Raw genomic sequence first — 55,749 nt, forward strand, 5'->3', positions numbered from 1 at the left:
TTTCGCCCCCTCCGCCCCTACCCTCCCCCAAGCTCTCGGCTTCGCTCGAGCAGGGGGGACCCCCATCGTCCCTGGGGGCTCCGCCCCCAGACCCCCGTATCGCGCTGCGCGCTCGTCCTCAAACGCCGGACGGGCTAAAAGATCGCCGACCGGGGTGGGTGGGATGCACCCGCAGCCGCCCACGCGCGCCCCCACGCACCGACAGTCGCCCACGTACCCGGCGCGCCCCCACCCTCCCGCAGTCGCCGACGCGCGGAAGGGGACGTGCCGGAACGTCCGCCCGCAGCGGATGGCGCGTCACCGCCGGTTCCCTTGGAACCCGACCGATTTCGCGCCAGACCGAGGACGGATGCTCCGGCACGGCCCCGACCCCACGAGTGTCCTGTCGCACCGAACCTTGAGCGAATCTCACCGAAGACTGCCGGGAGCAGCAGATCCAAAGGGCAACCTCCGTCGCGACGGTTCAGCGAAGCAGTGCTGCACGCAGGGTGATGCCGTGCCGCGTACGCAGCCGCCGCAGCTCCCACATCGCCACGGCGGTGACGGTCAGCGGGGCTCCCAGGATGAAGGCCACCCGCACTCCGAACGGCACACCGTCGTAGGCACCCCGGAATACGTCGAAGAGAGCGACTTCCCAAACGAGCAGCGTCGCGAGCAGCGGTGGAACCGTCTCGTGGAGGTCTGCTGTCCGGAAGACGTGCACGAGTGACTGCGCGATGCCGTAGAGACCAAAGGGGGCGAGCCACAACATGAAGGCGCCTAGGGCGAACAGCAGCGCCACCCGCCCTGCCGACGCCGTCCAGTTCGTTTCCTCGTCCACGTACCCCAGCCCCGTGATCAGTCTTGGCACAGCGAGCGTGACGACCAACGCGAGCAGCGCCCCGGCGGGCTTACCCACGCGGCGCAAGAACAGGCGCCGGTTGGGTGGGCGGGCCGCCGCGATGAAGGCGGCGACGGCGACCGGGAACGTCACCGCCAGCACAATGAGGGTGGTACGGATCTGGTCGAAGCGGTCGTCCACCACGGAGTCGGCGTCTGACGCCAGCCCGTAGGACAACAGCATCCACGTGACAGCGACCAGGCCGACGACCGTCCGCAAGACCTGCACCCTCTTCACTACCGGGTCGTTCACACGGTCCGGCCGGGACGGCGTGAACACCACACGCCCCACAGCGATCGGATTGAAGAGACGTCCGAAGGTCAGCGGGCGCGCCGGACCCGGCGGCCACGGGCCCGCTGGCGGCACGGGTGGCCAACCCGGTTCCGGCGGTTGTCCTCCTCCGTATGGATTCCACGGCGCCCCGCCCCCGCTTCCGCTCATCCCCGCGTCCTTCCTGTCGTCGTTTCCAGAGGTCACGAGGAGAATCGCAGATCTCAGCGCGTGAAAACGCCTAGTTCCCACTGCAGTTGCGCTGCAGTCGTGTGCCGACAGCGATGAGATTCGCTCAAGGTTCGGTGCGACAGGTCACCCCCGAGCACCGCACGCGAGAGACTCGACGGCTGTCGGCGATATATCGGTGGCTGTAGGTGAGCTATAGGCAAGCTGTCGGTGGTTTGTCGGTGGCGCCTGGCACCTTCATGGGCATGACGCGAATCGACAAGAACCCCCGCGGCGGCGCCAAGAGCGCCGTCACCGTACGGGGGCTGGTCAAGCACTACGGCGAGACCAAGGCGCTGGACGGCGTGGACCTGGACGTGCACGAGGGCACCGTCCTCGGCGTGCTGGGTCCCAACGGCGCCGGCAAGACCACCCTCGTCCGCTGCCTGTCCACCCTCGTCACCCCCGACGCCGGCCACGCCACGGTCGCCGGTTACGACGTACTGAAGCAGCCCCGCCAGCTGCGCCGGGTGATAGGCCTCACCGGCCAGTACGCCTCGGTCGACGAGAAGCTCCCGGGCTGGGAGAACCTGTACATGATCGGGCGGCTGCTCGACCTGCCCCGCAAGGACGCCCGCCGCCGCGCCGACGAACTCCTGGAGCGCTTCTCGCTCACCGACGCGGCCAAGCGCCCGGCATCGACGTACTCCGGCGGTATGCGCCGTCGTCTCGACCTCGCCGCCTCGATGATCGGCAACCCGGCCGTGCTGTACCTGGACGAGCCGACGACCGGCCTCGACCCGCGCACCCGCAACGAGGTGTGGCACGAGGTCAAGCGGATGGTCGCCGACGGCGCCACCGTGCTGCTCACCACCCAGTACATGGAGGAGGCCGAGCAGCTGGCCTCCGAGCTGACGGTCATCGACCGCGGCAAGGTCATCGCGAACGGCCGGATCGACGAGCTCAAGGCGAGGGTCGGCGGCCGCACGCTGCGGATCCGCCCGGTCGACCCGCTGGAGCTGCGCCCGCTCGCCGCCATGCTCGACGAGCTGGGCCTCACCGGCCTCGCCGCCTCGGCCGTGGACATCGACACCGGCACCGTCCTGGTCCCGATCCTCAGCGACGAGCAGCTCACCGCCGTGGTCGGCGCGGTCACCGCGCGCGGCATCACGATCGGCTCCATCTCCACCGAACTGCCCAGCCTGGACGAGGTGTTCCTGTCGCTCACCGGCCACAAGGCCAGTGTCCCGCAGGACGAAGCCCCCGCCCGCGCCTACGAGGAGGTCTCCGCATGAGCACCGCCGTTGCCGAAGCCCCCCTCGCCGCCCAGGGCGACACCCGTATCTCACCCCGCGCGCACGCGCGCCACATCGGCGCTCTCGTCCGCCGCAATCTGCTGTGGATCCGTCAGGACCCGGAGTCGATGTTCGACGCCATCCTGATGCCGGTGGTCTTCACCCTGCTGTTCGTGTACGTCTTCGGCGGCTCCATCGGGCAGTCGCTCGGCGGCGGCCAGGACATGTACGTGCAGTACGTGGTGCCCGGTCTGATGGCGATGACGGCCATGAACATCGCGACGGCCGTCGGCACCGGCTTCAACGAAGACTTCCAGAAGGGAGTCATGGACCGCTTCCGCACGCTGCCGATCGGCCAGGGCTCCGTGCTCTTCGCCAAAATCGTCGTGGAGCTGATGCGGATGCTCGTCGCGACGACGATCCTCATGGTCGTCGGCGTGCTGGTCGGCTTCGACATCACGAACTGGCCGGGCCTGTTCGCCTCCGTGGGGCTCTCCGTCCTGTTCGGCTCGGCCCTGATGTGGATCTTCCTGGTCCTCGGCGTGACGATGAAGAACGCCCAGTCCGTGCAGGCGATGGGCTTCCTGGTCCTGATGCCGCTGCAGTTCGGTTCGTCGATCTTCTCGCCGCCCCAGACGATGCCCGGCTGGCTGCAGAACTTCACCGACTACAACCCGCTGTCCGCGCTCGCGGACACCGCGCGCGGCCTGATGGTGGGCGGCCCGGTCGCACACGACCTGTGGGTGACCCTCGCCTGGACGGCGGGGCTCACGGCGGTGATGGCGCCGATCGCGATCCACAAGTTCCGTACCAAGAACTGACGTTCGCCCACGAGTGACTGGCCATGATCATGGCCCCCAGGTCCGCGTCAGATGAGGGCGGCGGCCTCCTCCGCGGAGAGCCCGTCGCCCTCGGCGTACGCGGCCTCGTACGCCGCGTCGTCGAGGACGGCCCGCACGCCCGCCTCGGCCTGGGTACGCACCTCGTTCTCCATCGGACCCGAGAAGTGGCCCGGCGGCAGCAAGTGGTCGGCGGCGCCGAGGAGTCGGGCCGCCTCGCGGGCGCGGCTGCCGCCGTCCAGGCCGGCGAGGGCGATGGCGGCGGTGGTCAGATGCGCGGAGGTCATATGGGGCGCGATCATGTGCGCCAGCGGGTCCAGGGACCGCGCCATCGCCTTGCGCGCCTTGTCCAGGGCGCTCTCGTACAGTCCTTCCACCGCGTCCAGCCAGGCTTCCACGCCGAGCACGAACCCGTCGAAGACGACGAAGGTGCTGGCCGCGAAGTCCTCGCGCAGCAGGCGCATGTGCTCGCGCGCCTCGGGGACCCGGCCGCTGCGGCTGAGCCACATCGCGAGGAAGAGCCGGGCCGCGGGCATGGCCTCGTTGAGGGCGCCGTGGCCCTCCGCCAGCACCTCGCGCAGCATCCGCTCGCCCCGCTCGGGCTCGCCCAGCTCGATGTACATGCTGCCGAGTCGGACGCTGAGCACCGCTGTCTGGGCGCGGGCGCCGAGCCGTTCGGCGTAGGTGCTCGCCTCCGCGTAGTCCGCGGCGGCGGCCCGGTACTCGCCCTTGCGCTCATGGGCCTCGCCGCGCGCGGAGAGCGACTCGGCGGCGCCCCAGGCGTCTCCGATCCGGGCGAAGAGATCCAGCGCCTCGTCGGCGTCACGGGTCGCGTCGCCCGCCATGTCGGCGCGGTTGGCGAGGACGTTGGCGCGCATCTGGAGGGCGACGGCGAGTTCCCAATCGAGGCGGAGCTCACGGCAGGTGCTGACCGTCACGTCGATGACGTCGCGCATCCGCTCCATGTCACCGGTGAGCAGGACGGCGTAGAACCAGAGGTTGCCGGGGCTGCGGCAGGTCTGCGGCAGGCCCGGCCGGTAGGTCTCGCTGATGATGCGCAGCTTCTCCTTGGCCTGCGGGGTCTGCCAGGCGTCCAGGTCCATGTCCATGCAGGCGAGATGGACGAGGTGGATACCGCGCCGCGCCTCGTCGAGGACGTCCGGGCGCATCGGCGGCGGGGCGGCCGTGCACCTCTCGTGCAGCGGGAGGGCCTCTCGCCCGGGCGGTGCGAAGGGGTCGGGGCCGAGCGCCATGACCTCGTGGGACCAGGTGCGGGCGTCGATGCGCTGGTCGCGGATCTGCCAGTACCAGGACAGCGAGAGGACGAGACAGATCGCCTCCTGCTCGTCGCGCGCGGCGACGGCGTGCCGCAGGGCGGTGCGCAGATTCTCGTACTCGCGCTCGAGGAGCGCGATCGCCGCGCCCTGGCAGGGGCCGCGCAGGGCGGGGTCGGTGGTGCGGGCGAGTTCGCGGTAGTACGTGAGGTGGGCGCGCTCGGCGCCGGCACGGTCGCCGGACTCGTCGAGGCGTTCGCCGGCGTACTCGCCGACGGTCTCCAGCAGCCGGTAGCGCATCTCGCCGTCACCGCCCTCGCCCGAAGGGGCCGCGACGACAAGGGACTTGTCGACGAGCGAGCCGAGCGCTTCCAGCGCGGCGGGCCCGCAGACCGCCTCGGCGGCGGCGAGGTCGCAGCCGCCCGCGAAGACGGACAGCCGCCGCAGCACGTCCCGTTCGTCCTCGTCGAGCAGGTCCCAGGACCAGTCGACGACGGCACGCAGGGTCTGCTGGCGCGGCAGGACCGTACGACTGCCCGAGGTCAGCAGCCGGAAACGGTCGTCCAGCCGATCGGCGATCTGGCGCGGGGTGAGCATCCGCAGCCGGGCGGCGGCGAGTTCGATGGCGAGCGGCAGGCCGTCGAGGCGCCGGCAGATCTCGGCGGCCGCCCCGGGGTCGTCCTCGATCCGGAAGCCGGCCCGGGCGGCGGCCCCCCGGTCGGCGAGCAGCCGCAGCGCGACGGGTTCCGGCAGCGGCTCCACGGGACGCAGCAACTCCCCCGGTACGCCGAGGGGTTCACGACTGGTGGCGAGTACGGTCAGCCCCGGGCACCGCTCCAGCAGCTCCTCGACGAGGCGGGCCGCGGCGTCCACGACATGCTCGCAGTTGTCGAGGACGATCAGCATGCGCCGCTTGGCACAGTGCTCGGCGAGCCGGGTGAGGGGATCGTCATGCCGGGCCGCCGCGGCCCGCATCTCCTCGGCACCGGCACCGCGCAACACGGTCTCCCGCGCACCGACGGCGGTCAGCACGGCCTCGGGCACCGCCTTCGGATCGTCCACCGGAGCGAGCTCCGCCAGCCACACCCCGTCCCGCGCCGCATCCGCCACCGCCTCCGCCGCCTCCTGCGACAGCCGTGTCTTCCCGGCCCCACCGGGCCCGAGCAGCGTCACGAGCCGGGCCACCGCGAGGTCCCCGCGAATGGCCTCGATGTCGGCCTCCCGGCCGACGAAGGAGGTGAGGCGGGCACGGAGGTTGCCAGGGGGTGGGGATGTGGGACGGGTACGGGAGAGGGCGGCTGAACCGAGGGCGGGGGCGGCGGAGCCCGCGGGCGTGGCTGCGGGGGGCTGTGCCGTGACCCGACCATCGGCCAGGTCCAGCAACTCCCGGTGCAGGGAGCGGAGTTCGGGACCAGGATCCGAGCCCAGGCGGTCGGACAGCAGCGTGCGTACGGACTCGTAGGCGGCGAGGGCCTCGGCGGGGCGGCCGGCGGCGCGCAGGGCGCGGAGGCGGAGGGCGTGGAGGGGCTCGTCCAGGGGGTGCAGATCGCACAGGGCGGTGAGTTCGGGCAGGGACTGTTCGGCGTGGCCGAGGGCGAGGGCCGCGGTGAGGCGGGCGCGGCGGACGTCGAGGCGGCGGGTCTCCCAGCGGGCCGTCTCGGCGGTGCGGTCCGGGAGGTCGGCGAGGGCCGGGCCGTGCCACAGGGCGAGGGCGTCGTCGAGGACCACGGCCGCCTTCGCCGGGTCGCCGTCGGCGAGCGCGCGCGTGCCCTCCCCCGCGAGCCGCTCGAAACGGTGCAGGTCGACGTCGTCGGCCACCGCGGCGAGCCGGTAGCCGCCGTCCATCGAGTCCACCGCGCCGGGCCCGAGCGCCCTGCGCAGCCGGCCGATCAGCGCCTGCAGCGCGCCGGGCGCGTCCGCGGGCGGGTCGCCGTCCCACACCTCGTCGACCAGGACGGCCGCGGGCACGGTCCGTCCGGGCCGCAGCGCGAGCACGGTCAGCAGCGAGCGCAGCCGCGCCCCGCCGACCGGGACGGGCGTGCCGTCGGGGCGGAGTGCCTGAGTGGTGCCGAGGATGCGATAGCGCACGGGGTCCATTGTCTCCGGTGGCTTCAGGTGCGGGGGTCCGGTACGTCGAGTTCGACCAGGACGCCGGCCCGGCGGCGGTGGCGACGCGCCCCCGACTCCGTACGGCTCTCGTCGTAGTCCCCGCCGAACCGCTCCGGGCAGCTGCCGACGGCTTCCAGGGAGCGGTCCCGCGGGTCGGGAATGAAGGTGTGCGAGTCGGGGCCCGTCTCGACGTAACCCTGGTGCACGACGTGGAGGGCGCCGACGCGGCCCGTGGTCTCGGGCCACTCGAGGCCGTGCCGCTCGACGGTGAGCAGTCCGACCCTGCGGATCCACTGGTCGGCGTCCAGTCCGGATGCGTCCACGGGGTCGCCGTGCAACGCGGCGACGAGACCGTCGTCCGCCCGCAGCACCTGGATCACCCCGTCCTCGTCAGGTACCCATTCCACGGGCGCCGAGATCTTGCCCAGTTCCTCGAACCAGCCCCCGCCGAGCACATCCTCCGCGAAGCCCAGCAGCAGCGGCCAGCTGACCTCGTCCCCCACCGAGAAGGGTGTGCCACAGCACTCCATCTGCCAGTCCGCGTAGAAGATGCGCCATCGCCCCATGCCCCCACCCTCGCCGGAACCAATGGCCGATCGCGAGACGTTTTCGGCGTGAGCCCGGTACGGTCGGGCAGTCCCACCCCATGAGCAGCACTCCAGGGAGCCCCATGACCACCGCCGCGACCCGCAGCAGTGACCGGAGGATCAGTCCCGTCTTCGTCGGGATCGTGGCCGTCATGGCGGTGACCGCCTGGGCGACCTGGACCGGTTTCGCCGAGGAGCCCGGCGTCGCCGTGTTCCTCTTCGTCACGGCCGCGTGGATCGTCTCCCTGTGCCTGCATGAGTACGCGCACGCGCGCACCGCCCTGCACAGCGGCGACATCTCGATCGGCGCGAAGGGCTATCTGACGCTGAACCCGCTGAAGTACACGCACGCGCTGCTGAGCATCGTGCTGCCGGTGATCTTCGTGATCATGGGCGGGATCGGTCTGCCGGGCGGCGCGGTCTTCATCGAGCGGGGCCGTATCCAGGGCCGTTGGAAGCACAGCCTGATCTCGGCGGCGGGCCCGCTGACCAACGTGCTCTTCGCCGTCGTCTGCACCGCACCGTTCTGGCTGCACGCCCTGGACGGCGTCCCGGACACCTTCCGCTACGCGCTGGCGTTCCTCGCACTGCTCCAGGTCACGGCCGCGATCCTGAACTTCCTGCCGGTGCCCGGCCTGGACGGCTACGGCGTGATCGAGCCCTGGCTGTCGTACAACATCCGCCGCCAGGTGGAGCCCTTCGCGCCGTTCGGCCTGCTCGCGGTGTTCGCGGTGCTGTGGATCCCGTCGGTGAACAGCGCGTTCTTCGACGCGATCTACTCGATCCTGGGCGGCCTCGGCATCGACGACGTGCAGCGCTACTGCGGCCAGAACCTCTACCGCTTCTGGGACGGCGTCAACGAGTACTGCACGGTCAACCGCTGACCGACGACCCGCCCCGCACCTTGCCGCGCCGCGCGTAGTACCACGTCATGTTCGACGACAGGCCCGCCAGCAGCACCCACACGATCCCCAGCCAGCTGCCCTGGACGAAGGAGACCACGGCCGCGGCGACGGAGAGGACACAGACGGCGAGGGCGTAGAGAGCGAGTCGCCGGCTTGGGTCGGGTGGGGGAAGGAGGGGCATGGGGGTCGGCTCCTGACAGACGGACGAATCTCTGGTGCTACAACATCCAGTCTCCCCCATGCCCAGACGCCGCTATACGTCCGTCACCCGCAGGCCCGCGTGCGCCTTGTAGCGGCGGTTCACGGAGATCAGGTTCGCGACCAGGGACTCGACCTGGTGGGCGTTGCGCAGACGGCCGGAGAAGACGCCGCGCATGCCCGGGATGCGGCCGGCCAGCGCCTGCACGATCTCGACGTCCGCCCGCTCCTCGCCGAGGACCATGACGTCCGTGTCGATCTGCTCGATCTCCGGGTCCTGGAGGAGGACGGCCGACAGGTGGTGGAAGGCGGCCGTGACCCGCGAGTCCGGCAGCAGGGCGGCGGCCTGTTCGGCGGCGCTGCCCTCCTCCGGCTTCAGCGCGTACGCGCCCTTCTTGTCGAAGCCGAGCGGGTTGACGCAGTCGACGACGAGCTTGCCGGCCAGCTCCTCGCGCAGGGATTCCAGGGTCTTGCCGTGGCCCTCCCACGGCACGGCGACGATCACGATGTCGCTGCGCCGCGCGCACTCGGCGTTGTCGGCGCCCTCGACGCCGTGTCCGAGTTCCTCGGCCGCGCCCTGCGCGCGCTCCGCGACGCGCGAGCCGATGATCACCTTCTGGCCGGCCCTGGCGAGCCGGTAGGCGAGTCCCTTGCCCTGGGGCCCGGTGCCGCCGAGCACGCCGACGACGAGCCCGGACACGTCGGGAAGGTCCCATGGGTCCTTGGCGGGAGCCTTCTGTGCAGCACTGTCAGTAGAGGTCATGGGCCGACTTTACGTGCGCGGATCGCGGCTGTGGGCCTCAGGTGAGGGCGGTCACGGGGACGCGGCGGAAGGTGATCGTCTCGTACGCGCCGAAGTCACCCGTCTCGTAGAGGAGGCCGACGGTCGTCGCGTCGACGCGTACGAGATCGGAGTACGCGGCGGGCAGCCCGTCGACCGTGTACGCGGTGCGCCAGGTGGTGCCGCCGTCCGTGCTGGCGCGCACCGTCATCAGGGCGCGGAAGGCGGGGTCGGCGGGGCCCGAGTAGAGGAGGAGTTCGGGGTCGCGGAGCTGGAGGAGGCTGCCCTGGACGACGGGGGTGACGAGACCGGCCTGCGGGCGGAAGGGCTTTTCCAGGCTCTTGCCGCCGTCGCGGGAGTGGGCGTCGGCGCGGTTGCCGGGGGACGGGGAGTCGTTGCGGGTGTTGAAGTAGACGCGCCCGTCCGGGAGTTCGGCCGCGGTCGTTTCATTGACATTGATGTAGCCGTTGGTGTTCTCGTCGAGGTAGCCGAGGTACCAGGTCTCGCCGCGGTCGTCGCTGAGCAGGCAGTGGCCGCTGTTGTACTTCGCTTCGGTGCCGTTGTCCCTGCCGGTGGGCGGGATCGTGTGGTTGCCGGGGACGACGACGCGGCCGGTGGTGAGCTGGATCGCGTGCCCGGGCGTGGTGGCGTACCAGCGCCAACTCGCCTTCTTCACCTGCGCGGTGATCTCCTTCGGGCTCGACCAGGTCAGCCCGTCGTCGTCGCTGTGCTGCACCCAGACGCGCCGCCCGTCGGCCGCCTTCACCTTGCCGCGCAGCAGGGCGTCCTCGCTCGCGGTGGCCGCGCTGCGGACGTGGACGAGCAGGACGCGGCCGGTGTCGAGGACGACGGGCGCCGGGTTGCCCGCGAGGTTGTCGCCGTTCTTGGCGACGGCCTGGAGCGGGCCCCAGGTGCGGCCGCCGTCCGACGACCGCTTCAGCACGATGTCGATGTTGCCGTGGTCGCGCGCGGAGTCGACCCTGCCTTCGCAGAAGGCGAGCAGGGTGCCGGCGGGGGTCGCGACGACCGCGGGGATACGGAAGCTGGCGTAGCCTTCGCGGCCGGCGCGGAAAGGGTTGCTTCCTTCTGGCATGGGCGGGCTCCTTGTGTGGCCGGTGATGCGGGCCTGTGCCCAGCTTGGGCGAATTCGTGGTGAACTCCGGGTCACGAGTGGCCAGTTGCGGCAGGATGCGTGCGCATGGATGCCGTACGGGTCGCATTGCTGCGCGAAGTGCTCGCCGGGACCGAGTGGTTGGGGGCCACGCGGCGGTTCGCGGGGGCGTTGCGGGGGTCCGTGGTGGCGTACGGGGGCGGGCTGCTGCTCGTCGGCACGGAGGAGTACGAGCCGTGGCATCTCGCGGCGCATCTGGTGGACGAGGCGGCGTGGTCGGGGACGCCGGAGCTGTCGCCGACGTTGGTGCGGCACGGGGCGCGGGAGTCCGATCCGGCCCACCTGGCGGTGGGGCTGGGGCGGATCGAGGCGGCTCGGCGGGGGGAGACGCTGCTGGTGGTGTCGCCGGGCGCGCCCGGGGCGCCGCTGTTGGAGCGGGTTCATGATGCGCGGCGGGCCGGGGCGACGGTGCTGGCGCTGTCCGCGGGGGATTCCGCGGGGGAATCTGCGGTGGAGGGTGAGTTGCCGGCTCTGGCGCATGAGTCGCTTGCCGTGCCGGCCGATCCCGAGCTGGACCTCGATACGGTGCAGCATCTTGTCAGTGCCGCGGCCGGGGAGAACGCGTTGCCTTCTCCGCGGGGGCGGCGGCGGTTTCGTGACCGGTTGTCCCGGCTCACGGACCAGTTGACGGATCCGCCGTCTGCCCGGTGGTAGGTGGGGGTGGCTGGGTAGCTGGGGTCCGACTTCGTCCGGCTGTCGTATGCGCCGCTTCGCGACGGTTTCCCGCCCACCCGCCCGGCTCGGCCCGTTAACCGCCTTCGGCGGCCACCCTCGCCGCTTCGCGGCGGTTTCCCGCCCACCCGCCCGACTCGGGCGCCTTCCCGCCTGCGGCGGACAGCCCATGGGCGCCTGCGGCGGCATCGCCGGGTGCCGCCGGCCGCCGTCGGCTCCGCCCCGGTGCCGCTCTCGACGCCGGCCAGTGTCACTTTCGGCGTCGCCCCGCCGCGGCGGCACTGCCCTCCGCACCCCGCCGAAAACCAGTTGCCCTCGCCCGGGTCTCCCCTGAGCATGGCCCGACGTGACCGACGACGATCCCGCATCCGGCCCCGTGTCCTCCTCTCGGCTTCGTTCGCTGTTGCCTGATCTCGCGCCCTGGCGGGAGTCGGCTGATTTTCGGCGGCTTTGGGTGGCGGGGTTGATCACGAACTTCGGGAGTTTTCTGACGTTCGTCGCGTTGCCGGTGCAGATGAAGGTGCTGACCGGGTCGGCGGTGGCGGTGGGGGCGATCGGGGCGGTGGAGTTGGTGCCGCTGGTGGTGTTCGGGTTGTACGGCGGGGCGCTCGCCGACGCCCTGGACAAGCGGAAGTTGATCGTCTACACGGAGGCGGGCCAGGGCGTGCTGTCCGCCGGGCTCCTCGTCAACGCGCTGGTACCGCACCCGGCGGTGTGGCCGTTGTACGCGGTCGCCGGGCTCTCCTCCGCGCTCGGCGCGATCCAGCGGCCCGCCCTGGACTCGCTCACCCCACGGATCGTCGCGCACGAGCACCTGCCGGCCGCCGCCTCGCTCAACTCCCTGCGCTGGACGGTGGGCGGCGTCGCGGGCCCGGCCCTCGCGGGCGTCGTCGTGGCCTACGCCGGGCTCGGCTGGGCGTACGCCGTGGACCTGGCGACCTTCGTCGTGTCGGTTCTGATGATCGTGGGGCTCGCCGCATCGCCCGCCGCGCACGAGGCCGCCAAACCGTCGCTGCGGTCCATCGCGGAGGGCGCCCGGTACGCGTGGAGCCGCAAGGAGCTGCTCGGTACGTACGCGATCGACCTCGGGGCGATGTTCCTCGCGATGCCGCTCGCGCTGCTGCCGTTCCTCGCGGACGAGCTCGACGCGGAGTGGTCACTGGGGTTGATGTACGCGACGGTGCCCGCCGGGTCCCTGCTGGTGTCGCTGACCAGTGGGTGGACCTCGCGCATCCACAAGCACGGGCGGATGGTCGTCCTCGCGGCGGCCTGCTGGGGGCTCGCCATGGCCGCCGCGGGTGTCGTGCACAACCTCTGGCTGGTGCTGCTCTTCCTCACGCTCGGCGGCTGCTGCGACATGGTCAGCGGGATCTTCCGCGCCGCCATCTGGAACCAGACGATCCCGGACGAGCTTCGGGGGCGACTCGCCGGGATCGAGCTGCTCTCGTACTCGGTCGGGCCCCAGCTCGGTCAAGTCCGTGCGGGCGGGATGGCGGCGTGGACGAGTGTGCGGACGTCGATCTGGTCGGGGGGTCTGATGTGCGCGGGCGCGGTGGGGCTGCTGGCTCTGTGTCTGCCGAGGCTGATGGCGTACGACGTGCGGACGAATGAGCATGCCCTGCGGTTGCGCTCCGCGCGGGAAGCGATGGCGTGACGGCGGGCCTGGCGGCCTGTCCGTTGCTCTCCCACCCGCACCGCCCGTGACAGTCGACTACCAGGCACAGGTTTCCCGTGGGGGCCGACCGCCATCGGCGACTGCGAGTCGCCTCCGGCCCCGGCGAGGGCTCCGGCGGCGCAAGGGCACTGCGGCACAGGGGCACTGCGGCGCAGGGGCACTGCGGCACAGGGGCACTGCGGCGCAGGGACGCTGCCGGGATGGGACGCTGCGGGGATGGGCCCCGGTTCACACCGCCCCTGCCCCGACGGACCCCTGCCGCACCGGCCGACATCAACCGCCGTCGGCGACTGCGGATCGCCTCCGGCCCCGGCAAGGGCCCCCGGCGACGCAAGGGACGCTGCAGCGCAAGGGCACTGCAGCGCAGGGACGCTGCGGGGATGGGACCCAGTGGCACACGGCCGCAGCGGCGACGGACCCCCGTCGCCCCGGCGGCATGAGCAGTCGTAACGGCCCGCACGCACGGGCGCCAGCCGTCGACAACGCCCCGCACCCACCGACCTCAGCCGCCGACAACCCCCGCACCACCCCGCATCGGTCGCCCTCGGTCACCCTCAGTCGTCCTCAGCCGACCTCAGTCGCCCCAGCCGCCCTCAGTCGTCGTCCTCGGAGCCCGCTGCCGCACCCCGCGCGTCATGCCACTTGGGGTCCGTCTCCCACTCGAGGTTGCGCTCCCTCGCGGTCTCCATCGCGTGTTCCGCCTCCTGGCGGGTGGTGTACGGCCCGAAGCGGTCCTTGCCCGGGCAGTCGGGGCCCTCCTCGACCTTCTTGTGCTCCAGGCAGTAGTACCACTCGCCGGGCTTGCCGACGGTCCGCTTCTTGAAGAGAGGCATGACCGGCTCCTTTCGCCACGGACATGGTCCCCCATGCCCGCTGGTTAGACTCGCTGGCATGTCTGGCCAGTCGCTGCTCGTACCAGGGGAGCTCTCTCCCACCCGTCCCGTCCCGGGAAACATCAGGCGTCCCGAGTACGTGGGCAAGCCCGCCCCCACGCCGTACACCGGACCGGAGGTGCAGACGCCCGAGACGATCGAGGCGATGCGGGTCGCCGGGCGGATCGCCGCGCAGGCGATGGCCGAGGCCGCGAAACTCATCGCGCCGGGTGTGACGACGGACGAGCTGGACCGGGTCGCGCACGCGTACATGTGCGACCACGGCGCCTACCCCTCGACCCTCGGCTACCGCGGTTTCCCCAAGTCGCTGTGCACCTCCGTCAATGAGGTCATCTGCCACGGCATCCCGGACTCCACGGTCCTGCGGGACGGCGACATCATCAATCTCGACGTGACGGCGTACATCGGCGGCGTCCACGGCGACAACAACGCCACGTACCTCGTCGGCGACGTCGACGAGGAGAGCCGGCTTCTCGTCGAGCGGACGCGCGAGTCCCTCAACCGTGCCATCAAGGCGGTCAAGCCCGGCCGCCAGATCAATGTCATCGGGCGCGTCATCGAGTCGTACGCGAAGCGGTTCGGGTACGGGGTCGTACGGGACTTCACCGGGCACGGGATCAACTCGTCCTTCCACTCCGGTCTGATCATTCCCCACTACGACAGCCCGCACGCGACCACCGTCATACAGCCCGGGATGACCTTCACCATCGAGCCGATGCTCACGCTCGGCACGCACGAGTACGACATGTGGGACGACGGGTGGACCGTCGTGACGAAGGACCGCAAGCGCACGGCTCAGTTCGAGCACACGCTGGTGGTGACGGAGAGCGGCGCCGAGATCCTCACGCTGCCGTAGTCGCCTCCGCGCTCCGGGCCCGCCCTGTCCACAGGGCGGGCTCTCCTTTTGTGGCCGCTTGTGACTGCGCCCGATTGTGGCCGATTTTGTGGCCGATGTGAACTTGATCGGGAATCGGGGTACCATTTTACCGACAGGGTGTCGGGAACCCGGAGGCTCTCATGAACGCGACGGACACGTCGAGCACCGCCTTCTCGACCCTCCTCCGCACCGCGTCGCACGAGCAGCACACGGAGGCGGAGACCTCGACGTTCATGAGCGACCTGCTCGGCGGCAGGCTCGGCGTCGACGCGTACGCGCGCTACACCGAGCAACTGTGGTTCGTGTACGAGGCGTTGGAGGCGGACACCGAGCGTCTGGTGTCCGATCCGGTGGCCGGGCCCTTCATCCGGCCCGAGCTGCTGCGCCGCACCGCCCTCGAGCGCGACCTGGCCCACCTGCGGGGCCCCGACTGGCGTGCGACGCTCACCGCCCTGCCCGCGACCCGGGTCTACGCGGCCCGCGTCGCCGAGTGCGCCCGGGAGTGGCCCGGCGGTTATGTCGCCCACCACTACACCCGCTACCTCGGCGACCTCTCCGGCGGCCAGACCATCCGCGGCAAGGCGGAGCGGACCTGGGGCTTCGCCCGCAAGGGCGACGGTGTCCGCTTCTACGTCTTCGAGGACATCGCCAACCCGGCCGCCTTCAAGAGGAGTTACCGCGAACTCCTGGACGGGCTCCGGGCCGACGACCTGGAGAAGCAGCGCATCGTGAGCGAGTGCAAGCGGGCGTTCGCCCTGAACACGGCGGTCTTCCGCGCCCTGGGGGAAGAGTTCCCGCTGAGCGCGTAACCGCCTCGGGGCTCCGCCCCGGCCCCGCTCCTCAGACGCCGGAGGGGCGGGAATCGCTCACCGCTCCAACCGCACCCGGCCCCCCACCTCAACCCATCCCCCCGGCTGCGGCGCCGTAAGAATCTGGGACCCGACCCCCTGGACGATGTTCAGCGCCCGCCCCAGCCGGTCCGTCAGCAACAGCGCCGCTGCCCCCGTCGCCTCGTCCTCCTCGATCCCGTCGTCCCGCCCGGGAAACGCCCGCGCCCGCACCCGCCCCGCGGCCTCGTCCTCCCAGGCCCAGGCGTAGACCCACTCCCCCGGCGCCGGGACGGGCAGCGCGTCGACCTCGGCGGCGGACGCGTACTGCCGCAGCGTCCGCGGCGGCGCCCACTCCGCCCGCGCCTCGATCCAGCTGAACTCCCCGTCGAGCCGCACCCCCACCACCCCGGCGGGCGTGACCAGTTCGGGCACGTCGAGCAGCCACCCCACCCCGACACACGGATGCCCGGCGAACGGCAACCGCAGCGTTGGCGTGTAGATGTCGATGACCCCACGCTCGGGGTCGTCGACGAACACGGTCTCGCTGAAGCCGAGCTTCGCGGCGAACACCTGCCGTTCCTCACGGTCCGGCATCACCGAGCCCTCGCGCACGACACCGAGCTCATTGCCATACCCGCCGCCGGGTCCGCAGAAGACCCGCAGCACGTCGTAGTCAGTCACTCCGGCATTCAAACATCACCCGCGCCGCGAGTGCGTCCCAGGCCGCGGGACCGCCGGGCAGCGGCCAGGAGCGGGTGCGGCCGTGCTCGTACGGCAGCCCCGACATCACCTCGCCGTACGCCCGCTCCAGAGTCGCCCGCCCGCGCTCCACCGTGGCGCCCGAGCGGGCGCGCAGCCGCTCCATCCGCTCCTCGTGCCCGGCGGTCACCTCGTCCGCCGAGCGCCGCCAGGCATCCTCGTCAGGGGCGCGGGCCAGCACGACGCACGCGGGGTCCTGGCCCTCCGCCAGCGCCGCCACCGTCCGGTCGTGACCGTCCAGGATCAGCCAGCCGTCGAGGGACGACACCCACCACAGGAGTACGGGAGCCGACGTGCCCTCGCGCACGTGCTTGCGGTACGCCTTCACGCGCGGCGCGTGGGGCGGTGAGAGGCGGCGCAGTGGTACGACGCCCTGCCAGCCGCCCGCGCACCAGTCGAGGTAGCAGGCGGGCCACTCGCGCATGAAGTCGCCGGACCAGACGTATGGCGGAAACGTCCGCCGCTCGCTCAGCAGCCACCGAGCGTCGTGCAGCGGGCCGTCCGTGGACGCCTCCAGCCAACTGGCGTACTGGTGCGCCCAGTTGCCCGGCGAGCGCAGAAGCGCCGAGCGGAGGGGCGGCAGCGGCGAGCGGTAGCCGTCGAGGCGGTGCGTGAAGAGGCCCTCGTAGGAGAGGTGGCCGTCGGGGCCCCGGTCGATCCGGCCGAGGAGGAGCGGGCGCCCGCCCTGCCGCAGCAGCAGCCGGCCCCCATCCGCCGACTCGAAGCGCAACGGCGGCGGACCGGGCCGCCCTGTCACCTCCAGGACGAGGCCGCCCGCCCCCAGCAGTTCCCTGTGACCCCCGTTCATGGGGAACAGTGTCGGGGGCGGGCGCCCTCGGGCCCACTCGATTACGCCGTACGCCGCCTGCGCACCGCGAACACCACGCCCGCGCTCGCGGCGCCGAGCGCGTCGGCCGGTAGGTCCGCCCCAGGAGTTGGTGCTGCGGGTGTGCCGGAAAAGGGCGCACGCCAGGGACGCCGTGATCGTGGTGCTGCACGATCTGGGGCTCGCGGCGGTGTACGCGCACCGGGTAGCGATTCTGTGCGCCGGTCGTGTCGCGGCCGACGGTCCGCCAGCCCGACGTCCTCACCGGCGACTTACCGAGCGAGGTCTTCCACCGGCTGGTGGAAGTGTTCCCGCACCCCAGGACCGGCGTCGCCCTGATCACTCCGAAACGGAACTCTTGACTCGCGCTTGACCATCCCATGGGGTCTGTTTTGAGCCGCCGTAATCAAGCCGTGCCTGTACACCGTCTGTGAGAGCTGAATCACCGGACTGGTGGGTATCAGTGAGGGAAGCCTCAGATAAGTTAGGCCAGCCTCACCATCCCAGCGCGGGTCCACCGTGCGGTTTGTCCGAACTTCTCTTGGAGCCTGAATGCGAGCCGTCCGACTCTCCGTCGTCACCGCAGCCGCCACCGCGGCCGCTCTGACCGCCGTCACGGGCTGCACCGAGAAGAGCAGCGCCGAGGGCGACGACCACGTCATCGAGGTGACGGCCACCGACTCCAAGTGCGAGGTCTCCAAAAAGGAGTTCCCGGCCGGTCACGTCGAGATAGACGTGAAGAACAAGGGCTCCAAGGTCACCGAGGTCTACCTCCTCTTCCCCGACGACCGGATCGTCACCGAGCGCGAGAACATCGGCCCCGGCACCAGCCAGAAGGTCACCGCCGAGGTGAAGGCGGGCGACTACCGGATCGCCTGCAAGCCCGGCATGAAGGGCAAGGGCATCCGCCAGAACGTCACGGCCACCGGTACCGGCAAGGTCGCCAAGCGCGACCCGCGCCTGGACTCGGCCGTCGCCGCCTACCGGGCATACGCACAGGCGCAGGCCGACGAGACGCTGCCCAAGGCGAAGGCCTTCGCGAAGGCGGTCAACGACGGCGACATCGAGGCCGCGAAGAAGGCGTACGCCGACTCGCGCATCGGCTGGGAGCGCACCGAGCCGGTCGCCGAGTCCTTCGGCGACATCGACCCGAAGGTCGACCTGCGCGAGGACGGTCTGGAAGAGGGCCAGGACCTGGAGAAGGACTGGACCGGCTGGCACCGCCTCGAGCGCTCGCTGTGGAAGGACAAGAAGCTCACCGACCGCGACACGGTTCTCGCCGACCAGCTGATCACCGACCTCACCGACTGGCAGAACCGGGTCGGCAAGGCCGAGATCACCCCGACTTCCATGGCCAACGGCGCCAAGGAACTCCTCGACGAGGTCGCCACCGGCAAGGTCACCGGCGAGGAGGAGCGCTACTCGCACACCGACCTGGTCGATTTCAAGGCGAACGTCGAGGGCGCGCAGAAGTCGTACGAGCTGCTGAAGCCGGTCGCCTCGGAGAACGACGCGGCGCTGACCACGGAGCTCGACAAGCAGTTCACCGCGCTGAACACGCTGCTCGACAAGTACCGCACGGACAAGACCTCGTACGTCTTCACCTCGTACGACAAGGTCGGCAAGGCCGACCGCAAGGAGCTCTCGGACGCGGTCAACGCGCTTGCGGAGCCCCTGTCCAAGCTCGCCGCCGCGGTCGTGAAGTAAGCGAGGGGCCACCATGACGGACACCACGGACACCACGCAATCCACGGAGGTCGCGGGCAACCCGGCCCCCTCCCGGCGTTCGCTGATCGGCTGGGGCGGTGCCGGGCTCGCGCTCGGTGCCGCCGCGGCGGGCGGTGCAGTGGCGATGACCCGCGCCGGCAACGACGTCGATCCGGCCGCCGCCGAGGCGGGCGCCGCGATCGCCTTCCACGGCACGCACCAGGCGGGCATCTCGACGCCGGTGCAGGACCGGCTGCACTTCGCCGCGTTCGACGTGAAGACGGACGACCGCGCCGAGTTCGTACAGATGCTGAAGGACTGGACCGAGGCCGCGCGGCGGATGACCGCGGGGCACACGGTCGGCGAGGGCGCGTACGGCGGTCTGGCCGAGGCTCCGCCGGACGACACCGGTGAGGCGCTCGGCCTCAAACCGTCGCGGCTGACGCTGACGATCGGCTTCGGGCCGACCTTGTTCGAGAAGTTCGGGCTGGCGGACCAGCGGCCCGAGGCTCTCGTGGAGCTGCCGAAGTTCGCGGGCGACAACCTCGACAAGAACCGCAGCGGCGGCGACCTGTGCGTGCAGGCATGTGCCGACGACCCGCAGGTCGCGGTGCACGCGATCCGCAATCTCGCCCGGATCGGCTTCGGCAAGGTCGTCATCCGCTGGTCACAGCTGGGCTTCGGGAAGACCTCTTCGACGACGCCGGACGCGCAGACCCCTCGTAACCTCATGGGCTTCAAGGACGGCACCCGCAATATCGCGGGCACCGAGACCGACCGGCTCAAGAAGTTCGTGTGGGTGGGCGAGAGGGATGTCGAAGAGGAGTCAGCCTGGATGACCGGCGGCTCGTATCTGGTGGCGCGCCGCATCCGCATGAACGTCGAGACCTGGGACCGGACTCCGCTGCAGGAGCAGGAGGACATCTTCGGCCGCGACAAGGGCGAGGGCGCCCCGGTCGGCAAGGCGAAGGAGCGGGACGAGCCGTTCCTGAAGGCGATGAAGCCCGACGCGCATGTCCGGCTCGCGCACCCCGACTCCAACAACGGGGCGACGATCCTGCGCCGCGGCTACTCCTTCACGGACGGCACGGACGGGCTCGGCCGCCTGGACGCGGGCCTGTTCTTCCTCGCCTACCAACGTGACGTCCGCAAGGGCTTCATCCCCATCCAGCGCAGCCTGGCGATCGACGTGCTCAACGAGTACATCCAGCACGTGGGTTCAGCGATCTTCGCGATCCCGCCCGGCGTCCGCGACAAGGACGACTGGTGGGGCCGGACGCTGTTCTCCAAGGAGGCGTAGCCCGTGTTCTCCAACTATCTGATCGGACTGCGCGAGGGTCTGGAAGCCAGCCTCGTCGTCTGCATCCTGATCGCGTACCTGGTGAAGACCGACCGCAAGGACGCCCTGAAGCCGATCTGGATCGGTATCGGCGTGGCGGTCGCGCTGGCGCTCGGCTTCGGCTGCGCGCTCGAATTCGGCTCCCAGGAGATGACGTTCAAGGCGCAGGAGGCGCTCGGCGGTTCGCTGTCGATCGTCGCGGTGTGCCTGGTGACGTGGATGGTCTTCTGGATGCGGCGCACCGCCCGGCATCTGAAGTCCGAGCTGCACGGCAAGCTGGACGCGGCCCTCGCGATGGGCACGGGCGCGCTGGTCGCCACCGCGTTCCTCGCGGTCGGCCGGGAGGGCCTGGAGACGGCGCTGTTCGTGTGGGCGTCGGTGCACGCCGCGAGCGACGGCACCCCGCGCCCGCTGATCGGCGTCGCCCTGGGCCTGGCCTCCGCGGTCCTCCTCGGCTGGCTCTTCTACCGGGGCGCCCTGAAGATCAACCTCGCCAAGTTCTTCACCTGGACCGGCGGCATGCTGGTCGTCGTCGCCGCGGGCGTGCTCGCATACGGCGTCCACGACCTCCAGGAGGCCGACTTCATCCCGGGCCTGACGAGCCTGGCCTTCGACATCAGCAGCACGATCGACCCGACCAGCTGGTACGGCACCCTCCTGAAGGGCGTCTTCAACTTCCAGCCGGACCCGACGGTCCTCCAGGTCACGGTGTGGGCGCTGTACTTGGTCCCGGCGCTCGCGCTCTTCCTCGCCCCGGTAGGGTTCGCCTCCGGGAAGGGGAAGGTGAAGGTACCTGATGAGCAGGGATCGCGCGGGTCGCAGCCCACGAAGGCTTCGTAGCATCGGAGTTCGTTCTCTCCACCGATTCGCCCTGGCGACGGGGGCGGTGACCGTTCTGTCCTTGACGGCGAGCGGTTGCGTGGTGGTGCACGGCGAGCGGGAGATCGTACCGGCGGCGACGCGGGCCGAGGCCGCCCGTGCGCTCAAGGACTTCACCACCGCGTACAACAAGGCGGACAAGGAGTACGACCGTTCGCTGGACGCGGACCGGGTCACCGGGCCGCTCGCCGACATCGACGGCGCCAAGCTCAAGGCCGGGCACAAGAACAACCCGGACGGGAACCCGTCCCACGCGCCGCTGAAGTTCAGCGACGCGAAGTTCGTGATACCCGAGAAGGCGGCCTGGCCGCGCTGGTTCGTGGCCGACACCGCGGCCAACAAGGGCCTGGCCAACAGCCGTTGGCTCCTCGTCTTCACCCGCGGCAGCGCCAACGACGTATGGCAGGTGTCCTACCTGACCGTCCTCGCCGCCGCCGACGTACCGAAGTTCCAGACGGACGAGGACGGCTGGGCGCAGCCGGTCACGGCGGACGACGCGGCCCTCGCGATCGAACCGGACAAGCTGAGCCAGTCCTACTCGACCTATCTGAAGGCCGGCGGCGACGGCTTCGCCGCGGGCACGCACACCTCTCAATGGCGGGCCCAGCGCAAGAAGTTCGCCAGCAAGCCCGGCCTCGCCCGGCAGTACATCGACGAGCCGATGACCTCGGGCGACTACGCCCCGGTGGGCCTGCGCACCACCGACGGCGGGGCACTGGTCTTCTTCACCACCCACCGCTACGAGAAGCAGACCGCCGCGGCCGGCACCGAGATCCCCACCCCCACCGCGGACGTCCAGGCCCTGACCACCGGCGAGATCAAGCAGTCCCTCACCCTGGAGTTCATCTCCAACCAGGCAGCCCTGGACCCGCCGAAGGACTCGGGGGACGGGGTGGCGGTGCTGGGGCGGATCGAGGGGTTGACGGGGGCGAAGGGCGAGTAGGCACAGCTGCTGGTGCTGGCTGTGCCCACCCGTTCCGGGTGCCGTGTAAGCGGAGTTCAGCCCCGGTGGGGCCACGCGGCCAGCTGGTCCGACTCGTTCTCGCCCGCGTAACGGGCACACGCGTCCGTGAGGATCTCAAGAAGGGTGAGCGGATCCGGCAGGGGATGCTCAGGCCCCCGTACCCACTCGACCGTGAGGTCACCCGGCAGCCGCGCCGGCGGCACCAGCACATACGAGCCACGGCAGTGCCACCGCAGCCCCGGATGCTCATCCATCGTCTCCGGATGGCAGTCCAGCTCGCAGGGCCACCACTCGTCCTCGTCCTCGGGCGTACCGCGCGTGGCCGTGAAGAAGAGCATGCGGTCGCCGCCCGACTCGGCGACGGGCCCGACCTCGATGCCGGACGCCAGCAACCGCTCCAGCGCCTCACGCCCGGCGTCCAACGGCACATCGAGAACGTCGTGCACCATGCCGGTCGCGGTGATGAAGTTGGCCTTCGGCTGGTGCCGGGCCCACCGCTCGATCTGCGCGCGGTCGGTCGTGGACTGTGTCTGCCAGGCGAAGGAGACAGGGTGGCGCGCGGGGGTCGGACAGCCGACGCGGTCACAGGAGCACCGGTAGCCGGAGGGGTACGCGGCCTGCGCGAGCGGCAGCCCCGCGGCGGCAGCGGCGAGCAGCAGGGCCTCACGCCCGCCGTCCGCAGTCTCCACAGGCTCCTTCGGCCGGCGTCCCCGCAGCCATTGGGAGATCCTGCCCTGCGCACCGGAGCGGCGACCGAACTCTGCGCTCATCTATCCCCTCGCCTAGCCGTTTGTGCCGACAACAAGCCTTCGAAAGGCCATCTGCCCGCCATCAACAAGCCCTATCGTCCCACCATCCTGCGCTCCGGGTGGCCAGAGCCGACATCCGGGGTCGGTGGGGCGATGTGTCACCCTGGCCCGGATCGGGTGTCATTCCGTACTTTGAGGGGATTTGTCCCCCTACCGTGATCGTCATGGTCACACGGACTGCGCTCCTGGGTCTCACCGGTCTCGCCTCGCTCGCCCTCACCGGACACGGCGGCGTGCCCTCCCCTCTGGAGTGGGGCGGGGGGCCGCTGACGGTGGACGCCCTGCCCCGCGTCGTGCACGTCGCCCATCGCGGCGGCGCCCTGGAGGTCCCCGAGAACAGCATGTCGGGCCTGATGGCGGCGTACGAGCGCGGTACGGCGCAGGTGCTCGACGTCGACACCCGGATGCTGCGCGACGGGACCGTGGTGGTCATGCACGACGCGACCCTGAACCGCACGACGTACACGGGCGGACGGGTGCGGGACCTGAGCCTGCGCGACTGGCGGGGTGTGCGGCTGCGCCCCAAGGACGTACTGCCCGGCAGCTGGCGCGCGGAGCGGCCGCCGACCGTCGCCGAGGTACTGGACCGCTTCGGCGGGCGGATCGTGCTGACGCTGGAGGCGAAGGACCCCGAGAGTCTGGGCTCGCTCGACAGGATGATCCGCGCCCGGGGTCTGACCCGCTCGGTGTTCGTCAACTCCAACGACCCGGAGGTGGCCCGGCGCGCCCACCGTCTGGGCCTGCTCAGCCAGCTGTGGCGCTCGGCGGCCCAGATGCGCACCGACCGCCCCGAGCGCTGGGTGTCGTTCGTCGACCTCCTCGACGTCGACCACAAGGCGCGCACCATCGATCTCGAACGGGCCGTGCGCTCCGGTGTCCCGCGGGTGTGGGCGCACACCGTGATCACTCCGGCCCAGCGCGACCGGGCGCTCGCGCTGGGCTGCGACGGGATCATCACGGACGCGCCGGGCCGGCTGTGGGGGACGTCGGCCGCTCAGCGCGGGGCGAGGCCGTAGAGGGCGTAGTCGACGAGGGTGTCCGTGTACGCGTACGAGATCGGGCCGGTGCGCTGGAGCCAGCGCTGGGCGAGCGGGGAGACGAACAGTTCCAGGGCGATGCGGGGGTCGATGTCCGGGCGCACGTGGCCCTTGCCCTGCGCCGAGCGCAGCCGCTTCACGTACAGCTGGAGCTGGGGTTCGAGGAGCTTGCCGACGAACTCGACGCCGATCTGTTCGTTGACGACGCCCTCGGCGGCCAGGGCGCGTGCGGGGATCTCGAACGTGGGCTCCAGCAACTCGTCGACGGTGGCACGGAGGACCGCTTTGAGGTCGGCCGCCAGATCGCCGGTGTCCGGGATCTCGTACGACTCCGGGACCTGCCCCTCTTCGCCCGTCTCCCCTGCCGTCTGCGCGGCCTGCGCGGACTGCTCGCCGAGGTCCATGAAGGCGTCCAGGAGCACGTCCGCCTTCGACGACCACCAGCGGTAGATCGTCTGCTTCCCTACTCCGGCGCGGGCCGCGATGCCCTCGATCGTGGTCTTGGGGTAGCCGACCTCGCCGACGAGGGCGAGGGCGGCCTCGTAGATCGCGCGACGTGACTTCTCGCTGCGGCGGGTGGAATCGGCCATGGTGAGAATTTACCAGGGTGGCGATACGGTACGTCTCGCCTGGGGGCGGCCCCCCACCCCCCAAAAAATTTTGGGGCTGTGCCCCGCGCCCTTTTTGGGGGGGGGGGCACCGCCGCGACAAGCCCCCACCCACCCGCAGCCGAAGGATCATGTACGGGACGGGTAGGGGCGGAGGGGGCGAAAAACCATCCCCCCGGACACAACCCGTTCGGCTCCCGGCCGGAGGGGGTGGCTCGGCGCACCATGGGCATCAACTGCCCCTGCGGTTGCGTAAGGAGCCCTCCTTGCACCCTGCCCGGCGCGCCACACCCCGGCGCTATCTCCTGTGCGCACCCGCACACTTCGAGGTCACGTACACCATCAACCCCTGGATGGACCCGGCCAAGCCGGTCGACGTACCGCTCGCCGTCGCCCAGTGGGAGGGCCTCCGCGACCGCTACCGATCACTCGGGCACACGGTCGAGGAGCTCACCCCTCGCCCCGGCCTGCCGGACATGGTCTTCGCGGCGAACGGCGCGACCGTCGTGGACGGCCGAGTGCTCGGCGCCCGGTTCGCGTACCGCGAGCGGGAACCGGAGGCGGCGGCGCACCTGGAGTGGTTCCGCGCGCACGGTTTCGCACACATCAGGGAGCCGGTCCACGTCAACGAAGGCGAGGGCGATTTCGCGGTCACCGCGTCGTACCTGCTCGCGGGCCGCGGCTTCCGCGCGAGCCCGCTCTCGCACGGCGAGGCCCAGGAGTTCTTCGGCCGGCCGGTGATCGGGCTGGATCTCGTCGACCCCCGCTACTACCACCTGGACACCGCCCTCGCCGTCCTCGACGACAGGGCGGACGAGATCGCGTACTACCCGCCGGCCTTCTCCCCGGGCAGCCGGGAGGCCCTGCGCCGCCTCTTCCCCGACGCGCTGATCGCCGGCGCCGAGGACGCCGCCGCATTCGGCCTCAACGCGGTCTCGGACGGCCTGCACGTGCTGCTGCCGCAGGCGGCGACGGGCCTCTTCGCCCCCCTCCGGGAACGTGGCTTCGAGCCCGTCGGCATCGACCTGAGCGAACTCCTCAAGGGCGGCGGCAGCGTGAAGTGCTGCACGCAGGAGCTGCGGGGCTAGGAGCTGTCCGGCCGATCATGTGCGGAGCCAGATGACCAGCGCGGCGGCGGTGTCCGTACCGAGGTAGACGTAGCGCGCTCCGAGGGTGCCCTGATGCGGCTGATGGGCTGGACCGACCGGTCCATGCTCGACCTGTACGGTGAGGGCCTCCAGGTCGAGCGCGCCTTCGAGACCAAGCGTCGCCGCGGCAACGTCTGGCGAGGTGGCTGATGCGGGTGCGTTCGAGGACGCGGTACACCGTGGGCCGGCTGAGAGAGTCATGACATCACTGCGATGACGTAGTCCCTGTCTGTGATGGCGCAGGGGAGGGGCCCACGGTGAGGTGGTGGCGTATCCGTGCGTGGCGGAACTGGTAGACGGCCCCCGCTTGACGTAGCACACCGCGGGCGTGGGCGTCTTCGAGGAACCGGAGCAGCCGAAACGGTATCTGCCGATGTGCGGCGAGCCAGATCCGGGCGATGGTGAACGGCGCCCACCCCAGGCCGGCGGCGGGCGCCCGCGAGGCCGGCAGACCGGTGAACATGAAACCAAGCAGGACAGCTCCGCCACCGACGGTGAGACCGGCGGCCAGCCCGTCGCGGGCACTGGTGAGCAGGCCAACGAACAGTCCCGCGGAAAGGCCGAACACGAGGAAGCCGAGGCTGACGTGCAGCAGGGAGGCGGTCCGGTCGGCGCGAGGCTGGAGCGTGGAGTGACCGCATCCGGCTCGTGCGCCAGACCGGACAGGTTCAAGGACAGAAACTCGATGACCCCGATCGACAGGCCGACCAGCAGCGCCGCAGTGATGCCTATGCTGATTCCGGCTTCCGGCCCCTGACGGAACCCGACCGCGAGGCCAAGGAGGGTACCCATTTGCAGGCCGCAGACCACAGTGCACTGCGCACTGCGCACTGCGGACCAGGCTGGCACGGGTGGGAGCCAGCAGGGTGCGCAGCCGCAGTCGGATCTGGTGCGGTCGGCGCGTCGGGGCTGCTGCGCGGCCGCCGTACCCGCACCCATACGCCACGCCGAGGCACACCGCGACAGCGACCCCGCTCGGCACGCCCCAGGCAGGCCCGAGAACAAGCGTGATTGGCATGGCCATCATGAGGCCGAAGGCAAGCCCGGCCACACAGCCGGCCGTGACGCCGGCGATCAGGCGCCACCGGGTCACACGCTGCGGCAGGTCCCACCAGGCGAGGTCCCCGGGGGCCGAGTCGGGTAGACAGGTGGCGAGGAACGCCAGCCAGGCGCGGGCTTGGTCGGCGTCGTACCGGTGGTGAGACATCCCGGCCTGGGCCGGATCCCGTGGGGCGGCCGAGGGCGCGTACACCGCAGGCAGGTACTGGTCGAGCAGATGCGCTTCGATGTGTGCTCTGCTCGGGAACCGCTCCAAGTCAGCCAGGTGGGCCGGGTCGGTGGTCGGCTGGGCGTAGACGGTGCGGGCCAGGTAGACCATCAGTGGTGTGGAGAGCGCCTGGGTGAGAGGCCCGTCGGGCTGGTCGCGCAACTCGGCGATCACGCGCGCCCAGCGGCGCTCCCCATCGATCTGGCCGGCCGGTAGGTACGCCGCGGCCGCCGCGGCGGTGATCGGCTCAAGCTCGATGACCGCCGCCCCATCCAGGGGCGTGCCGACCGCCGCGACGGCGTCAGCGAAGGCGTCACTGCGGCAGGTCAGCACAACCGGCCGGCCCGCCGCGACTGTGTTCAGCGCGGTGATGGCGACCGAACACCACCGCGGCGACATCTCATCCAGGCCGTCCAACACGGGCAGGACCCGCCCGGCGCGAACCAGCCGCAGCAACGCGTCCTCGCCGTACCGCAGGCGATCGGTGAGCATCGGGTACTCCTCGGCGAGCCGACGCGCCAGCCAACTGTCAAGCGGCTCCCGCGGATCCCAGGTGGACACCGACAGCAGCACCGGTACCGGCTCGTCGGGTTGGCGCGAGCCCAACAGATCCAACGTCAGCAGCAGAGCCAGCACCGTCTTGCCGGCACCGGACGCCCCAACCACCACCAGCCGCTTGGTCGGCGACCCGCGAAACGCCGCCGCCACATCCCAGGCATCGCCGCACAGTATCTGCCCGCTGTTAGGCCCGGCGCCGGATCCCTCCACAGTCGCCGACCACCGCACCGCCAAGGGCCGCGGACGCCGCAGCAGCCTAACGGCGGACTCTTGAGCCCACTGCCGCTCCACCAGCCCCGCCAGATCGGCAGCCATGAGATCGTCCAGCCCACCATTGACCACCGCGGCCTGCGCCGGGTTCGTGCTGAGAATCATCGCCCCTGCTGCGAAGACCAATGCGCCGATGCTGGCCAGCTTGTCACCGGTGTCCAGCCAATCGGGCGGCCCCAGGGCGAAGAACCCCAGCACAGCCAGCAGCACGACGGTGAAGGTCAGTCTGCCGAGCCATAGGCGGCCCTGCGGCCTCAGGACGTGACGAGGTCTGCGCACACAGTCATGGTTGCAGATCGTCAGCCCACGATTGTGTCAACTGCGGAAGAATCGACAGGTAACGAAACGCCGTATCCTGCCGGGCTTTTCCGGGTCACGCGGCGAGGGAGAGGTCGAGCCGGGCGAGGTGGCTGACGCGGGTGCGGTCGAGTGGATGGCCGTTCCACCAGGCGTCGAGGCGGATGAGGTTGAGTGCGACGGCGGAGAAGACGTGCTCGAGGTGGGTCTTTCGCAGGCTGCGGTAGCGGGCGCGTCTCATCCCGGTGACTGCGACGGCCTGGTGGATGGTCCCCTCGATGCCCGCGCGGGTGCCGTACTTGGCCGCCATTCCTGACTGGTCTGCTGGGTGCGGGCCTCATCGAGGACCTGCTGCTGATCGCGGGAACGAAGGAGAGGGTCCGGCCGTCGGTTTGCGAGCGGGTGCACTGGTCACGTACCGGGCAGGGACGGCATGTCTCCTTGGCGAATTTGACGACGATGGCCTTGGTGCCGCGCTGGGTGGCGGGGCTCCACCAGGTGCTGGTGTTGCCGCGCGGGCAGGTGCCTGCCGCTGGTCCCAGTCGATGGTGAACGCGGTGCGGTCGAACCCGGCCCCGGCGCGCGCCTGGGGCGAGCTGTGCAGCAGCACCGGCGTGACCAGGGCAACACCGAAGTTCTTCTTCACGCCCACGATCAGCTCGGCGGAGGGATAAGCCCCGCCGGGCACGGAATTAGCCAGCAGGATCCGTGCCCGCAACAAACGAGCAGATCAAGCGACAGTTACATGATCGGCCGGACAGCTCCTAGTCGTTCTGGGGCGGTGGCCAGGCGTCGCCCCACTCCGCGTCACGGGCCGCCTTGTACAGCGCGCCGTGGCGCTTCGTCACCGTCTCCCGGCGCAGGGACTCGTCCGGCTCGCAGAGGTCGAGGAGCACCTGCCCCTTCCTGATCTGCGGCTTGCGTACGACGCGGGAGGGGGCCGGGGTCGGCGGGAAGCGGGTGGCGGCGACGTAGCTGAACTTCTCGTCCTCGTACGGCAGGGAGCCGCCCTTGACCTGGCGGTGCAGGGAGGAACGGGCGACCCGGGCGGAGAAGTGGCACCAGTCCTCGCCGGGGACGATCGGGCAGGCCGCGCTGTGCGGGCAGGGGGCGGCGACGTGGAACCCGGCGCGGATCAGGCGGTCGCGAGCCTCGATGACACGGGCGTAGCCGTCCGGGGTGCCCGGCTCGATGATCACGACGGCCTGGGCGGCGGCCGCGGCGGCGTCCACGGCGGAGGCACGGTCGGCGTCGGTGAGCTCGCCGAGGACGTACGACACGGTGACGAGATCAGTGCTCTCGATGGTGAGCGCTGATCCGATACGAGAGCGGTGCCACTCGGCGCTCCTCAGCTCTGGGTTCGCCGCGGCGATTTCCCGGCCCAGCGCGAGTGCGGGCTCCGCCCAGTCCAGGACCGTCACCGGGCGGGTGCCCTCCCAGGTGGCGTTCACCGCCCAGGTGGCCGCGCCCGTGCCGCCGCCGACGTCCACGTGGCTGTCCGGCGCCCATCCGGGCACCGCGTCCGCGAACGCGTCGAGTGCCGCGCGCACCGCCTCGAACGTCGCGGGCATCCGGTACGCGGCGTACGCGACCACGTCCGAGCGGTCGCGGAGGATCGGGGTGTGCGTGGGGGTGGTTCCCCGGTAGGTGGCGATCAGCCGCTCGACCGCCTGCGCGGCGGCCTTCGGCGGTAGCCCGTCGAGCAGCCCGGCGAGGGCGGTGCGCAGGGTCTCGGCGGGGGTCAGGGGGGCGTTCACCCGGTGATTCTACGGTTGGCCGGGCGTGGCTCAGAGCGATTGTTTTCGCCCCCGCCGCCCCTGCCCATTCCCGTACCTGGGGGCTGCGCCCCCAGACCCCGCTCAAAAGACTGCGCAGTTCCCCGCGCCCCTAAAAGGGGCGCGGGGAACTGCGCGAACAACCCCCACCCACCCGCAGCCGAAAGGCTGGTACGGGACGGGCAGGGGCGGAGGGGGCGAAAACACCCCTGCCTCAAGCCCCCCGTACCGCCCGCCGCAGCCGCGTCCCCGCCGCCGCCCGCGGCGCGTTGTCCGCCGGGCGGCGCCGGGGATGCACCGTGTTGGCCAGCAGCACCAGGAACGTGTCCGTCGCCGGGTCCAGCACCAGGGACGTACCCGTGAAGCCCGTGTGCCCCGCGGCACCGCGCCCCGCCAGGGCGCCCATGAACCAGGGCTGGTCGAGGGCGAAGCCGAGGCCGGGTGGGGTGAGCATGAGTTCGACGAAGTCGGGGCCGAGTATGCGGGCGGGGCCGTAGGAGCCGCCGGCCAGGAGGGTGCGGCAGAAGACGGCGAGGTCGCGGCCGGTGGAGAAGAGGCCCGCGTGCCCCGCCACCCCGCCGAGGGCCCACGCGTTCTCATCGTGGACCACACCCCGGAGCATGCCCCGGTCGGCCTTGGCCCACGGACGGCGTTGGTCCTCCGTCGCGGCCGCGCCCGGGCAGGGGCCGAAGCACGTGGCGGTCATGCCGAGCGGCCGCGTGATGCCGTCCTGGATCAGGACGTCGAGCGTGCGCCCGGTGATGCGCTCCAGGACGTGCTGGAGGAGGAGCAGGTTCAGGTCCGAGTAGACGTACTCGCCGGGTTCCGATATCGGGCCCTCCGCCCGGAGGATCGCGAGGCGCGCGGCGTCGTCCGGGCAGTTGTACAGCGGGAGTTCGGGCCGCAGCCCGGAGGTGTGGGTGAGCAGCTGCCGTACGGTGATGCCGTATGCGGCGGCCCCGCCGAACTCGGGCAGATACGCGCCCACCCGCGCGTCGATGCCGAGCGTGCCCCGCTCCAGCTGCTGCACCGCGGCGACCGCCGTGAACAGCTTGGTGAGGGAGGCCAGGTCGAAGGGTGTGCGGACGGTCATGGGCACCCGCGCCGCCGGCGGCAACTCGACCCCCGTGTCCGTCTCCACGTCGTACGCCGCATAGCGCACCGCCCACCCCGCCGCCTCCTCGACGGCGATGACCGGGCCGCGCCCGGCGACCAGGACCACGCCCGCCGCCCAGGGGTTCGCCCCGCGCGTGAGGGCGCGGACCTCCCGTACGAGGTGACGCAGTTCTTCGGGGTCGAGCCCGGCCCGTTCCGGTGTGTCGATGCGCAGTCTCGGCGCGCTCAGCTCTCCGCCGCCTTTCCGTTCGATGTGCGTCCCGTCTGCCAGGGACGGCACAGTCCCACGAAGCAGGCGATGGCCACCAGTACCGCGGCCAGTTGGACGACGGCCATCGGGACAGCGGTGTGTTCCCCGGCGATGCCGACAAGCGGTGAGGCGATCGCGCCGATGAGGAAGGAGGAGGTGCCGAGGAGGGCGGACGCGGAGCCGGCGGCGTGCCGGACGCGCATGAGGGCGAGCGCCTGCGTGTTGGGCAGGGCCAGGCCCATCGCGGACATCAGCACGAACAGAGCGGCGGCCACCGGAGCCAGCCCCACCTCACCGAAGGCGCCCGTGGACATCAGCAGCAGCGCGGTCGCCGCGAGCGTGATCAGCGCGAGGCCGACGGCGAGCGCCTTGTCGAGGCTGACCCGGCCGACCAGGACCTTGCCGTTGATCTGGCCGGCGATCACCAGACCGACGGAGTTGAGGCCGAAGAGCAGGCTGAACGTCTGCGGGGAGGCGCCGTAGATCTCCTGCACGACGAACGGCGACGCCGAGATGTACGCGAACAGCGCGGCGAAGGCGAAGCCGCCCGCGAGCATGTACCCGGCGAAGACCCGGTCGGCGAGCAGTCCGCGCATGGCGCGCAGCGCCTCGCCGACGCCGCCGCTGTGCCGTTCGCCGGGCGCGAGGGTCTCGGGGAGCCGGAACCACACGACCGCCGTCAGCGCGATGCCGACCGCCGTGAGGACCACGAACACGCCCCGCCAGTCGGTGAAGCGCAGGATCTGACCGCCGATGAGCGGCGCGACGATCGGGGCGACGCCGGAGATCAGCATGAGGGTGGAGAAGAACCGGGCCATGGCCACGCCGTCGTAGAGGTCTCGTACGACGGCACGGGCGATCACGATCCCGGCCGCGCCCGCGAGGCCCTGCGCCAGCCGGAAGGCGACGAGGAGTTCGACGGTCGGTGCGACGGCGCACAGCACGGTGGCCACGATGTAGACGACGAGGCCGGTGAGGAGGGGGCGTTTGCGGCCCCATCTGTCGCTCATCGGGCCGACGACGAGCTGTCCGAGCGCCATCCCCGCGAGGCACGCGGTGAGCGTGAGCTGCACGGTCGCGGCCGGGGCGTGCAGCGACTTCGTGACCTCCGGCAGGGACGGGAGGTACATGTCCATCGCCAGCGGGGGCGTGGCGGTGAGGCCGCCGAGGATCAGGGTGACGAGGAGTCCGGTGCGGCGCAGGGCACGGGAGTCCGGCGTCGCTTCCACTACGTCCACGCCGGGCGCCGCTCTCGATGCGTCGGCGTCCGGTACCTCGGGCGCCGCCTGCGATACGCCGGCGAGCGCCCTGTTCGATATGTGCCCTTCTGGGTCCTCCGGGCCTTTCCGGTCCCGCGTGGTGCGGCCACGCTCGGGCATGTGCCCCTCCCTCTCCGAGTGATCCGCCACCTATGCTCTCAGTTCGAACGGAGTGTTCGGGGTCACAGCAAGGGGCGGGGATGGCAGCGGATCGCGTGCGGTGGGGGATTCTGGCGACCGGCGGGATCGCCGCGGCGTTCACGGCGGATCTGGTGGACATGCCGGACGCCGAGGTGGTGGCGGTGGCCTCACGGACGGACGCCTCGGCGAAGGCGTTCGCGGAACGGTTCGGGATACCGAAGGCGTACGGGGACTGGGCGTCGCTCGCCGAGGACGCGGACGTCGACATCGTGTACGTCGCCACTCCGCACTCGGCGCACCGGGCCGCGGCCGGGATGTGTCTTGAGGCCGGGCGGCATGTGCTGTGCGAGAAGGCGTTCACGCTGAACACGGTCGAGGCGCAGGAGCTGGTCGCGCTCGCGAAGGAGCACGACCGCTTCCTGATGGAGGCCATGTGGATGTACTGCAATCCGCTGGTCCGGCGGCTCAAGGCGCTCGTCGACGACGGCGCGATCGGTGAAGTGCGCACGGTGCAGGCCGACTTCGGGCTGGCCGGGCCCTTCCCGCCCTCGCATCGGCTGCGCGACCCGGCGCAGGGCGGCGGCGCGCTGCTGGATCTCGGCGTCTACCCGGTGTCGTTCGCGCAGCTGCTCCTCGGGGAGCCGTCGGACATCGCCGCGAGAGCAGTGCTCTCCGACGAGGGCATCGATCTCCAGACGGGAGCACTGCTCTCCTGGGAGAGCGGCGCTCTCGCTTCGGTGCACTGCTCCATCAATGGCGGCACCCCCGTCGCCGCCTCCGTCACCGGCTCCGAGGGCCGCATCGACATCCCGGACGGCTTCTTCTTCCCGGAGCGCCTCGTGCTGCACCGCGACGGCCGTGACCCCGAGGAGTTCACGGCCGAGCCGACGGCCGGACCGCGCACCAGCCTCAAGCACGAGGCTGCCGAGGTGATGCGCGCCCTGCGCGCCGAAGAGACCGAGTCCCCGCTCGTCCCCCTCGACGGCAGCCTCGCCGTGATGCGGACACTCGACGCGATACGGGACCGCATCGGCGTCCGCTATCCGGGCGAGGTCGGCACGAACTGAGTTCCGCATTGCGGATCCCCCCTTCCGCAGCACGGACTCTTTTGTACGCTGCGGCTCCATGAATGCCATGAACGCCCCGCAGACGAAGATCGCCGTGGTGACCGGAGCGGGCTCCGGCATCGGCCGTGCCGTGGCCGTGGAACTGCTGCGCACCGGCTGGTCGGTGGCGCTGGCCGGACGCCGGATCGAGACGCTGGAGGAGACGGCGGCCCTCGTCCCCGAGGGCCCCTCGATCGCCGTACGCACCGACGTCGCGCGGCCCGACGACGTGGCCGCCCTGTTCGCCGCCGTGCGCGAGCGCTTCGGGCGGCTCGACCTGCTCTTCAACAACGCCGGCACGTTCGGCCCGGGCGGCATCCCGCTCGAAGAGCTGCCGTACGAGGCCTGGCGACACGTCGTGGACACCAACCTCAACGGCGCGTTCCTGTGCGCGCAGGCGGCGTACCGGCAGATGAAGGAGCAGGACCCGCAGGGCGGCCGGATCATCAACAACGGCTCCATCTCGGCGCACACACCCCGCCCGCAGTCGGTCGCGTACACCGCGACCAAGCACGCGTTGACGGGCCTGACCAAGTCGCTGTCCCTGGACGGGCGTCCGTACCGGATCGCCTGCGGTCAGATCGACATCGGCAACGCGGCCACCGACATGACCGCGCGCATGCGGACGGGAACACTCCAGGCGAACGGCGAACTGGCGGTCGAGCCGGTGATGGACGTGGCCGATGTGGCGCGCACGGTCCGGCACATGGCGGAGCTGCCACTGGAGGCGAATGTGCAGTTCGCGACGGTTCTGGCGACCACGATGCCGTACGTGGGCCGCGGCTGAGGCCACTGCGCGCGCCGCGCCGATGGTTCACCAACGACTTGTCCATGGCTCAACTTGCACAAACGGAAGCTGAACCTCCGGCTCATAGAGGCCGGTAGTGGGCTTATGCTCAACATCTCCTCCATCAGAGCTTCACACTTGGAGCACAAGACTTCGGTACGACCCGTACGCCCAAGGTCCATACCGAGGGGGGAGGTGGCAGCCGTTCCGCGGCCCGGGTGGGGGCGGACCTCGCGCGGGACCGCGAGGTGTGCACCGGACCGGGGAACGGCTGCCCCGCAATCAGCCCGACTGCCGCGGTCAGCTTCGGCTACCGCGCGATCAGCCCCGGTGGCGGCCCTCCGTCGCCGCGTCGTCCGCCGTGCGCCGGCGGTTGCGCAGCGCCCACGCCCCGCTCGCGAGCAGCGTCACCACTCCCCCGGCCCCGCCGGCCAGCCCCCATGACGAGCCGTCCGCCGCCGTGTCCGCCGGAGCGCCCGCGGCCGCCTTCGCCGCCTTTCGCGTGGGTGTCGCGCTCGCGCCGCCCTCGCTGAGCGGATCGACCAGCGTGCCGACGGGTTCGGCCTTCGCGGCGTTCTTGAAGCCCCAGTCGAGGAGTTGGGCCGTCTCCTCGTAGACGCCGCTGCCGCCGCTCTTCGGGTGCATCACCGTGACGAGGAGGGTCCGCCCGTCGCGGGTCGCCGCACCGGTGAAGGTGTTGCCGGCGTTGCTGGTATAGCCGTTCTTCACACCGATCAGGCCGTCGTACGTCGGCAGGCCCCACGCGCCCGTGAGCAGCCGGTCGGTGTTCTGGATCTGGAAGGTCTTCTTGCCGCCGGCCGGGAAGTCGGCGGTCTTCGTCGCGCAGTAGCCGCGGAAGTCGGCGTCGGCGAGGCCGTGCCGGGCGAAGAGCGTCAGGTCGTACGCGGACGACAGCTGGCCCTTGTGGTCGAAGCCGTCGGGGCTGACTACCCGCGTGTCCAGGGCCTGCAGGTCCTTCGCCTTGGCCTGCATCTGCGCGACGGTCTCGGCGACGCCGCCGTTCATGTGGCTGAGCACGTGCACCGCGTCGTTGCCGGAGCGCAGGAAGACGCCCTGCCACAACTGCTCGACGGTGTACGTGATGCCGGGCTTGATGCCGACGAGGCTGGAGCCCGCGGGTATCCCGGCGAGGTCGGCGTCGGTCACCGTGTGCTTCTCCGTCCGCTCGAACTTCTTCAGCACGGTGTCCGCGAACAGCATCTTCAGGGTGGAGGCGGGCGCGAGGCGCCGGTGCGCGTTGTACGAGGCGAGCACCTGGCCGCTGCCGTGGTCCGCGACGAGCCAGGCGCGGGCGGTGAGCTTCTTGGGCAGTGCCGAGGCGCCGCGCATCTGAACGCCGGTGCGGCCGAGCCGTTCACCGCCGATCGTGGCGGCGGCGTACGCGGAGGTGGGGGTGGCCGCGGCCACCGGGACGGCTGCGGCGAGGCCGAGAGCGGCACGACGGGAGACAACCCGAGAAGGAACACGCATTCCGGGACCGTACAAAGGGCGTCCGCGGCGCGGCACAGCGGGGTGATAAAGGAATTCCAAAGGGGCGGCAAAACGGCGCGAAGGCGCGGCGAAAACGGCGCGGGCCCGCCCCGTACGCCCACCACCGTCCCACCGGAAGATGCGTACCGGACGGGCCCGCTGTTCTTCACCGAGGCGCCACTCAACAGGCGTTTCCTGGCAATACGCCCTAGAGAGCTTAGGAATCAGCTGTCTTACGGAATATTGATTTCGGTCGCCGCTTTCTCAGCTCTCGCACATCTCTTACTCAGGCCTGCTCAAAGGTTCCTTCATAGCTTGTGGCCGCGCCCACAGCGGGCGCCAAGAACCTTTGAGGAACGGGATGTTTGGCATCTATCTCAAGCGTGAGCTGAGCCGGCGCAAGAAGGCGGCGCTGGTGATCGCCCTGGGTCTGGCGCTCGGCATCGCGCTGGTCATCACCGTCAACTCGGTGTCGGCCGGCATGCAGCAGGCGCAGGACAAGGTCCTGAAGTCGCTGTACGGGCTCGGCACCGACATGACGGTCACGAAGGCCCAGACGGCGCCGTCGGGCAACTCCTCGGACAGACCGAAGTTCAACTTCGACGCCAAGGACAACGACAGCAAGACGACGCAAAGTTCCGACCGGGTGATGACGCAGGGCGGTCAGGCCCTGAAGTCCTCGCTCGTCACCGAGGTCGCCGCGCAGAAGGGCGTGGCGAGCGCGGTGGGCGCGCTGAGCCTGAACGTCACCAAGGTCGACGGCTCCTTCACGCAGGGCAAGGCGCAGTCCTCCACCCAGCAGCAGGGCGGCGGCCAGGGCGGTCCCGGCGGCGGCACCAGCACGGGCCAGCCCCAGGTGCAGGGCGGCGGCGCCTCCTTCGACGTGAACTCGTACTCGGTCGCGGGTGTCGACGTCACCAACCAGGACCTCGGCCCGCTGGCCACCTCGAAGATCACCACGGGCAAGACCTTCACGGCGTCGCAGACCAACGCGAAGGTCGCGGTGCTCAGCAAGTCGTACGCCAAGGAGAACAAGTACAAGGTCGGCAAGACCCTCAAGATCTCCGGCACCAAGTACACGATCATCGGCATCGCGACACCCGACAGCAGCGAGTCGACCACCGACGTCTATCTGCCGCTGAAGCAGGCGCAGACGCTGGGCGACTCGAAGAACAAGGTCACCACGATCTACGTCAAGGCGACCGACTCGAAGCAGATCGACACCGTCAAGGCAACCATCCAGAAGAACATCTCGGGTACGACGGTCACCACCTCCGCCGACCTCGCGGACACCGTCTCCGGCTCGCTGTCGACCGCCTCGAACCTGGCGACCAGCGTCGGCAAGTGGCTGTCCATCGCGGTCCTCGTCGCCGCGTTCCTGGTGGCGGCGCTGCTCACCTCCTCCGCCGTCTCCCGTCGCGTCCGTGAGTTCGGCACCCTGAAGGCGCTCGGCTGGCCGTCCCGCAAGGTCACCCGCCAGGTCGTCGGCGAGTCCATCGTGAACGGTCTGCTCGGCGGCGCGCTCGGTATCGCCCTCGGCCTCGGCGCGGCGTACGCGGTCACGGCGATCAGCCCGAAGCTGACGGCGGAGCTCGGCTCCACCGGCGGCATGGGCGGCGGTGGCGGCATGGGCGGCCCCGGTGGCGGCGGCCCCGGCCAGCAGGCGGCTTCGGCGGCCAAGAACACCATGGAGATCGCGCTGTCCGCGCCGGTCTCGCTGACCACCATCGCGCTCGCGGCGGGCCTGGCCATCGCGGGCGGTCTGATCGCCGGTGCGATGGGCGGCTGGCGCGCCTCCCGGATGCGCCCGGCGGACGCGCTGCGCAGCGTCTCGTAACCCGCCCTCGGGCCACATCCCCCTGAGCCGGGGCGCCGCGTCCACTCCCCCCGGGCCGCGGCGCCCCACCCCCTTCATCTTCGGAGACCTTCATGTACAAGCTCACCGGCGTCACCAAGCGCTACACACGGGGCAAAGAGACGGTGGAGGCGCTGCGCGGCGTCGACCTCGCCATCGAGGACGGCGACCAGCTCGTCATCCAGGGCCCCACGGGCGGCGGCAAGTCCACCCTGCTGCAGATGATCGGCGGCCTGGACCGCCCGACCTCCGGCAGCGTCGAACTCGACGGCGTGGACCTCGCCTCCATCAGCGAGGCCAAGCTGACCCGGCTGCGCGCCGAGAAGATCGGCATCATCTTCCAGGCCTTCAACCTCATCCCGACGCTGACCGCGCAGGAGAACGTCGAGACCGCCCTCGTACCGCTCGGCGTGAAGCCCAAGGAGCGGCGCGAGCGGGCCGCCGAGGCGCTGAGCTCGGTCGGTCTCGGCGACCGCCTGGGCCATGCGCCCAGCGAGCTGTCCGGCGGTCAGCAGCAGCGCGTCGCCATCGCCCGCGCGCTGGTCAAGAAGCCGAAGGTGCTGCTCGCCGACGAGCCGACCGGCAACCTCGACGAGGGCACCCGCGACGACATCATGGGCCTGCTCGAAGGACTGTGGCACGAGTACGGGCTGACCTTCATCATGGTCACCCATGACTCGTCCATCGCCCGCCGCGCACCGCGCCTCGCGACCATCAAGGCGGGGCAGATCACGCTGACCGAGCAGGGCGGCGGCGCCCGCCGTGCCGCCTCGGCGCCTCAGCAGTACGCCCAGCAGCCGTCGTACGGCGGTCAGGGCTTCTGATCCCGCGACGGTTCCTGGGGTTCTCTGGGGTTCCTGGGGCTCCTGGGGCTCGTGGGGCTCTGGGGTTCCTGGGGCCGCTCACCGTCCGAGCACGCGGTCGACTTCGGTCAACTGCCCGGCGGTGAGCGGCCCTTTGGCGATCGCGCCCGCGTTCTCCTCGGCCTGGGTGACCGAGCGGAACCCCGGGATGGGGACGGTGCGCGGGCTGCGCGCCCACAGCCAGGCGAGGGCGCCCTGCGCGAGCGCACGGCCGCCGCTGGTGAGGATCTCCTTGAGGGCGTCGACCCTGGCGAGCCAGGCCGGGTCGGCGCCGCCCCGCTCGGTGAACCCCGGCAGCCAGGCGGGCGGCGCGTTGCGGATGTCCCCCGCTTCCAGGGCGCGCCCTGCCGCGTGCTTCCCGGTCAGCAACCCCATCGCGAGCGGGCTGCGGTTGATGCTCGCGAGGTTCAACTCCTCGCAGAGTGCGAGGAGTTCGGGGGCGTCCTGAAGGATGTTGAGCCGATGCTGTACGGCCGCGCAGTGCTCGCCCGCCGCGAAGACGGCCGCACGCTCCGGATCGTCGGTGCTCCACGCGTACGCGCGGATCAGCCCCTCCCGTACGAACTCCTCGCAGAGGTCGCGGAGTTCGGCGGCGCGCTCCGGGTCGGCGTCGGAGAGGTGCAACTGGTACAGATCGACATAATCGGTGTCCAGCCGGCGCAGTGAGGCGGTCAGCGCGCGGCGGGCGTACGCCGGGGAGTCGTCGCTGCCGGTGAGCAGCCGGCGCTCCTCGTCGATGACGTTGCCCCACTTGGTGGCGACGACCACGTCGGCCCGCCGCTTGCCCAGCGCCCGCGCGAGGACGCGCTCGCTGTGCCCGACGCCGTACGCGTCCGCCGTGTCGAAGAACGTCACGCCGAGGTCGAGGGCGCGCCGGATGGCCCGTACGGACTCCTCGTCGTCGACCTTGCCCCAGCCCAGCGGCTGCCCGTCGGGGGTCGACCACTCACCGCCGATCGCCCAGCAGCCGAAGCCGAGGGGGCTCACTTCGATCCCGCTGCGTCCCAGTGTCCTGCGCTCAGTGGTCTCCATACCGCTGGACGCTAGGAGTTGGAGTGCACGCGAAGGCAAGCCCTCGGTGGAGGACGGTTATGCCTGGCCGGTCTCGAAGCGGGTGATCTTGCCCGCGTCGTCGACGGTGAAGCTCCACTTCGTCTTCATCTCGCCCCAGGTGTCGTTGCTGTAGTGGGCGATGAGGGTGTGGCCGCCGTTGGACTCGTTGTCGACGTCCATGTGGCCGTGGGAGGAGAAGATCTCCCGGTCGGTCCACTCGTCGATGTCCCGGTCGGAGCCGTCGTCGGACATGGTGGCGCCGGGCGCGAGCAGCGCCTGGAAGGCCTCACGGTCGTGGGCGTTCACGGCGGTGACGAAGGCCCGGACGGCCGGGTCGCTGAGTTTCGCTACCTGAATCGTCATGCCAGCCAGACTCACACCGCTCCCCGGCGTCCGCCACCCGAACGGCTGCCCGGGGGCGTCGGGCTCGTCCGAACGGTGCGACGGTGGAAACCCGGGAGGGAACCGTTGCCGCCGTCTGCTCTGGGAGTCACCGTGGCCTGTTTCGACCGAAGAGATCTGGGACTGCTTCTGCTCCGTCTGGGCACGGGCGGGGTGTTGGCCGCGCACGGAGCGCAGATGCTGTTCGGCTGGTTCGGCGGGGGCGGCATCGCGGGGACCGGGGCGGCCATGGAGGCCATGGGCTACGCGCCCGGGAAGGCGAGCGCGACGGCGGCGGGGCTCGCGCAGGCGGGCGGCGGCACGATGCTGGCGCTGGGCCTCGCGACACCGGCGGCCGGTGCGGCGGCGGCCGGCGCGATGGCGGGCGCGGCGGCGGTGCACGTACCGAGCGGGTTCTTCGCGCAGAGCGGCGGCTACGAGTACGCCGCGTCGCTGGGCTTGACGGCGGCGGGCCTCGCGGTGACGGGCCCCGGCCGGCTCTCCGTGGACCATCTGCTGGGCCACACGGTGAACCGCGGCTGGATGGTGCCGATGGCCCTGGGCGCGACGGCGGCGGTCACGGCGGTGGTCGTGGGCGCCCGGAACAAGCGGGTGCGGAAGGCGGCGGAGGGCGAGCAGGAGATGCTCTTCGACGAGCAGGCGTTTGTGGACGAGTAGGCGCTTCGGGGCGACGAGCAGGCGTACGTCGACGAAGAGGCGGCCGGGGCCACGAGCAGGGCGTACGTCGACGAGCAGGCGCGCCGGGTGCACGAGCAGACGTACGCCGGCGAATGGGCGTTTGTCGCGGAGTCGGCGTCGGGTCGACGAGGAGGCGTCGGGCGAGCCACCTCCGGGGAGGCTGGCCCCATGACTGACTCCGAGGAAGCCGGCCCCATGGCCGATGCAGACGTCTGGGACTCGATCGACCGCCTGCACGCCTGGCTGGACGCCAACCGGGCGCACGGCGGCCGGGAGGGCCTGCTCCTGCGCATGCTGAAGCTGTCGGAGGAGGTCGGCGAGGTCGCCCAGGCGGTGATCGGCGCGACGGGCCAGAACCCGCGCAAGGGCACGAGCCACACCTGGGACGACGTCCAGTCCGAGCTCTGCGACGTCGTCATCACAGCCATGGTGGCCCTGCGCACGCTGGCACCGGACGCGCGCGAGGTCTTCATGGCCCACCTGGCGGGCGTCACGGAGCGGTCGCTCGGGGCAAGCTCAACTCCCTGAGCAGCGAGAGCACTTGCGACCTGTCGACCTACCGACCTGCCAGTGTCCGAAGGCATTCACCCCGCGGACGTACGCGCGCCACGTGGAGTTGGCGGGCGCAGAGGCGGATACGGCCGCTCGCACGGCTTCCTCATAGGTACCGCGTTGATTTGCTCGTACCGCCATGCCGCCGCCTGACGGTCAAAGCGGCCGACGGCACCTGTGTGGACCTCACGGCCGCACCCTGCTCTCGAATGCGCCAGGCCCCATCCCGGCAGGGCTTCGGCGTAGTCGCGTGATGTCCGTTTCGTGATCATGTGAGTCCGAGGAGGGCGAGAGGTCGGCTGGCGTCGCGGGCGTTGCGCCGGAGGCCGGCGGCGATGCTGCTCTTCCCGGCGAGGCGAAGGGCGCCGATGGCGAGGTTGCGCCAGGTCGCCATGGCGCGGGGTGCGGAGCCGGTTCGCAGCTGGGAGGCGTCCTCGGCGAACGTCACACGCGGTCAGCGCAAGCATGACGACCAGAGCGTGCCGTACGCCGCGCGGATCGCGAGGGTCGGGCACCTCGGCCAGACGCTCCAGCAGGCCCGGGATCTCCCCGGGTACGGCCCCGGGATGCTCGCGGAGTTGGTCAAAGGCAAGCGGAATCGGCGATGACGCGTCGGCAGGCACGGTTCATTCGCCCGCGGTGTCCTCGGCCTCCCAGCGAAGCAGGTCGCCTGGCTGGCACTTGAGCACCTCGCAGAGCGCGGCGAGCGTCGCAAAGCGCACCGCCTTGGCGCGGCCGTTCTTGAGTACCGCCAGGTTGGCGGGCGTGATCCCTACGCGGTCTGCGAGCTCGCCCACGGACATCTTCCGCCTGGCCAGCATCACGTCGATGTCGACGGCGATCGGCATCAGATCACCTCGTCCAACTCGGCCTGCATCTGCGCCGCTTCGACGTCGCGGGCGACGGCCTGGGCGAGCAGCATCCGCAGCACGAGCACGATGAGCGCGACTCCCAGGATGGCCACGCCAATCCCGCCCATGATGAGGGTGACGCCCGGGTCCTCCCGCTGGCCGGGCGCATTCAGGGCCGTGACCGCGAACCACACGAGAGCAGCCGTAACGATCGCGCCGATGATGACGTCCACGTACCGGAAGGCGGCGTGGGAGAACACGGTTCCGCGTCGCACCATCGTTACCAGTCGCCATACACAGACCAGGGCGACCTGGGCCGTCCCGATGCCCAGGATCGTGATCACGCGCAGCGGTGTCAGCGGGAGCGACCCGTCCTCCGGGTCACTCCCGCTGACCAACGCCCACACCATCAATGCCTGTACGAACACGGTGCCGGTGAGCACCACCACGAGCACGGCACGCAGCGCACGCACTGTCAGCTTTCCCATGGCCCATCCTTCCATCGAGCTACGATGGGAATCTATCGAATCTCGATAGGTGAAGCAAGGGCTGGGTCGGAGGGCGGGCGGCGGTTTCGCACCATGGCAGGATGCCGCCGCCCCCTCCCGCGGCATGGCGCGATGCGAAGGTTTTCGATCTTGCCGAAGTCGACCTCGCTTAGCCACAAATCGGACGCCATCCGACTACGCCGAAGCCTTGCCCATCCCGGCATCACACTCTTACTGAATGTAAAGCCAGCAGATTGTGAAGAGCGCATCAGGTGAAGAGCAGGCCCTCGGGCGACCTCATTGAATTGGACGGATACGAGTCCGTGTCCGTGCGCCCCCGCGCCACAGCCACCCCAAGCACCGCCCGATCGGCAGCAGAAGTCCTTGGCTTCAAGCCACAAACCGCGGCAGCGTGATCACCAGGGGCCCGCCCCTGAATCGCAACCGGGATTCGGTGTGCGCGAACTGGACCACAAGTCCTGTCCGTCATCACCCCTCTGGCTGCCGGTCCACACACCCCAGCCACAGCACGTCACGCGCTCGGGTCATGGCCACGAAGAGTTGGCTGCGGGCCAGCTCGTTGCGCTCGCGTTCGGTTTCCGAGGCTTCCGCGTCGGGTGTGCGGGAGCCGTTCACCAAGGTCGCGTCGTGCTCGGGGAGGTAGACGCGCTTGAACTCCAACCCCTTGGCTCGGCGGTAGCTGCCGAGTTTGACGGCGTCGATGGGGCGACCGTCGTAGTGCTCCAGCAGGCATACGGGGATGCCTGCCCGTTCGAGGAGCCGATGGTAGTGGCCGATGGCGCGCATGGACGGGCACAGAACCGCGGTGTCGGCGCGGTCTTCGGGCGGCAGGTCGCGCAGGGCTTCCAGGAGGGCCTGGTCGTGCTCGGCCGGTGTCGGCTTCGAGACACGGATCACCTGGCCATCGTGATACGTGAGGTCGACGTCCCGGCGGCCTGGCGTGCGCAGCCCGTCAATATCCTCAAAGGAGTCCCCGGCGACGACCGCGAGCGCCGTGTCGAGAATCTCCTTGCTGTTGCGGTAGTTGGTGCGCAGCACTTGCCCGCGGTCACCGCGAATGTCGATGTCGGCGTCGGACAGGCGGAAACCACCGGGGTAGACGGCCTGTTGGCCGTCACCGACCAGCAGCAGTCCGTTGGGCGCATCGCCTACGAGAGCGTGTAGGAGCCGTACTCCGACCAAAGTCAGGTCCTGGACCTCGTCGACGATCACTGCCGCGTAACGGTGTTGTGCCGTACTGCGCCGCGCTTCTGCCAGGGCGAGCGAGAGCAGGTCGTTGAAGTCGTGCACGCCGCGCTCGATGCGGAGCGCTTCGTACGCCTCGTACAGAGCCCAGACGGCCTGCCGATGCGGACGTCGCAAACTCGCGCGACGGCGCCGGCGGGGCACCGTGGCGTATTCCTCGAAGGACGTGATGCCGCGACCCTTGATGACGTGGTCGATCTCCTCCTTCCAGTATCCCGGGGCCGGGTCGATCTCAGTCAGGGCGCTGTCCCTGCCGACGTGCTTCCAAGCGAGGCTAAAGGCGGTCTGGGCCTTGTCTCCGTGCAACCGGACCGGCACACCGCTGTCGTGTAAGAACTCCTGGGCCCAGGAGTGCAGGCTACGGAAGTCGACCCTGTCGGCCACTGCGGGAGACATGGTCTTGAGGAAGGTGGCCTGCACCCGCGGAAGGTTGTTGGCGAAGGTTACGTACAGGAGCCGTCCGGTGGTGCGCTGGGCGAGGTAGGCCGCGCGGTGCAGGCCGACGACGGTCTTGCCAGTGCCTGCCGGGCCGCTGATCCGTGCGGGGCCTGCCCAGTTGCGGCGTACCAGAGCTACCTGGTCGGGGTGGAGGAAGGTCATCCACTGTTCGATCGGGGCCTGCAGCGCTTCTTCCAGAGCCGCCTCGCGCAGTCCGTCAAGGTCGAACAAGCCGTCGGACAGCTCTCCTTGGGGCTGTGCCCGAAGCGGGGACGGTGCCGTCGGTGTTGCGGACGATCCCTCGTACTCGGGGAAGACCCGCTCCAGGTGATCGGCGATGGCACGTACGGATTCGGCGCGAAGTCGACTGCGCTCCGACAGCAGAACTGGCCCGACCTCATGCTCCCCCAGTAGCCGGATCCTGCCCAGCCCAGCATCGACGCGGTGCCCCGCGAAAACCATGAGGGGTTGGAGCGCGACCGGGGACATCCCCAAGGACGCCACCGCCGACTCGGCCACCTTCGTCACAGCCAGGAGCTTGGCCGCGTCCTCATCGCGGGGCTCACCGCCAGCGCGGAGCTTTCCCCCCGAAGTCTCTGGCGCGGAGCGCCAGTTCTTGACGCCGACGACGAACACACCACCGGGACCGACCAACAACATGTCCACGTTGGCCACCCGCGTACCCGGCCACCTGCGGTCAACCAGTAACCGCCACCCGCGAGCCGTCAGAACCAACAGCTGGGCGGCGACCCTGCGTTCGCCCTCGCTGGCGGCTTCCCAACGGCCAGCCTGCTGCCGGGCCGCCTGCCACTGCTCCCTGAGCAGCCGCTCCTGCCGCCGCGCCTCCTGCGCCCGCCGCGACGCCGATCCACCAGCCGCCATGCCACGCTCCCTCGTACGCAGAGTAGTGATCTTAAGACGATCAGCGATGGACAGGGCAGGGCGCACGACTGACCAGATCGTCCCCGCCGAACGACTTCAGCCATGCCCGCGGTCATCGGACACACGGCGTTGAAGCTGGCGCACCGTCGATAGACCACGCACCACCGGGAAGGCTGCGCCGCTGTGGCCGATCAGGGATTCCGCGGTGGATGAGGAGCCTGATCACTGACCTCCAAACGCACGTAACGGCTACCCCGCGCTGACAGGACTCGCCGTCGCGCGACAACTATTTGTCATGTCCCTTACTTGGCGGCAAGGTGGTGTCCCCGTGGCGGTCAGGATGTCGCGGGGACGCCGGACCGTCATGGGACGGCCGGTCACAAGGAGGGGATTCCGTGCCGGTTCTTCATGACCCCCGGCGCACACTCACGCGTGCCCCGGCGCGCGGCCGGGCACACCGACGTCTGTCATCCGCCGTACTCACCCTGTTGCTGGGGCTGTTAGGTGCGCTCTTAGCGCCCGCCACCGCATCCGCCGATCCCGGTGACCCGAATCCGAACATGATCGACTGGACCGTCGTCGACACCTTCCGGGGGACGGCGGGCAACGACATCCCGTTGCGTGAAGGACAGAACGACTGCAAGACACCTCAGTGCAACCCTCCCGTGGACGGCTTCGGCAGGCGGCACATCCTGGAACACGGTGTGGTGCCCGACCACGACGACATCCAGGAGACCGTCGGCACCGAGGGCTTCTGCGTCCCCGCCCCGGACAACCGGGTGATCTGCACCAACACGGACGCCAGCCTCGTCGTCGTGTACGTCACCCACAATGATCCGCGCTCGGGCGACGGCAGGCCGTTCGGGATCATCACCGCCTACTACTTCCTGCCCTGCTTCCAGGCCGCCGACTGCCCCGGTCCCGAGCAGCCACACAAGGTAGACACCGCCCTGACCTACACCGGTACCGACAGCGCGGTGAACGGATCCCCGGCCCGCCTCTCGGCGAAGCTCACCAACGTCTTCGGGACGCCAGCCGACGGCCGTGCCGTGCGGTTCGCGCTGGGCACCGGAGCCACACAGCAGACGTGCACCGGCACCACCACGGCGTCGGGCACGGCCAGTTGCACGATCGCCTCGGTCGACCAGCCACAGGGAACGTCGAACGCGGTGCCCGTAGCCGTCACCTTCGGCGGCGACGACGACTACAACCCGTCCAGCACGTCCGCCGAACTGGGTCTGACCTCACCGACCACACTCGACTACACCGGCGTGACGCACCTCGCCAACGGCACTCCGGCCCAGCTGGCCGCCAAGCTCACCGACTTCCACGGAGATGCGTTGCCGGGGCGCAGTGTGCGCTTCGTCCTCGGCGCCGGTGAAGACCAACAGTCATGCACCGGAACGACGGGCAACACCGGGACCGCTACCTGCACCGTCGCGTCGGTGGACCAGCCGCTGACCGACTCCGCCACCGTCCCGCTGCGTGCGTCCTTCGCAGGTGACGCCGGCTACCTGGCCTCCGAGACCTCCGCACAGCTGAAGCTCCAGTACGCGACGGGCCGCGCCTACGGCCTCTCGGCGCACGTCGCTCTCATCGGCGTACCGCTCCTGGAGATCGAGCCGCAGCCCGACACCGGGACCGTCCGTACGGCGGACGCGAGCGCAACCGACACCCCGTGCTCGGCCGAGTACAGCTCGCCGCTGCTGTCGGTGCAGAAGCTGTGCCCCAAGGTCACCACGACGCTCGCCCCCGGCAAGGTCACGGCGACCTCGACGGTTGCGCAGGCCCGCATCGGACTACCCGGTGTGCCGGTCATCGAGGTGTCCGGGCTCACCGCAGTCTCCAGCAGCGAATGCGGCAGGACCACGGGCAGCACCACGCTCACCCTGAAGATCGCGGGAGTTCCGGTTACGGTGTCGGGTGATCCGAATACGGAGATCCCGCTCGTCGGAGGTGGTCGGCTCATCGTGAACGAACAGCTGCCCTCGACCGGCGCCGATGCCGGCCTCAAGGTCAACGGCGTCCACCTCGTCCTTCCCGCCGGTGGCGGTGAGGTCGTCCTGGCTTCCGCCGACAGCGCGATGCACAACTGCGGTGACTGACGACCACGCCGGTTGGGGCGGGCCGCAGGAATATACGGACGTGTTCCTGCGGTCCGCCCGCCAGGCTGTCCTGGATCTTTGCGACCGACGGGGCGGCGAGTTCGAGTCACTCACCGGCGAAGCCGTATCCGATGCCGCGGACAACGTGGTCGTCGCCGCCACCGCCGTGGTGCTCTTCCGTGGCCGTCGCTGCGTCTTCCGCCGCGGGATCTGGCCGCCGAGCCACCCCGCCGCCACGCAAGCCGCCATCTACGCGACCGTCCTGGAGGAGCGGCTGCTGACGCGGGTCCACCCCCGGCTCGGCGACGACGTGTCGCCAGTCGACCTCTGAGAGCGCGCACTCACGAGCGTCGGTCAATCTCTGAGAGCGCGCACTCACGAGCGTCGGTCAATGCGCAGCTCCTCCGCTCGGACTGGCCGTCGTGGCACGAGCGCGTAGCAGCCGATCGAGTACAGCGACCGGCGAGCGCGGGTGCAGGCTCCGGCGGACGTCGAGCGCTGCTTCCCACTGCTCGGTCAAGCCGACCTTGAGACGCTCACGCATGCCAGGGGTCACGTGGGCGTAGCGCGCCGAGACCGAGCCGTCGATGTGGCCCATGCGCTCGTCCATCAGCACCTTCTCGGTGCCGAGGTCCTCCATGTGCGTGCGGTGGGAGTGGCGTAGGCCATGCGGGGTGAGCCCTCTGGCGATGGGCAGCCAGCAGGCGTCGGCCCGGCCTTGGGCGTTGCGGCCTCGGACCGGGATGCCGGGCAAGGGGTCGCCGAGCAGCGGAACCGGGCGGGCCTCCTGAGGTGCATTCTTCGGGTAGCAGCCGGAGGTGGCAGGCGCGAGCACAGCATGTGGCTCATGGCGAGAGCTGCGATGCGCTGCTGGAAGTCGACCCCGGAGTGCGTAGCAGCGCCCCCGCTGTTCCCCGTCAAAGCCCCTCTCTGGCGGACGCACGCATCGTACGACGCCCAGCCCCAGGCCGACTGCTGGTCGCTTACCCCGGAGGAATCCAGCGGCCTGCGGCATGGCTGTTATCTCGGCCAGGGCCACGGCGTTCGGCACGCCGTCTATACGTATGAAAGCGCCAAAGGGCTGGTGACCGATGACCTTTCCGGTGCTTCGGGCCCCACGGGCAGAGTCGCGACGGCGGCCGCCTAGCTCCGTCGGACCGCGTCTGCGGTCGGCACTTCCGCGCCACTGGGCCACACGTACGCATCCATCGGTAGATCACGACGCAGCGAGTGAACGGGGGCTTAGAAAGCGCCTGCCGCCTGCAGCGCCATCCCTGGTCTGACCTGGTACATAGCGCTGCGCTACCTTTGCTGCCTCCGGCCTTCAACACGTATTCGACTACGGGGCCGACATGGATCCGCTCCACCGGCCGCCGATCCGGCTATGGACCCACGGAAGTAGGGATCACAGATCGTCGGTGTCGTCCGCCACGTCGAGGCTGATTCCGGGAGCATTGGCAGTCGATTCGTCATCCAGGATTGCCTTGCCCATTGCGGCCGAGATGCCGCCGAGCAGCGCAGTCCTTCGAGCGGTGAAGAACCCATCGAAGTCGTCGGTAGCCATCAGTTCCGGTTGGGCCAGGTGGGAGCGGATGCGCTCGGCCACGCCTTCGTGAGGGGTTTCCGCGACCTTGATTAGACGACTGAGGTAGTCGGAGGGGGCCGCACCTCCGATGATTCGATTGGTACGGGCGGTCAATGGCGTCTTGTTGATAATCGAGTTGTAGTCAGAGGGTTGGTATCCCGCCTTGTCGCACCACGCCTTGGGGAAGATGTGGTGGATGTCGATGGACTCGTCGAAGTACCCGGTGACTTCAGCCTTCTCCCCGGTGCGCCAGTCCACGGCCCCAGCCTTGAGTAGCAAAGCGTAAATGCCCTTGTAGGCAGCGCTGTTGCGAGTACGGAGGGTCAGCAGACGTCCGGGGGCGAATTGGGCGGCGGTGACGGTCCGGGGCTCGACCGTATCCCCGCGGATCCAGTCGACGACGTCCGGCAGGTCTTGGCTGAACCGGGTCTCGGTCGATCCGCCGTAGAGCTCCCCGAACACACCGCACCAGTACCAGCGGGCGAGCTTATGCTGGGCTCCGGCGCTCTGCGCGGCGTCCCCGGCCAGAGCCAGGATCGCGGCGAGTGGTATCAACTGGGTTCCGTAAGGCAGGAACTTCGTATCGAAGACGTACTGCTGGTGCAGGAACTTCGCCGCCGCCTTGAATCCGGCGATGACCGATGGCGCGAAGCGTACGTAGTCCTCCAGCGAAAGGGCGAGCATGTCCTTGCGCTTGCAGCCGATGCGCGGCAGACGCTCTTCCTCCATCCCCCGGTCGGCCTCGTGTCGGCGCCGCTCGGCCGTGGCCAGCAGGGTCACCGCCTGGAGGAAGTCGGTATTGGAGACCTCGCGAAGGATGCGGTACTCAGGTGCCTTCCAGGCAGAACGGCACTCTTGCTCCCAGTGGTTGCGTAGATCGAACTCGTCCGCCGCGTAAGTGGCCGTCAGCAGCTCGAAGACGGTCAGGGTGACACCGCCGGTGTTGACCTTCTCGAACACCTGGCACACGGCTTGGCGCGGGGTCGCCTGCCCTAGTTCGATGACCGGCACGTGGTAGCGATCGAAGGGGCGGACGAACGCCTCGTTGAATTCGCGCCACAGCCTCCGCTTGTCCTTGTCGCCGTCCCAGTAGTCGGTGAACTCATAACCCCAGTCGCCGCCGTCGAAGACCGCCTGGAGCGGGAAGAGATGTGCTTGGTACTCGCGCTCGGGAGTCGAGTAGTCCTCGATGACTTGGCCCCGGAAGTTGAGCACTTTGCGTGATTCAGGCACAAAACGGATGGCGTCCTCGCGGTCGCCGTTCTCGTCGAGTGCCTGGACCATATCGACGTAAAACCAGCCAAACACTTGCTGCTTGCGCAAGTCCTGTGTGACCACCGGGCCCTTCAACTTCAGGGCCTGGAACAGCGACGTTAGCCGCTGCTGTCCGTCGAGCACGAGCGTGTCAGGCTCAGGCTCGCCAACCGGGGTGGCCCCTTCTATCGGCCGATACTTGAACCGAACGTCGCCACCCGCCCTGAGCAACATGACGGTGCCGACGGGATAGCTCAGCGAGATCGACGCTAGAAGGCTGGCAATGTTCGGATAGGGCCACACCCAGCCCCTCTGGAACTCAGGCAGTTGGGCCTTGCCGACCTCAACCTGCTGCAGCAGATCGCGCAGCGGGCGCTTGTCGATGCTGAACGCTTCGTCGGCCACATCGGCTCCTTAGGGCAGCCGGTCACCCCCGGTGGGCGCCTGAGCTCGCTATCTCATGGCACGCTCAAAATTACTAGACTGCACCGCGGCGAGTCTCGGAGATGTAGAACAACCTGAGCCTCAATCAGGACCTGGCCACGTCCTACGTGCCTGCGGGTTCGCCAGCTGTACTCAGTCGTCGACCGTGGTCCGGCGCGACCCGCTCGACCCCTAGCCAAGCCCGGAATCTCGGACCGAGTCGCGTACGTGCAGCCTTCGAACCGGCGCATACGGCTCCGGAGCCCGGGTGAGGCCGTGAGCCTTCCAGCGGCCTGACCTGCGGGGCAGCGGCCGACGAGGGGTCCGCAGAGCAAGGTCATTACGTCCCTATTACGTGGGCGGCCTGTCGAGCGGCAGGGCAGCGCCGTATGGTCGAAGACATGATCTCGGGCAGCGGCGGGGGCCAGGACGGCGGCAGGGAGTTCACGGCGGACAGCCTGGAGGCGGTCCTACGCGAGGCGTGCAGGACGGCTGAACTGGACCCGGATGGCGCCGAGTTGCTGCGACTCGGCTCCAACGCCGTGTACCGCTTATCGGCCTCGCCGGTCATCGTGCGGGTGGCTCGCGACCACGATGCCCTGGAGGAGATGGAACGGGCCGTACGGGTCGCGCGGTGGCTGGAGGCGGAGGACCTTCCGGCGACCCGGGTGCCGGCCGGAGTCACGCAACCTCTGATGGTCGGCGGCCGGGTCGTGACGTTCTGGGAGAGCGTGCAGGAGCACGAGGAGTACGGGACGGTGGGGGGAGCTGGCCGATCTGCTCCGTCGGCTGCACTGGCTCGAAGAGCCTGAGGCCCTGAGGCTTCCGTACTTCGATCCCTTCGCGAAGCTCTGGGCATCGCTGGGGCAGATGGACGGCGTCACGCAGGAAGACCGCACGTTCCTGGAGGAACGAGCCGGGAAGCTCAACAAGGACTATGACCGGCTCGACTTCGTGCTTCCCTTCGGCATGATCCACGGGGACGCGAACATAGGCAATGTGCTCCGTCACCGGGACGGTCACGCCGTTCTGATCGACCTCGACGGCTTCGCGCTGGCCCCGCGTGAGTGGGACCTGATCCTGACTGCCATCTTCTACGAGCGGTACGGCTGGCACTCGCGGGCGCAGTACGAGGAGTTTGTCCATCGCTATGGCTTCGACCTGCTGAACTGGCCGGGCTACGAAGTGCTCGCCGATCTGCGCGAGTTGATGATGGTCGTCTGGATCGGGCACCAGGTCGGCACGAGTGAGAGGTCCGCGGAGGAGTTCAAGCGGCGTGTGCGGTCGTTGCGTACCGGTCTCGGTCGCAAGGAGTGGCGACCTTTCTGACGCTGCGTCAGCGTTCGTCGGGTGAGCTGGCAGCGACCCACAACCGGTGTTCTCGGGCTTGATCCTGGAAATCCCGTACGACGTTGTTGTCTTCGGCGCGTGAGAGATGTTGGCGGAACTCCGCGAGATAGCTCACGCAACGCGCCGACTTGAGCTGTTCGCCCAGATCCAGTGCGTCAAGCGCCACGTGGCAGGCCTCTTCCAGATCACCCGCGCGAAAGTGGGCGTCGGCGAGAACCATCGTCGCGAAGAAATCACTTCGGACGTGGTTGCCGCTCATGGCGTTCGACGCGTGCGTGACGGATTGACGGGCGCTGTTGACGTCACGGAAGCAGTGGGCGGCTTCCGCGGCGAGTTCCACCTCGTCGAAGTAGCTGATCCACTCGGGCTCGTCGTCGCTGTTCCGACTCTCCAGAGCCTGTGTCGCTGCTGCGAGTGCGAGTTCGCACGCGCGGGTGTCTCCAGTACGGGCCAGGGCGCGGGCCTCCATGGCATGGAACTGCGCGCGGAGGGTCGGTGTGGCCACCGGCGAGATGCCCATGAGCGCCGCTCGGGCGAGCGTGGCGCCTTCCGTGTAGCGGCCTAGGAACGTGGCCTGGTGACTCATGGCGGACAGAACGCTCCCGGCGAGACGGCGATCGTTGGCGTCCTGGGCGAGCCGGAGAGCCTGGAGGAAGTACCGCTGCGCGAGGCCGTGATGGCAGGTGTCGTACGACATCCATCCGGCGAGGAGCGTTGCCTCAGCTACGGTGGAGAACAGGGCGCGGCCGACCGCTTCCGTGTACCGGCCGTTCAGCAGCGGGGTGACATCGCGGCTGAGGTACTGGATCACGGCGAGCCGTGCGTGTTCCCCTCCGAACCGGTCGTCGAGCTGCGCGAATAGGTCGGCGGTCGTTTTGATCGTCGCCACATCGGCGAGACCGACGTGCGGGCCGTCATCGCGCCGTGGGGATGGGAACGAGGGCTCGGGGGCAACGAGCCACCGTAAGGATGCCTCGTTCCAAGCAGGTTCAGACGGTTCGGCCTCGAACAACGGCTCGTAGCCGTTGAGATCGGCACGCCACAACCGTCCGACGGTCTCGATCGCGGCATCAGGACTGGCCGGGTAGCCGGCCTCCAGCAAGACCAAGTCCTCCCCGCCGGAATGGTTCAGCCCCAGTTCCGCGGCGCCGGTTCGGAAGGCCTCGGCGAGAAGCGGCCCGTAGAACTCATCCGGAACGCTGTGGCCGTTCTCCCAACTCGCGATGCGCCGCTTCACGCTGGCGTCCGCCGGGAGCTGGTGCCCACGTCGGGCGGCTATCTGGCGCAGCTCCCGTACGAGGCGGGGCTGACTCCAGCCCCGGGCGGTACGAGCTTCACGTAAGCGGACACCGATCGACTGCATCGGAAACGCGCCCCTTCCTTCCCACTCGTGCGCCGTGCGGCAAGGCAGTCCCACAGATGAATGTACGCGTCGGTGGTCGCCGGGCACGCGCTGTAGTCGAATTCCCTTCTGATGACCGGTAGGTGACGGGGGATGACGCACGCATACCGGCGACGTCATCTCCTGTCACCACTCGTCATCTGCCCAGGTCAGAGGCCCTAGGCCGAGTCTGGAACCGCGGCGGCAGAGAGGCTGTCGGCGCGGCCATACTGAGGTGAGATGACGTGCAGAGGATGACGAGGCGGGGCGTCGAGTGGCTGTCCGCTGCTGCTGACGACCCGGAGATGTGCAGGGCACACTGGGCGGACGACCCTCGCGCACCCTGCTTGCTGCCGACGGGGCGTCTCTTCGACGTGGTGGCGGTCGACTACCGCACTGGCCTGGAGACCTTCGACCAACTTGTACGCCGGGAAATGCCGCTCGGCCCGGTCATGGTTGACCACGCGGCCCGGCGGGTCGGCTTCTTCCTCAGCTCCCAGTTGCGTGACCGCTTCATCCGCTTCCTGGACAGGGCGAGCGACAACCCGCCCCCGTACAAGTACCTGAGTCAGGACGCGTTCGTCGTCGTTCCCGGCCCCATGCCCATGTCCGGCGACCGCTGCCAGTGGCTTCGCGCCCCGGTACGTCGCCCGGAGGCCGACCCGCTGCGTCCGGTCGCTCTGGCGTTCATGTTCGTGGCCGCTGCTGACTTGCTGGCACGGGTTGACCACTACGGCGAGCAGTACCCGAATCCGGCGGCAGCAGCGGCGGATGCGCTGGAGGGGACGACGGCCGATGAACGGTGAGGGCGAAGAACGCCACGACGTTGCCCACTGGTCGCCCCTGGAGAGTGAGGGGTGGTACGCCGCCCGAGGAGCCACAAGCGCGCTGCGCGATGTGCTGACGGCGGCGGGACTGGCGAAGGACTTCCCGTATCTGCGGGCGGACTTGAACGCCTTCGGCCACGGGCTGATTGAACTCGGGCGCATTTCGCCGGAGACGGCGGAGCGACTGGCGGATCTGCTGAAACGCGCACTGTCATGCCAACCGGGACCGGACGGCGCGGATGGTGCGTGCGGCGAACCGAGCGACTTACGCAAGAGCTGAGAGGTTGGAAGACGTGACGGACCGGCGAGGAGTGGTAGCGAAGCGGGCCGAGAACTTGGCGCCCGACGTGCCCTACGTACGTGGCTGGATTCGCGCTCGGCGCGGCGCTGAAGCGCTGGCGCGACAACTGTCCGCGCTCGGCCTGGAATCGGACTTCCCCGGCCTCAGCGCTGACGTGAACGTTTTCGGTGACGGCCTGGTGCGCCTCGGCTCGATCCGGCCAGAGGCGGCGGCACTGCTGGCGGAGCTGATCGCCTCGGGACTAGCCGCGGAGATGCCGGACTGCGCGGCCAGGGTGCCGGAGGAACACGGACACCTGGACACTCCGGCGGCCTGACACCTGCCGCCCACAACTCCGGTCCGCTGCGGACGACGTACAGAGACTCCCCTCCCGCAGTGGATCGGACCCCGGCCCTGTGTACCGGCTGCCTCAGCCACGGCAACCGGCGCACAGGGTTTCGGCATGTCGCTGAACATCTCGTGCAGGGTGGTCGCCTCCGACCGCCCGGCCGGGACCGGCGCCCCAGCGCCGCAGCCCGGACGTGACGGCGGAGGCGACCACCCACGCGTACGGGACTCCTCAACGGCGGCTGCCCGCACCCCGTGGGCAAGGCCAATCGCGGTCTGATGAGCTGGCCAGCCGGGGGGCTGTGACAGTGGCCAATCAATAGCGCGCGGCGAGACGGAGCTATACATTCTGTGTGGGTGGTCCGTCGAGGCTGAGCGCTGGGGGGCGCATGACAAGAAACAAAGCGGAGCGAGGAAGTGATTTTTCCAAGGTCCGTGTTTCGCAAGTGACCGCAGAGAGCTTTCGAGGAGTTCCAGGAAAGCTCGAAGTTTCGTTCCTGCATTCCAGCGGAAAGCCGAGTTCGAGTCTTATTTTCGGAGACAACGGGTCGGGAAAGTCGTCCATAGTTGATGCCATTGAATGGGCCTGCCAAAAGGCGGTAGGTCGCAACAAGTCTGTACGCTTAAACTCGGCACCGTCTCTCGCCAACCTCGCCTCCGGTGGCACAAAATGCTCAGTTGAAGTAGATCTTTCGGACGGTTCCTCAGTGCGGCGTTGGGCAACGTTCGGCGATAAGGGAGCGCAACTGTTCGGGGATAGAGTCCCTAAAGCCTTTTCGCGTATTCCGATGAGCTTAAAGCGGGCTGACATCCTACGTTTTCTTGACACCCCGGCCATCAAGCGTGGATCAATTTTTGTCGATCACGCTTTGGGTGACGATGTCTCTTCAGTGTCATCTCTTACAACTGAGCAGCAAGCTGTTGTAGACGAGCGCCATGAGGCGAAGCGATTGATGCGGGAGGCGGCGGTCAGTCTTGCCGAACTGGTCGGAGTCGATCCTCCGCCGCGAGATGCGATCGATATAGCAGAGATGATCGCGGTGGATGTCTA

General features: G+C 69.8%; 52 protein-coding genes and 3 pseudogenes (1 of these 55 only partly in view). 28 read left to right on the forward strand and 27 right to left on the reverse strand.

What is annotated here, in order from left to right:
* Positions 1-463: 463 nt before the first annotated feature.
* Positions 464-1,108, reverse strand: coding sequence for a hypothetical protein (locus tag ACFY0T_RS02915; protein ID WP_388864227.1), 645 nt, complete (start codon positions 1,106-1,108; stop codon positions 464-466).
* Positions 1,109-1,584: 476 nt separating this feature from the next.
* On the opposite strand from ACFY0T_RS02915, the gene ACFY0T_RS02920 reads away from it, so the two are divergent.
* Together ACFY0T_RS02920 and ACFY0T_RS02925 are read left to right on the forward strand one after the other, a co-directional pair.
* A complete protein-coding gene (locus tag ACFY0T_RS02920; RefSeq protein WP_388864228.1) occupies positions 1,585-2,613 on the forward strand; it encodes an ATP-binding cassette domain-containing protein in 1,029 nt (342 codons plus the stop codon).
* Positions 2,610-3,434: an ABC transporter permease gene (locus tag ACFY0T_RS02925; protein WP_388864229.1), complete on the forward strand. Its 825-nt coding sequence runs from the start codon at positions 2,610-2,612 to the stop codon at positions 3,432-3,434. The genes ACFY0T_RS02920 and ACFY0T_RS02925 overlap by 4 nt, the downstream gene beginning before the upstream one ends.
* 47 nt (positions 3,435-3,481) lie before the next feature.
* On the opposite strand, the gene ACFY0T_RS02930 is transcribed toward ACFY0T_RS02925, so the two are convergent.
* Complete coding sequence (locus ACFY0T_RS02930; protein WP_388864230.1) at positions 3,482-6,823, reverse strand: BTAD domain-containing putative transcriptional regulator; 3,342 nt, start codon at positions 6,821-6,823, stop codon at positions 3,482-3,484.
* 14 nt (positions 6,824-6,837) lie between these two features.
* Positions 6,838-7,401 (reverse strand): DUF6578 domain-containing protein, encoded by a 564-nt coding sequence (locus ACFY0T_RS02935; RefSeq protein WP_388864231.1) that lies wholly within the window; start codon positions 7,399-7,401, stop codon positions 6,838-6,840.
* Between the two features lie 104 nt (positions 7,402-7,505).
* On the opposite strand from ACFY0T_RS02935, the gene ACFY0T_RS02940 reads away from it, so the two are divergent.
* A complete protein-coding gene (locus tag ACFY0T_RS02940) occupies positions 7,506-8,306 on the forward strand; it encodes a site-2 protease family protein (RefSeq protein WP_388864232.1) in 801 nt (266 codons plus the stop codon).
* Here the strand turns inward: ACFY0T_RS02940 and ACFY0T_RS02945 are convergent.
* The 3 genes from ACFY0T_RS02945 to ACFY0T_RS02955 form a co-directional block, all read right to left on the reverse strand.
* Positions 8,296-8,508 carry a hypothetical protein gene (locus tag ACFY0T_RS02945; RefSeq protein WP_388864233.1) on the reverse strand — a complete coding sequence of 71 codons (213 nt, stop codon included), beginning with the start codon at positions 8,506-8,508 and terminating at the stop codon, positions 8,296-8,298. The two genes, ACFY0T_RS02940 and ACFY0T_RS02945, sit on opposite strands and share 11 nt — an antisense overlap.
* A 72-nt stretch (positions 8,509-8,580) precedes the next feature.
* Positions 8,581-9,288 (reverse strand): NADPH-dependent F420 reductase, encoded by a 708-nt coding sequence (npdG, locus tag ACFY0T_RS02950; protein ID WP_388864234.1) that lies wholly within the window; start codon positions 9,286-9,288, stop codon positions 8,581-8,583.
* A gap of 37 nt (positions 9,289-9,325) precedes the next feature.
* On the reverse strand, positions 9,326-10,399 hold the full coding sequence (locus tag ACFY0T_RS02955; RefSeq protein ID WP_388864235.1) for an exo-alpha-sialidase: 1,074 nt from the start codon (positions 10,397-10,399) through the stop codon (positions 9,326-9,328).
* Positions 10,400-10,504: 105 nt separating this feature from the next.
* Here ACFY0T_RS02955 and ACFY0T_RS02960 point away from each other — a divergent pair, with 105 nt between their 5' ends.
* Positions 10,505-11,131, forward strand: a complete 627-nt coding sequence (locus ACFY0T_RS02960) for a hypothetical protein (protein ID WP_388864236.1) — start codon at positions 10,505-10,507, stop codon at positions 11,129-11,131.
* Between the two features lie 364 nt (positions 11,132-11,495).
* Positions 11,496-12,803 (forward strand): MFS transporter, encoded by a 1,308-nt coding sequence (locus ACFY0T_RS02965; protein WP_388864237.1) that lies wholly within the window; start codon positions 11,496-11,498, stop codon positions 12,801-12,803.
* A gap of 614 nt (positions 12,804-13,417) precedes the next feature.
* On the opposite strand, the gene ACFY0T_RS02970 is transcribed toward ACFY0T_RS02965, so the two are convergent.
* Positions 13,418-13,657, reverse strand: a complete 240-nt coding sequence (locus ACFY0T_RS02970) for a hypothetical protein (protein WP_388864238.1) — start codon at positions 13,655-13,657, stop codon at positions 13,418-13,420.
* 58 nt (positions 13,658-13,715) lie between these two features.
* Between ACFY0T_RS02970 and map the strand changes: the two genes are divergently transcribed.
* On the forward strand, positions 13,716-14,573 hold the full coding sequence (map, locus tag ACFY0T_RS02975; RefSeq protein ID WP_388864239.1) for a type I methionyl aminopeptidase: 858 nt from the start codon (positions 13,716-13,718) through the stop codon (positions 14,571-14,573).
* 161 nt (positions 14,574-14,734) lie between these two features.
* Positions 14,735-15,403, forward strand: a complete 669-nt coding sequence (locus ACFY0T_RS02980) for a heme oxygenase (biliverdin-producing) (protein ID WP_388864240.1) — start codon at positions 14,735-14,737, stop codon at positions 15,401-15,403.
* 57 nt (positions 15,404-15,460) lie between these two features.
* Here the strand turns inward: ACFY0T_RS02980 and ACFY0T_RS02985 are convergent, their stop codons facing one another.
* Together ACFY0T_RS02985 and ACFY0T_RS02990 are read right to left on the reverse strand one after the other, a co-directional pair.
* Positions 15,461-16,105 carry a PhzF family phenazine biosynthesis protein gene (locus ACFY0T_RS02985; protein ID WP_388864241.1) on the reverse strand — a complete coding sequence of 215 codons (645 nt, stop codon included), beginning with the start codon at positions 16,103-16,105 and terminating at the stop codon, positions 15,461-15,463.
* Positions 16,098-16,991: a hypothetical protein gene (locus ACFY0T_RS02990; RefSeq protein WP_388864242.1), complete on the reverse strand. Its 894-nt coding sequence runs from the start codon at positions 16,989-16,991 to the stop codon at positions 16,098-16,100. The genes ACFY0T_RS02985 and ACFY0T_RS02990 overlap by 8 nt, the downstream gene beginning before the upstream one ends.
* Before the next feature lie 121 nt (positions 16,992-17,112).
* Between ACFY0T_RS02990 and ACFY0T_RS02995 the strand changes: the two are divergent.
* From ACFY0T_RS02995 to ACFY0T_RS03015, 5 genes and pseudogenes are all read left to right on the forward strand, one after another.
* Positions 17,113-17,371 (forward strand): annotated as a pseudogene (locus ACFY0T_RS02995) (hemin ABC transporter ATP-binding protein); the annotation flags it as partial.
* A 190-nt stretch (positions 17,372-17,561) separates the two neighbouring features.
* A complete protein-coding gene (gene efeO / locus ACFY0T_RS03000; protein WP_388864243.1) occupies positions 17,562-18,716 on the forward strand; it encodes an iron uptake system protein EfeO in 1,155 nt (384 codons plus the stop codon).
* A gap of 13 nt (positions 18,717-18,729) precedes the next feature.
* On the forward strand, positions 18,730-20,016 hold the full coding sequence (efeB, locus tag ACFY0T_RS03005; RefSeq protein WP_388864244.1) for an iron uptake transporter deferrochelatase/peroxidase subunit: 1,287 nt from the start codon (positions 18,730-18,732) through the stop codon (positions 20,014-20,016).
* A gap of 3 nt (positions 20,017-20,019) precedes the next feature.
* Positions 20,020-20,895 carry an iron uptake transporter permease EfeU gene (efeU, locus tag ACFY0T_RS03010; RefSeq protein ID WP_388864245.1) on the forward strand — a complete coding sequence of 292 codons (876 nt, stop codon included), beginning with the start codon at positions 20,020-20,022 and terminating at the stop codon, positions 20,893-20,895.
* On the forward strand, positions 20,852-21,877 hold the full coding sequence (locus ACFY0T_RS03015; RefSeq protein ID WP_388864246.1) for a hypothetical protein: 1,026 nt from the start codon (positions 20,852-20,854) through the stop codon (positions 21,875-21,877). The genes efeU and ACFY0T_RS03015 overlap by 44 nt, the downstream gene beginning before the upstream one ends.
* Positions 21,878-21,933: 56 nt before the next feature.
* On the opposite strand, the gene ACFY0T_RS03020 is transcribed toward ACFY0T_RS03015, so the two are convergent.
* The gene (locus tag ACFY0T_RS03020) at positions 21,934-22,668 is read right to left on the reverse strand and encodes a bifunctional DNA primase/polymerase (RefSeq protein WP_388864247.1); all 735 of its coding nucleotides are present in this window, start codon (positions 22,666-22,668) and stop codon (positions 21,934-21,936) included.
* Positions 22,669-22,871: 203 nt separating this feature from the next.
* Between ACFY0T_RS03020 and ACFY0T_RS03025 the strand changes: the two genes are divergently transcribed.
* Positions 22,872-23,723 (forward strand): glycerophosphodiester phosphodiesterase, encoded by an 852-nt coding sequence (locus ACFY0T_RS03025; RefSeq protein WP_388864248.1) that lies wholly within the window; start codon positions 22,872-22,874, stop codon positions 23,721-23,723.
* Here the strand turns inward: ACFY0T_RS03025 and ACFY0T_RS03030 are convergent.
* Positions 23,702-24,334 carry a TetR/AcrR family transcriptional regulator gene (locus ACFY0T_RS03030; RefSeq protein ID WP_388864249.1) on the reverse strand — a complete coding sequence of 211 codons (633 nt, stop codon included), beginning with the start codon at positions 24,332-24,334 and terminating at the stop codon, positions 23,702-23,704. The genes ACFY0T_RS03025 and ACFY0T_RS03030 overlap by 22 nt on opposite strands.
* Positions 24,335-24,618: 284 nt before the next feature.
* Between ACFY0T_RS03030 and ddaH the strand changes: the two genes are divergently transcribed.
* Entirely contained in the window at positions 24,619-25,440 is an 822-nt protein-coding gene (gene ddaH, locus ACFY0T_RS03035; protein WP_388864250.1) for a dimethylargininase, read from the forward strand.
* A gap of 265 nt (positions 25,441-25,705) precedes the next feature.
* Here ddaH and ACFY0T_RS03040 read toward each other — a convergent pair whose 3' ends face one another.
* From ACFY0T_RS03040 to ACFY0T_RS03065, 6 genes and pseudogenes are all read right to left on the reverse strand, one after another.
* Positions 25,706-27,805, reverse strand: coding sequence for an NACHT domain-containing protein (locus ACFY0T_RS03040; protein WP_388864251.1), 2,100 nt, complete (start codon positions 27,803-27,805; stop codon positions 25,706-25,708).
* A gap of 163 nt (positions 27,806-27,968) precedes the next feature.
* A complete protein-coding gene (locus ACFY0T_RS03045) occupies positions 27,969-28,202 on the reverse strand; it encodes a transposase (protein WP_388864252.1) in 234 nt (77 codons plus the stop codon).
* 103 nt (positions 28,203-28,305) lie between these two features.
* Positions 28,306-28,434: pseudogene (locus ACFY0T_RS03050) on the reverse strand (hypothetical protein); the annotation flags it as partial.
* A gap of 222 nt (positions 28,435-28,656) precedes the next feature.
* Positions 28,657-29,649, reverse strand: coding sequence for a small ribosomal subunit Rsm22 family protein (locus tag ACFY0T_RS03055; protein WP_388864253.1), 993 nt, complete (start codon positions 29,647-29,649; stop codon positions 28,657-28,659).
* A gap of 232 nt (positions 29,650-29,881) precedes the next feature.
* Positions 29,882-31,063 (reverse strand): serine hydrolase domain-containing protein, encoded by a 1,182-nt coding sequence (locus tag ACFY0T_RS03060; protein WP_388864254.1) that lies wholly within the window; start codon positions 31,061-31,063, stop codon positions 29,882-29,884.
* Positions 31,009-32,412, reverse strand: a complete 1,404-nt coding sequence (locus ACFY0T_RS03065) for a multidrug effflux MFS transporter (RefSeq protein WP_388864255.1) — start codon at positions 32,410-32,412, stop codon at positions 31,009-31,011. The genes ACFY0T_RS03060 and ACFY0T_RS03065 overlap by 55 nt, the downstream gene beginning before the upstream one ends.
* A gap of 80 nt (positions 32,413-32,492) precedes the next feature.
* On the opposite strand from ACFY0T_RS03065, the gene ACFY0T_RS03070 reads away from it, so the two are divergent.
* Positions 32,493-33,500: a Gfo/Idh/MocA family protein gene (locus ACFY0T_RS03070; protein WP_388864256.1), complete on the forward strand. Its 1,008-nt coding sequence runs from the start codon at positions 32,493-32,495 to the stop codon at positions 33,498-33,500.
* A gap of 58 nt (positions 33,501-33,558) precedes the next feature.
* The gene (locus tag ACFY0T_RS03075) at positions 33,559-34,326 is read left to right on the forward strand and encodes an SDR family oxidoreductase (protein ID WP_388864257.1); all 768 of its coding nucleotides are present in this window, start codon (positions 33,559-33,561) and stop codon (positions 34,324-34,326) included.
* A gap of 321 nt (positions 34,327-34,647) precedes the next feature.
* Here ACFY0T_RS03075 and ACFY0T_RS03080 read toward each other — a convergent pair whose 3' ends face one another.
* On the reverse strand, positions 34,648-35,817 hold the full coding sequence (locus tag ACFY0T_RS03080; protein WP_388864258.1) for a D-alanyl-D-alanine carboxypeptidase family protein: 1,170 nt from the start codon (positions 35,815-35,817) through the stop codon (positions 34,648-34,650).
* A gap of 361 nt (positions 35,818-36,178) precedes the next feature.
* Between ACFY0T_RS03080 and ACFY0T_RS03085 the strand changes: the two genes are divergently transcribed.
* Together ACFY0T_RS03085 and ACFY0T_RS03090 are read left to right on the forward strand one after the other, a co-directional pair.
* On the forward strand, positions 36,179-37,654 hold the full coding sequence (locus ACFY0T_RS03085; protein ID WP_388864259.1) for an ABC transporter permease: 1,476 nt from the start codon (positions 36,179-36,181) through the stop codon (positions 37,652-37,654).
* Positions 37,655-37,746: 92 nt separating this feature from the next.
* A complete protein-coding gene (locus tag ACFY0T_RS03090; protein ID WP_388864260.1) occupies positions 37,747-38,496 on the forward strand; it encodes an ABC transporter ATP-binding protein in 750 nt (249 codons plus the stop codon).
* A 78-nt stretch (positions 38,497-38,574) separates the two neighbouring features.
* On the opposite strand, the gene ACFY0T_RS03095 is transcribed toward ACFY0T_RS03090, so the two are convergent.
* Positions 38,575-39,567, reverse strand: a complete 993-nt coding sequence (locus ACFY0T_RS03095; protein WP_388864261.1) for an aldo/keto reductase — start codon at positions 39,565-39,567, stop codon at positions 38,575-38,577.
* Positions 39,568-39,624: 57 nt separating this feature from the next.
* Positions 39,625-39,951: a nuclear transport factor 2 family protein gene (locus ACFY0T_RS03100; protein WP_388864262.1), complete on the reverse strand. Its 327-nt coding sequence runs from the start codon at positions 39,949-39,951 to the stop codon at positions 39,625-39,627.
* Positions 39,952-40,083: 132 nt separating this feature from the next.
* Here ACFY0T_RS03100 and ACFY0T_RS03105 point away from each other — a divergent pair, with 132 nt between their 5' ends.
* Both ACFY0T_RS03105 and ACFY0T_RS03110 read left to right on the forward strand, forming a co-directional pair.
* On the forward strand, positions 40,084-40,647 hold the full coding sequence (locus ACFY0T_RS03105; protein WP_388864263.1) for a DoxX family protein: 564 nt from the start codon (positions 40,084-40,086) through the stop codon (positions 40,645-40,647).
* Positions 40,648-40,836: 189 nt separating this feature from the next.
* Positions 40,837-41,196 carry a MazG-like family protein gene (locus tag ACFY0T_RS03110; protein ID WP_388864264.1) on the forward strand — a complete coding sequence of 120 codons (360 nt, stop codon included), beginning with the start codon at positions 40,837-40,839 and terminating at the stop codon, positions 41,194-41,196.
* 292 nt (positions 41,197-41,488) lie between these two features.
* Here the strand turns inward: ACFY0T_RS03110 and ACFY0T_RS03115 are convergent, their stop codons facing one another.
* The 4 genes from ACFY0T_RS03115 to ACFY0T_RS03130 form a co-directional block, all read right to left on the reverse strand.
* On the reverse strand, positions 41,489-41,668 hold the full coding sequence (locus tag ACFY0T_RS03115) for a hypothetical protein (protein ID WP_388864265.1): 180 nt from the start codon (positions 41,666-41,668) through the stop codon (positions 41,489-41,491).
* Positions 41,669-41,846: 178 nt separating this feature from the next.
* The gene (locus ACFY0T_RS03120; RefSeq protein ID WP_054237256.1) at positions 41,847-42,068 is read right to left on the reverse strand and encodes a helix-turn-helix transcriptional regulator; all 222 of its coding nucleotides are present in this window, start codon (positions 42,066-42,068) and stop codon (positions 41,847-41,849) included.
* Positions 42,068-42,559 carry a DUF2975 domain-containing protein gene (locus tag ACFY0T_RS03125; RefSeq protein WP_388864266.1) on the reverse strand — a complete coding sequence of 164 codons (492 nt, stop codon included), beginning with the start codon at positions 42,557-42,559 and terminating at the stop codon, positions 42,068-42,070. Before ACFY0T_RS03125 ends, ACFY0T_RS03120 begins: the two co-directional genes overlap by 1 nt.
* Positions 42,560-43,048: 489 nt before the next feature.
* Positions 43,049-45,145 carry a UvrD-helicase domain-containing protein gene (locus ACFY0T_RS03130; RefSeq protein ID WP_388864267.1) on the reverse strand — a complete coding sequence of 699 codons (2,097 nt, stop codon included), beginning with the start codon at positions 45,143-45,145 and terminating at the stop codon, positions 43,049-43,051.
* 560 nt (positions 45,146-45,705) lie between these two features.
* On the opposite strand from ACFY0T_RS03130, the gene ACFY0T_RS03135 reads away from it, so the two are divergent.
* Both ACFY0T_RS03135 and ACFY0T_RS03140 read left to right on the forward strand, forming a co-directional pair.
* Entirely contained in the window at positions 45,706-47,250 is a 1,545-nt protein-coding gene (locus ACFY0T_RS03135) for a choice-of-anchor P family protein (protein WP_388864268.1), read from the forward strand.
* Positions 47,243-47,581 carry a hypothetical protein gene (locus ACFY0T_RS03140; RefSeq protein WP_388864269.1) on the forward strand — a complete coding sequence of 113 codons (339 nt, stop codon included), beginning with the start codon at positions 47,243-47,245 and terminating at the stop codon, positions 47,579-47,581. Before ACFY0T_RS03135 ends, ACFY0T_RS03140 begins: the two co-directional genes overlap by 8 nt.
* A 57-nt stretch (positions 47,582-47,638) precedes the next feature.
* Here ACFY0T_RS03140 and ACFY0T_RS03145 read toward each other — a convergent pair.
* Both ACFY0T_RS03145 and ACFY0T_RS03150 read right to left on the reverse strand, forming a co-directional pair.
* Positions 47,639-48,085, reverse strand: a pseudogene (locus tag ACFY0T_RS03145) (LacI family transcriptional regulator); the annotation flags it as partial.
* A gap of 570 nt (positions 48,086-48,655) precedes the next feature.
* Positions 48,656-50,494, reverse strand: a complete 1,839-nt coding sequence (locus ACFY0T_RS03150) for a DUF262 domain-containing protein (RefSeq protein ID WP_388864270.1) — start codon at positions 50,492-50,494, stop codon at positions 48,656-48,658.
* A gap of 419 nt (positions 50,495-50,913) precedes the next feature.
* Between ACFY0T_RS03150 and ACFY0T_RS03155 the strand changes: the two genes are divergently transcribed.
* Together ACFY0T_RS03155 and ACFY0T_RS03160 are read left to right on the forward strand one after the other, a co-directional pair.
* The gene (locus ACFY0T_RS03155; RefSeq protein WP_388864271.1) at positions 50,914-51,324 is read left to right on the forward strand and encodes a hypothetical protein; all 411 of its coding nucleotides are present in this window, start codon (positions 50,914-50,916) and stop codon (positions 51,322-51,324) included.
* A complete protein-coding gene (locus ACFY0T_RS03160) occupies positions 51,302-51,841 on the forward strand; it encodes a phosphotransferase family protein (protein ID WP_388864716.1) in 540 nt (179 codons plus the stop codon). Before ACFY0T_RS03155 ends, ACFY0T_RS03160 begins: the two co-directional genes overlap by 23 nt.
* 7 nt (positions 51,842-51,848) lie before the next feature.
* Here ACFY0T_RS03160 and ACFY0T_RS03165 read toward each other — a convergent pair whose 3' ends face one another.
* Positions 51,849-53,099 (reverse strand): hypothetical protein, encoded by a 1,251-nt coding sequence (locus tag ACFY0T_RS03165; protein WP_388864272.1) that lies wholly within the window; start codon positions 53,097-53,099, stop codon positions 51,849-51,851.
* 398 nt (positions 53,100-53,497) lie between these two features.
* On the opposite strand from ACFY0T_RS03165, the gene ACFY0T_RS03170 reads away from it, so the two are divergent.
* The 4 genes from ACFY0T_RS03170 to ACFY0T_RS03185 form a co-directional block, all read left to right on the forward strand.
* Positions 53,498-54,049: a bifunctional DNA primase/polymerase gene (locus ACFY0T_RS03170; RefSeq protein ID WP_388864718.1), complete on the forward strand. Its 552-nt coding sequence runs from the start codon at positions 53,498-53,500 to the stop codon at positions 54,047-54,049.
* A complete protein-coding gene (locus tag ACFY0T_RS03175; protein ID WP_388864273.1) occupies positions 54,039-54,350 on the forward strand; it encodes a hypothetical protein in 312 nt (103 codons plus the stop codon). The genes ACFY0T_RS03170 and ACFY0T_RS03175 overlap by 11 nt, the downstream gene beginning before the upstream one ends.
* A 13-nt stretch (positions 54,351-54,363) precedes the next feature.
* Entirely contained in the window at positions 54,364-54,687 is a 324-nt protein-coding gene (locus ACFY0T_RS03180; RefSeq protein ID WP_388864274.1) for a hypothetical protein, read from the forward strand.
* Positions 54,688-55,087: 400 nt separating this feature from the next.
* On the forward strand, positions 55,088-55,749 hold the 5' portion of the coding sequence (locus ACFY0T_RS03185) for an AAA family ATPase (protein ID WP_388864275.1). 1,084 nt of this gene lie beyond the right edge of the window; only the first 662 of its 1,746 coding nucleotides appear in the window; it begins with the start codon at positions 55,088-55,090; its stop codon lies off the right edge, out of view.

The organism is Streptomyces sp. NPDC001530 (assembly GCF_042894545.1).
Classification (GTDB): domain Bacteria; phylum Actinomycetota; class Actinomycetes; order Streptomycetales; family Streptomycetaceae; genus Streptomyces.

Bases quoted from the DNA above. Each gene is read 5' to 3' on its own strand.
- ACFY0T_RS03030 (WP_388864249.1), bottom strand. From the start codon at position 24,334: ATGGCCGATTCCACCCGCCGCAGCGAGAAGTCACGTCGCGCGATCTAC.
- ACFY0T_RS02920 (WP_388864228.1), top strand. From the start codon at position 1,585: ATGACGCGAATCGACAAGAACCCCCGCGGCGGCGCCAAGAGCGCCGTC.
- npdG (WP_388864234.1), bottom strand. From the start codon at position 9,288: ATGACCTCTACTGACAGTGCTGCACAGAAGGCTCCCGCCAAGGACCCA.
- ACFY0T_RS02990 (WP_388864242.1), bottom strand. From the start codon at position 16,991: ATGAACGGGGGTCACAGGGAACTGCTGGGGGCGGGCGGCCTCGTCCTG.
- ACFY0T_RS02970 (WP_388864238.1), bottom strand. From the start codon at position 13,657: ATGCCTCTCTTCAAGAAGCGGACCGTCGGCAAGCCCGGCGAGTGGTAC.
- ACFY0T_RS02980 (WP_388864240.1), top strand. From the start codon at position 14,735: ATGAACGCGACGGACACGTCGAGCACCGCCTTCTCGACCCTCCTCCGC.
- ACFY0T_RS03090 (WP_388864260.1), top strand. From the start codon at position 37,747: ATGTACAAGCTCACCGGCGTCACCAAGCGCTACACACGGGGCAAAGAG.
- ACFY0T_RS03020 (WP_388864247.1), bottom strand. From the start codon at position 22,668: ATGAGCGCAGAGTTCGGTCGCCGCTCCGGTGCGCAGGGCAGGATCTCC.
- ACFY0T_RS03025 (WP_388864248.1), top strand. From the start codon at position 22,872: ATGGTCACACGGACTGCGCTCCTGGGTCTCACCGGTCTCGCCTCGCTC.
- ACFY0T_RS03045 (WP_388864252.1), bottom strand. From the start codon at position 28,202: ATGGCGGCCAAGTACGGCACCCGCGCGGGCATCGAGGGGACCATCCAC.
- ACFY0T_RS03130 (WP_388864267.1), bottom strand. From the start codon at position 45,145: ATGGCGGCTGGTGGATCGGCGTCGCGGCGGGCGCAGGAGGCGCGGCGG.
- ACFY0T_RS03100 (WP_388864262.1), bottom strand. From the start codon at position 39,951: ATGACGATTCAGGTAGCGAAACTCAGCGACCCGGCCGTCCGGGCCTTC.
- ACFY0T_RS03120 (WP_054237256.1), bottom strand. From the start codon at position 42,068: ATGCCGATCGCCGTCGACATCGACGTGATGCTGGCCAGGCGGAAGATG.
- ACFY0T_RS03075 (WP_388864257.1), top strand. From the start codon at position 33,559: ATGAATGCCATGAACGCCCCGCAGACGAAGATCGCCGTGGTGACCGGA.
- efeB (WP_388864244.1), top strand. From the start codon at position 18,730: ATGACGGACACCACGGACACCACGCAATCCACGGAGGTCGCGGGCAAC.
- ACFY0T_RS03170 (WP_388864718.1), top strand. From the start codon at position 53,498: ATGACGAGGCGGGGCGTCGAGTGGCTGTCCGCTGCTGCTGACGACCCG.
- ACFY0T_RS02925 (WP_388864229.1), top strand. From the start codon at position 2,610: ATGAGCACCGCCGTTGCCGAAGCCCCCCTCGCCGCCCAGGGCGACACC.
- ACFY0T_RS03135 (WP_388864268.1), top strand. From the start codon at position 45,706: ATGATCGACTGGACCGTCGTCGACACCTTCCGGGGGACGGCGGGCAAC.
- ACFY0T_RS02935 (WP_388864231.1), bottom strand. From the start codon at position 7,401: ATGGGGCGATGGCGCATCTTCTACGCGGACTGGCAGATGGAGTGCTGT.
- ACFY0T_RS03085 (WP_388864259.1), top strand. From the start codon at position 36,179: ATGTTTGGCATCTATCTCAAGCGTGAGCTGAGCCGGCGCAAGAAGGCG.
- ACFY0T_RS02955 (WP_388864235.1), bottom strand. From the start codon at position 10,399: ATGCCAGAAGGAAGCAACCCTTTCCGCGCCGGCCGCGAAGGCTACGCC.
- map (WP_388864239.1), top strand. From the start codon at position 13,716: ATGTCTGGCCAGTCGCTGCTCGTACCAGGGGAGCTCTCTCCCACCCGT.
- ACFY0T_RS03070 (WP_388864256.1), top strand. From the start codon at position 32,493: ATGGCAGCGGATCGCGTGCGGTGGGGGATTCTGGCGACCGGCGGGATC.
- efeO (WP_388864243.1), top strand. From the start codon at position 17,562: ATGCGAGCCGTCCGACTCTCCGTCGTCACCGCAGCCGCCACCGCGGCC.
- ACFY0T_RS02930 (WP_388864230.1), bottom strand. From the start codon at position 6,823: ATGGACCCCGTGCGCTATCGCATCCTCGGCACCACTCAGGCACTCCGC.
- ACFY0T_RS03155 (WP_388864271.1), top strand. From the start codon at position 50,914: ATGATCTCGGGCAGCGGCGGGGGCCAGGACGGCGGCAGGGAGTTCACG.
- ACFY0T_RS03015 (WP_388864246.1), top strand. From the start codon at position 20,852: ATGAGCAGGGATCGCGCGGGTCGCAGCCCACGAAGGCTTCGTAGCATC.
- ACFY0T_RS02940 (WP_388864232.1), top strand. From the start codon at position 7,506: ATGACCACCGCCGCGACCCGCAGCAGTGACCGGAGGATCAGTCCCGTC.
- ACFY0T_RS03175 (WP_388864273.1), top strand. From the start codon at position 54,039: ATGAACGGTGAGGGCGAAGAACGCCACGACGTTGCCCACTGGTCGCCC.
- ACFY0T_RS03110 (WP_388864264.1), top strand. From the start codon at position 40,837: ATGACTGACTCCGAGGAAGCCGGCCCCATGGCCGATGCAGACGTCTGG.
- ACFY0T_RS03065 (WP_388864255.1), bottom strand. From the start codon at position 32,412: ATGCCCGAGCGTGGCCGCACCACGCGGGACCGGAAAGGCCCGGAGGAC.
- ACFY0T_RS02945 (WP_388864233.1), bottom strand. From the start codon at position 8,508: ATGCCCCTCCTTCCCCCACCCGACCCAAGCCGGCGACTCGCTCTCTAC.
- ACFY0T_RS02960 (WP_388864236.1), top strand. From the start codon at position 10,505: ATGGATGCCGTACGGGTCGCATTGCTGCGCGAAGTGCTCGCCGGGACC.
- ACFY0T_RS03125 (WP_388864266.1), bottom strand. From the start codon at position 42,559: ATGGGAAAGCTGACAGTGCGTGCGCTGCGTGCCGTGCTCGTGGTGGTG.
- ACFY0T_RS03095 (WP_388864261.1), bottom strand. From the start codon at position 39,567: ATGGAGACCACTGAGCGCAGGACACTGGGACGCAGCGGGATCGAAGTG.
- ACFY0T_RS03080 (WP_388864258.1), bottom strand. From the start codon at position 35,817: ATGCGTGTTCCTTCTCGGGTTGTCTCCCGTCGTGCCGCTCTCGGCCTC.